General features: G+C 70.1%; 39 protein-coding genes (1 of these 39 only partly in view). 24 read left to right on the plus strand and 15 right to left on the minus strand.

The genetic code is table 11. The features are described 5' to 3' along the window. The 3 genes from J4030_RS09585 to J4030_RS09595 form a co-directional block, all read left to right on the plus strand. Nucleotides 1-665, plus strand: partial view of a DUF262 domain-containing protein gene (locus tag J4030_RS09585; protein WP_208048986.1) — the 3' end only. The gene continues 1,066 nt to the left of window position 1, outside the view; the window shows 665 of its 1,731 coding nt (coding positions 1,067-1,731); its start codon lies off the left edge, out of view; it ends in the stop codon at nt 663-665. A 176-nt stretch (nt 666-841) separates the two neighbouring features. Then, nucleotides 842-1,549, plus strand: coding sequence for a thymidine kinase (locus J4030_RS09590; RefSeq protein WP_208048987.1), 708 nt, complete (start codon nt 842-844; stop codon nt 1,547-1,549). A gap of 53 nt (nt 1,550-1,602) precedes the next feature. Further along, on the plus strand, nt 1,603-3,081 hold the full coding sequence (locus J4030_RS09595; RefSeq protein WP_243763081.1) for an MFS transporter: 1,479 nt from the start codon (nt 1,603-1,605) through the stop codon (nt 3,079-3,081). Here the strand turns inward: J4030_RS09595 and sepH are convergent. Then, nucleotides 3,050-4,798 carry a septation protein SepH gene (gene sepH, locus J4030_RS09600; protein ID WP_208048988.1) on the minus strand — a complete coding sequence of 583 codons (1,749 nt, stop codon included), beginning with the start codon at nt 4,796-4,798 and terminating at the stop codon, nt 3,050-3,052. The genes J4030_RS09595 and sepH overlap by 32 nt on opposite strands. A gap of 309 nt (nt 4,799-5,107) precedes the next feature. On the opposite strand from sepH, the gene J4030_RS09605 reads away from it, so the two are divergent. The 6 genes from J4030_RS09605 (at nt 5,108) to J4030_RS09630 (ending at nt 9,183) form a co-directional block, all read left to right on the plus strand. Beyond that, a complete protein-coding gene (locus J4030_RS09605; protein ID WP_208049050.1) occupies nt 5,108-6,196 on the plus strand; it encodes a ferrochelatase in 1,089 nt (362 codons plus the stop codon). Continuing rightward, nucleotides 6,196-7,032, plus strand: a complete 837-nt coding sequence (locus tag J4030_RS09610; protein WP_208048989.1) for an inositol monophosphatase family protein — start codon at nt 6,196-6,198, stop codon at nt 7,030-7,032. Before J4030_RS09605 ends, J4030_RS09610 begins: the two co-directional genes overlap by 1 nt. Before the next feature lie 118 nt (nt 7,033-7,150). Further along, nucleotides 7,151-7,450 carry a DUF4193 domain-containing protein gene (locus J4030_RS09615; protein ID WP_208048990.1) on the plus strand — a complete coding sequence of 100 codons (300 nt, stop codon included), beginning with the start codon at nt 7,151-7,153 and terminating at the stop codon, nt 7,448-7,450. Nucleotides 7,451-7,457: 7 nt separating this feature from the next. Continuing rightward, complete coding sequence (gene dut, locus J4030_RS09620; protein ID WP_307864639.1) at nt 7,458-7,931, plus strand: dUTP diphosphatase; 474 nt, start codon at nt 7,458-7,460, stop codon at nt 7,929-7,931. Between the two features lie 29 nt (nt 7,932-7,960). Continuing rightward, on the plus strand, nt 7,961-8,800 hold the full coding sequence (locus J4030_RS09625; RefSeq protein WP_208048992.1) for a DUF3710 domain-containing protein: 840 nt from the start codon (nt 7,961-7,963) through the stop codon (nt 8,798-8,800). Beyond that, nucleotides 8,800-9,183 carry an OB-fold nucleic acid binding domain-containing protein gene (locus J4030_RS09630; protein ID WP_208048993.1) on the plus strand — a complete coding sequence of 128 codons (384 nt, stop codon included), beginning with the start codon at nt 8,800-8,802 and terminating at the stop codon, nt 9,181-9,183. The genes J4030_RS09625 and J4030_RS09630 overlap by 1 nt, the downstream gene beginning before the upstream one ends. 97 nt (nt 9,184-9,280) lie before the next feature. Here J4030_RS09630 and J4030_RS09635 read toward each other — a convergent pair whose 3' ends face one another. Beyond that, nucleotides 9,281-9,979, minus strand: coding sequence for a TrkA family potassium uptake protein (locus J4030_RS09635; RefSeq protein ID WP_208048994.1), 699 nt, complete (start codon nt 9,977-9,979; stop codon nt 9,281-9,283). A 12-nt stretch (nt 9,980-9,991) separates the two neighbouring features. Beyond that, complete coding sequence (locus tag J4030_RS09640) at nt 9,992-10,657, minus strand: TrkA family potassium uptake protein (RefSeq protein WP_208048995.1); 666 nt, start codon at nt 10,655-10,657, stop codon at nt 9,992-9,994. A 61-nt stretch (nt 10,658-10,718) separates the two neighbouring features. Here J4030_RS09640 and J4030_RS09645 point away from each other — a divergent pair, with 61 nt between their 5' ends. The 3 genes from J4030_RS09645 to acnA all read left to right on the plus strand — a co-directional run bounded on the left by J4030_RS09645 (nt 10,719) and on the right by acnA (nt 16,910). After that, nucleotides 10,719-12,725 (plus strand): APC family permease, encoded by a 2,007-nt coding sequence (locus J4030_RS09645; RefSeq protein ID WP_374221989.1) that lies wholly within the window; start codon nt 10,719-10,721, stop codon nt 12,723-12,725. Between the two features lie 116 nt (nt 12,726-12,841). Further along, nucleotides 12,842-14,050: a class I SAM-dependent RNA methyltransferase gene (locus J4030_RS09650; RefSeq protein ID WP_243763082.1), complete on the plus strand. Its 1,209-nt coding sequence runs from the start codon at nt 12,842-12,844 to the stop codon at nt 14,048-14,050. Between the two features lie 190 nt (nt 14,051-14,240). After that, complete coding sequence (gene acnA, locus J4030_RS09655; protein WP_374221990.1) at nt 14,241-16,910, plus strand: aconitate hydratase AcnA; 2,670 nt, start codon at nt 14,241-14,243, stop codon at nt 16,908-16,910. Nucleotides 16,911-17,005: 95 nt separating this feature from the next. On the opposite strand, the gene J4030_RS09660 is transcribed toward acnA, so the two are convergent. Both J4030_RS09660 and J4030_RS09665 read right to left on the minus strand, forming a co-directional pair. Next, nucleotides 17,006-17,497, minus strand: coding sequence for an SRPBCC domain-containing protein (locus J4030_RS09660; RefSeq protein WP_208048999.1), 492 nt, complete (start codon nt 17,495-17,497; stop codon nt 17,006-17,008). Between the two features lies 1 nt (nt 17,498). Further along, complete coding sequence (locus tag J4030_RS09665; protein WP_208049000.1) at nt 17,499-17,870, minus strand: helix-turn-helix transcriptional regulator; 372 nt, start codon at nt 17,868-17,870, stop codon at nt 17,499-17,501. 166 nt (nt 17,871-18,036) lie between these two features. On the opposite strand from J4030_RS09665, the gene J4030_RS09670 reads away from it, so the two are divergent. From J4030_RS09670 to fdhA, 4 genes are all read left to right on the plus strand, one after another. Next, nucleotides 18,037-19,533 (plus strand): cytosine permease, encoded by a 1,497-nt coding sequence (locus J4030_RS09670; RefSeq protein WP_208049001.1) that lies wholly within the window; start codon nt 18,037-18,039, stop codon nt 19,531-19,533. Further along, nucleotides 19,523-20,038: a cysteine hydrolase family protein gene (locus J4030_RS09675; RefSeq protein WP_208049002.1), complete on the plus strand. Its 516-nt coding sequence runs from the start codon at nt 19,523-19,525 to the stop codon at nt 20,036-20,038. Before J4030_RS09670 ends, J4030_RS09675 begins: the two co-directional genes overlap by 11 nt. Before the next feature lie 149 nt (nt 20,039-20,187). Further along, entirely contained in the window at nt 20,188-22,059 is a 1,872-nt protein-coding gene (dxs, locus tag J4030_RS09680; protein ID WP_208049003.1) for a 1-deoxy-D-xylulose-5-phosphate synthase, read from the plus strand. 158 nt (nt 22,060-22,217) lie between these two features. After that, complete coding sequence (gene fdhA / locus J4030_RS09685; RefSeq protein WP_208049004.1) at nt 22,218-23,429, plus strand: formaldehyde dehydrogenase, glutathione-independent; 1,212 nt, start codon at nt 22,218-22,220, stop codon at nt 23,427-23,429. A 225-nt stretch (nt 23,430-23,654) separates the two neighbouring features. Here the strand turns inward: fdhA and J4030_RS09690 are convergent, their stop codons facing one another. Continuing rightward, entirely contained in the window at nt 23,655-24,116 is a 462-nt protein-coding gene (locus J4030_RS09690; protein WP_208049005.1) for a GNAT family N-acetyltransferase, read from the minus strand. Nucleotides 24,117-24,234: 118 nt separating this feature from the next. Between J4030_RS09690 and J4030_RS09695 the strand changes: the two genes are divergently transcribed. After that, complete coding sequence (locus tag J4030_RS09695) at nt 24,235-24,567, plus strand: helix-turn-helix domain-containing protein (protein WP_374221991.1); 333 nt, start codon at nt 24,235-24,237, stop codon at nt 24,565-24,567. A 15-nt stretch (nt 24,568-24,582) separates the two neighbouring features. Here the strand turns inward: J4030_RS09695 and J4030_RS09700 are convergent, their stop codons facing one another. The 8 genes from J4030_RS09700 to J4030_RS09735 all read right to left on the minus strand — a co-directional run bounded on the left by J4030_RS09700 (nt 24,583) and on the right by J4030_RS09735 (nt 33,829). Beyond that, on the minus strand, nt 24,583-25,179 hold the full coding sequence (locus tag J4030_RS09700) for a ClpP family protease (protein ID WP_208049007.1): 597 nt from the start codon (nt 25,177-25,179) through the stop codon (nt 24,583-24,585). Then, the gene (locus J4030_RS09705) at nt 25,176-25,796 is read right to left on the minus strand and encodes a ClpP family protease (RefSeq protein ID WP_208049008.1); all 621 of its coding nucleotides are present in this window, start codon (nt 25,794-25,796) and stop codon (nt 25,176-25,178) included. The genes J4030_RS09700 and J4030_RS09705 overlap by 4 nt, the downstream gene beginning before the upstream one ends. 135 nt (nt 25,797-25,931) lie before the next feature. Then, complete coding sequence (locus tag J4030_RS09710) at nt 25,932-26,657, minus strand: glycerophosphodiester phosphodiesterase (protein ID WP_208049051.1); 726 nt, start codon at nt 26,655-26,657, stop codon at nt 25,932-25,934. Nucleotides 26,658-26,806: 149 nt separating this feature from the next. Continuing rightward, on the minus strand, nt 26,807-28,336 hold the full coding sequence (locus J4030_RS09715; RefSeq protein WP_208049009.1) for a UDP-N-acetylglucosamine 1-carboxyvinyltransferase: 1,530 nt from the start codon (nt 28,334-28,336) through the stop codon (nt 26,807-26,809). A gap of 163 nt (nt 28,337-28,499) precedes the next feature. After that, complete coding sequence (locus J4030_RS09720) at nt 28,500-30,626, minus strand: 3-hydroxyacyl-CoA dehydrogenase NAD-binding domain-containing protein (RefSeq protein ID WP_208049010.1); 2,127 nt, start codon at nt 30,624-30,626, stop codon at nt 28,500-28,502. Beyond that, on the minus strand, nt 30,626-31,861 hold the full coding sequence (locus tag J4030_RS09725; protein ID WP_208049011.1) for a thiolase family protein: 1,236 nt from the start codon (nt 31,859-31,861) through the stop codon (nt 30,626-30,628). The genes J4030_RS09720 and J4030_RS09725 overlap by 1 nt, the downstream gene beginning before the upstream one ends. Before the next feature lie 64 nt (nt 31,862-31,925). Beyond that, on the minus strand, nt 31,926-33,239 hold the full coding sequence (locus J4030_RS09730; RefSeq protein ID WP_208049012.1) for an HRDC domain-containing protein: 1,314 nt from the start codon (nt 33,237-33,239) through the stop codon (nt 31,926-31,928). Continuing rightward, complete coding sequence (locus J4030_RS09735) at nt 33,236-33,829, minus strand: DUF3000 domain-containing protein (RefSeq protein ID WP_208049013.1); 594 nt, start codon at nt 33,827-33,829, stop codon at nt 33,236-33,238. The genes J4030_RS09730 and J4030_RS09735 overlap by 4 nt, the downstream gene beginning before the upstream one ends. A gap of 223 nt (nt 33,830-34,052) precedes the next feature. On the opposite strand from J4030_RS09735, the gene J4030_RS09740 reads away from it, so the two are divergent. The 3 genes from J4030_RS09740 (at nt 34,053) to hemE (ending at nt 37,545) form a co-directional block, all read left to right on the plus strand. Next, nucleotides 34,053-34,862 carry an isocitrate lyase/phosphoenolpyruvate mutase family protein gene (locus J4030_RS09740; protein ID WP_307864640.1) on the plus strand — a complete coding sequence of 270 codons (810 nt, stop codon included), beginning with the start codon at nt 34,053-34,055 and terminating at the stop codon, nt 34,860-34,862. Further along, nucleotides 34,859-35,710, plus strand: coding sequence for a DMT family transporter (locus J4030_RS09745; protein WP_208049014.1), 852 nt, complete (start codon nt 34,859-34,861; stop codon nt 35,708-35,710). Before J4030_RS09740 ends, J4030_RS09745 begins: the two co-directional genes overlap by 4 nt. A gap of 788 nt (nt 35,711-36,498) precedes the next feature. Further along, nucleotides 36,499-37,545, plus strand: coding sequence for a uroporphyrinogen decarboxylase (hemE, locus tag J4030_RS09750; RefSeq protein WP_307864641.1), 1,047 nt, complete (start codon nt 36,499-36,501; stop codon nt 37,543-37,545). On the opposite strand, the gene J4030_RS09755 is transcribed toward hemE, so the two are convergent. Further along, nucleotides 37,502-38,203, minus strand: a complete 702-nt coding sequence (locus tag J4030_RS09755; RefSeq protein ID WP_208049015.1) for a YitT family protein — start codon at nt 38,201-38,203, stop codon at nt 37,502-37,504. The genes hemE and J4030_RS09755 overlap by 44 nt on opposite strands. A gap of 62 nt (nt 38,204-38,265) precedes the next feature. On the opposite strand from J4030_RS09755, the gene J4030_RS09760 reads away from it, so the two are divergent. The 4 genes from J4030_RS09760 to hemQ all read left to right on the plus strand — a co-directional run bounded on the left by J4030_RS09760 (nt 38,266) and on the right by hemQ (nt 43,921). Further along, nucleotides 38,266-39,696, plus strand: coding sequence for a PLP-dependent aminotransferase family protein (locus tag J4030_RS09760; RefSeq protein ID WP_208049016.1), 1,431 nt, complete (start codon nt 38,266-38,268; stop codon nt 39,694-39,696). A gap of 112 nt (nt 39,697-39,808) precedes the next feature. Continuing rightward, entirely contained in the window at nt 39,809-41,692 is a 1,884-nt protein-coding gene (locus tag J4030_RS09765; RefSeq protein ID WP_208049017.1) for a family 43 glycosylhydrolase, read from the plus strand. An 80-nt stretch (nt 41,693-41,772) separates the two neighbouring features. After that, nucleotides 41,773-43,176: a protoporphyrinogen oxidase gene (gene hemG, locus J4030_RS09770; RefSeq protein WP_208049018.1), complete on the plus strand. Its 1,404-nt coding sequence runs from the start codon at nt 41,773-41,775 to the stop codon at nt 43,174-43,176. 31 nt (nt 43,177-43,207) lie between these two features. After that, nucleotides 43,208-43,921 carry a hydrogen peroxide-dependent heme synthase gene (gene hemQ / locus J4030_RS09775; protein ID WP_208049019.1) on the plus strand — a complete coding sequence of 238 codons (714 nt, stop codon included), beginning with the start codon at nt 43,208-43,210 and terminating at the stop codon, nt 43,919-43,921. The last annotated feature ends 44 nt before the right edge of the window (nt 43,922-43,965 follow it).

Below are 43,965 nucleotides of genomic sequence, written 5' to 3' on the forward strand. Positions count from 1 at the left end.
TGGCCGCAGTGTGGTTGGAGGTATCCCAACTTAAGCCGATTGAGCGCGGCATTGCAAACGACAAGTTAAAGAAGTATTTTTGGTGCACCACCTTCATGGGCAACTTCGACCAGGGCGCCAATAGCCAGGCAGGGGCTGACTATAAGGCATTGGAAGGGTGGATTCTCAAGGAGGGCGCAGCCCCTGAAGCTGTCGCGCAGTTCGCTTTTTCCGAGGACAACTTGATTACTGCCTCTGCGCGGCGCAAGGCATTGCTTGCGGGTGTGATGGCGCTGATTGTTCGAGATGGGGCGCTCGACTTTCATACGGCGCTCAAATTGACGGCGCAGCGACTTCACGACGGAAAGGTGGATTCGCACCACTTCTTTCCGCGAGCGTATCTTGCCAACGACGAGCAGTCGGAGCTGCTTGTCAATCGAGTTCTGATAGATTCAGAAACGAACAAAATAATCGGAAAGAAGGCTCCTTCCGATTATCTGAAGATTATGCGCGAAGCGCAAACTGAAGCGAAAGTCGACACTGTTCTGCAGTCGCATTATGTTTTTCAATATGGCGAGAATCTGAACGATTATGATGCGTTCGTCCGGATGCGGTCGTCGGCCATTTGCGATGGAATAGAACAGGTTACCGGAATGACAATTCCTAGAATTGACGATGGGAGTTAGTAAACTTGCCAAAATTTGCAACCTAGCTGGGCGGTCTGGGTGGTCGCCGCATTTCTACTGTAGAGCTCAGAATGCGGTCGAATTGTTCGATTTGCATCTGCATTGCGTTCTCCGATTGCTGGATCGGTGGGCTCTGCTTACGGGTGGACCGGAAGTAGCGGTTAGGGTGGTGGACCGTGGCTGAGCTGGTCTTCTTCTCCGGGACGATGGACTGCGGCAAGTCGACCCTGGCGCTGCAGATGGAACACAACCATCGCGCGCGCGGTCACGACGGGCTGGTCTTCACGCGGCACGACCGGGCGGGGGAGGCGGTGCTCTCCAGTCGTCTCGGGCTCGCCCGGGAGGCGCTGGAGGTGAGCGACGGTCTCGACTTCTGGGACGTCGTCGTCGAGCACGCCACGCACGGCCGCGACCTGCGCTTCCTCATCTGCGACGAAGCGCAGTTCTACACCTCCGAGCAGGTCGAGCAACTGGCGCGGGTGGTCGACGAGATGGACATCGACGTCTACGCGTTCGGGATCACCGCAGACTTCCGCGCGCAGCTCTTCCCCGGGTCACGACGGCTGATCGAGCTCGCCGACCGGGTCTCGACCCTGCAGGTCGAGGCGCTGTGCTGGTGCGGGCGCACGGCCACCCACAACGCGCGCGTCGTCGACGGTCAGATGGTCGTCGAGGGCGACCAGGTCGTCGTCGGAGACGTGGGTGAGGTGAATCCGGGTGCGCCGGAGAGCCTGGTCGAGTACGAGGTGCTCTGCCGCCGGCACTACATGCGGCGGATGACGTCGTACGCCGCGCGCGTCACCTCCCAGCACCCGCTGCCGTTCGACGCGGAGGGCTCCGCGCTCTGCCCGCTACCCACGCTCGCCGCGCACGACGCTCGCTGATCCCTCGCCGCGAGCCGCCGTCGAGTGACACCGGTGCGGGGCATGATGTGGGCATGAGCGAGCCGGGACGCGACGACGCGCGGACCCTGCCGCTGCCCCGCGACGCGCGACCGGGTGCCACCCGTCCTGTCGACCGGTCCGGGGACGGTACGCATGACCACCCGCCGCGCGGCCGCGCGGCCAAAGCGGTCGGGCGTGGCGCGGTGCGAGGGGCAGCACTCCTCGGCCGCGGCAGTGCCGGGTTCGGCCGCGGGTCCTATCGGCTGGCGCGTCGCGCCAGTCAGGCGCAGGGCGCGGGCGAGACGGGCCTGTCGCGGCTGATTGAGGTGCACGCCTTCAGCTCGGCCGGTGACGCCGCCGTGACGGTGGGTCTGGCCGGCACGGTGTTCTTCGCGGGCACCAGCAGCCAGGCACGCGGTCACACCCTGCTCTTCCTGCTGCTGACGATGCTGCCCTTCGCGGTCGTCGCGCCGCTGATGGGACCGCTGCTCGACCGTTTCCGGCACGGCCGGCGGTGGGCGATCGGAGGGACCCTGGCCGGACGCGCGTTCCTGTGCTGGGTGCTGGCCCAGGCGGTCGACGCCGACTCGCTCTGGCTCTTCCCGGTGGCCATGAGCGTGCTGGTGGCTTCGAAGGCCTACCTGGTGACCCGGTCCGCCGCCGCGCCCCGGCTGCTGCCCTCGCAGCTCACCCTGGTGAAGGCCAACGGACGGCTGTCGCTGGCCGGTGTCGTCGGCGCGGCGATCGGCGGCGGCATCGCAGGGATCGCCACCAAGGTCAGCGGGCCGGCCTGGTCGCTGCGGGTCGCGTTCGTGCTCTTCATCATCGGCACGGTGCTGGCGGTCCTGCTCCCCCCGCGGGTCGACTCCAGCGAGGGCGAGAAGTCGGCATCGATGGTCGACCTCGCGACGGGGGAGAACGTCGTACGACGGGGCGTGTCCCACGACGTGGTGCTCGCGCTGCGCGCGAATGTCGGGCTGCGCTGGCTGTCCGGATTCCTCACGATCTTCCTGGCGTTCCTCATGCGAGCCCACCCGTTCCCCGGATGGGAGCACCGCACCAACCTGCTGCTCGCCCTCGTCGTCGGCGCCGCGGGTGTCGGCAACGCGCTGGGCACGGTGCTGGGCTCGGTGCTGAAGTTCGCCGCGCCGCGGGTCATCGTGCTCGTGACGCTGCTCGCGGACGCCGTCGCGATCGTCGCCGCGGCGGTCTTCTTCGGGCTGCGCACCGCCGTCCTGGTCGGCCTGGTCGCCGGGATCGGTCAGCAGCTGGGCAAGCTGGCCCTTGATTCGCTGATCCAGGACACCGTGCCGGAGCACATGCGCACCAGCGTCTTCGGCCGCTCCGAGACCCTTCTGCAGCTGTCCTGGGTCGTTGGCGGCATCATCGCCGTAGTCATCCCGAACAACGCGACGGTGGGCATGGTGCTCGCCGCGACGGTGCTGTTGCTGTGGGTCACCGCGGTGCTGATCTGGCGCAGCGGTCGCGACCTGCCACGGGTCAGTCTCGGCCGCGCCGGCCGCCGAACATGATGTCGTCCCAGCTCGGCACGCTGGGCCGTCCGGACCGTGCGCCGCTCGGTCGCCGCGGCGGCGCGGGAGAGAGCGCCTCGTCGGGCTGTCCGGCGGAGTCCAGCTCCTCGGCCTGATCGCTGAGCTGCTCGCTGGGCTGCTCGTCGTCGCGGACGGCGGTCGCGCCTGGCGCTCCCGGCGCGTGAACGGCGGGTGCTGCGCGTTCGCCTTCCTGCAGCGCGTCGACCGCCGTGGCACCGTGACCGACGACCTCTTCGGTCGCCTGCTGGTCGTCTGACCCAGCATCCTCGACAGGTTCGGGCTCGGCGGCTGCCTCGTCGGCGCCCGTTGCGTCGTCGGAGCCCGTGGTCGAGGCGGGCTCGGAGCGCTCAGGCTCGGTCGTCGCCGTGGTGGTGTTCGGCTGGTCGAGGTCGGCCGGTCGGGCGCCTTGCGTCTGCTCGGAGTCCACGGCCTCAGCGGCGCCGTCGTCCTGGCCGTGGGCGGACCCGGAGTCGTCCGACTGCTCGGCGACTGCTCCGAAGAGATCGACCGTCCCGGTGACCGGGTCGTGCCCGAGGTCGTCGACCGTCGGCTCCGCGGGCGTCTCGTCGGCCAGGGCGTGCCCGGGCTGATCGGCCGGGTCGGCACGGTCGGCCTCATGACCGGTCTGGCCGGGCTGTTGCACGGGCACGGGCTGGGGCTGGGTAGGTGCTGCCTGCGTGACATCCGACGGGTCGGACGGTGACTCGATCGGCGGCACGTCCACCGGCGTACGACCTGCGCGGTTGCGCGAGCCGCGGGTGCGCCGGCCACGAGAACGGGCCTGCATGGCGGACACGAGATCGACCGCTCCGGCCGACGTCGCGGACGTTCCCGATCCGGATGACCCGGCGTCGGCAGGTGCACCGGCTGATCCGGAGGGTGCCCCCGGCTCGGACACGCCGCCCTCGGCCTCGACGTCGAACACCTTGACCGGTGCTGCGGGCGCGGGGATCGGACCGCCGGCGGCCCGTTCGTCCTCACCGAGCCATCGTGCTTCGTCGTCGACCGCCGTCAACGTGCGAGTCGCTGCCCGGAAGAGCCACGACGCCTCCCGGGTGCGCCCGCCCGCGCTGAACCGGCAGACGACCACCCAGCCGCGACCCGCCGTACGGTGCGCATCCCAGGCGACGGCGTCGCCGGTCACGCCACGGTCGTGCAGCCGTGCGGCGACGCGATCGCCGACGGTCGTCGCGGTGTCGGTGGTGGTGGGGCCGACGGGGAGGTCCTGCGCGAGTCCGGCGATGTAGGAGCGCTCGGCCTCGATCGGCGCGGCGTAACGCTCCACCTTGGCCTGGTCCCACCCCGCGGCAGCGGCGACGTGCCCGACCGAGTGGCCCGCGCGCAGCAACTCCTGCACGGCGCGCGGGGTGACCAGCTCGCCCGGAGGCAGGTGAGGCAGGTCGCCGATCGGGGCTGCGGGCTGCTCCGACACGAGACTCACCGCGCGGGTGTCCGCGCCCGCGGCACTCACCGCGCGGGTGTCCGCGCCCGCCGCCGTGTCCGCACCGGAGGTCACTTCCTCGGCGTGGGGCGCACCGTCGCGGGACGACTCGGTGTCCGTCGGCGGCGCAGCCGTAGCCGCCGCCGCGACCGACTCACGCACCCGGTCATCGACCGACAGTCGGTAGCGTCCGCCGTCGTCGTCGACCAGGTGCAGGTCGGCGCCGTCGACCTCGCTCACCTTCAGGTCCCGCATCGCTTCGTCCTGCCTCTCGATGTCCTCTAGCCCGCAGGATGTCACGATCGGCGACGGCTGTCGGCGAGGCCACGCCGACCTCCCGAGCGGTGCCGGTGCGGTGCGCGGCAGACTGGCCCGATGAATTCTCCCATCGACGGCCCCGAGTCGTCCCAGCCGGAGGAACCGGCCGCTCCCGCGGAGCAGCCCCTCCCGGACGCGGTGCCCGCGCCGGTCGAGTCGGCCGAGCCGGGCGGAGTCAGTGACGAGGTCCTCGCCGCCGCGACAGAGCCGGTGCCCGACCCCGCTCCCCAGGAGGAGCTCGCCGCGATGGTGCCGTACGACGCCGTCGTGCTGTTGTCGTTCGGGGGACCGGAGGCGCCGGCGGAGGTCATGCCGTTCCTGCGCCGCGTGACGGCCGGGCGCGGGATCCCCGACGAGCGTCTGGAGTCCGTGGCCGAGCACTACTACGACTTCGGCGGCGTGAGCCCGATCAACGACCAGTGCCGCGCGCTGCGCGACGCCCTGCACGGTGAGCTGCGCCGTCGCGGGATCGCGACCCCGGTGCTGTGGGGCAATCGCAACGGCGAGCCGTTCCTGGTCGACACCCTGCGCGAGGCGTACGACGCGGGCGCGCGACGGGTGCTCGTGGTGACGACGAGCGCGTACTCCTCCTACAGCTCCTGCCGGCAGTACCGCGAGGACATCGCGGCTGCGCAGATCGCACTGCATGAGGAGGGGCGCGAACTGGCGGTCGACAAGATCCGGCCGTACGCGACGCATCCCAGCTTCTCCCGGGTCAACACCCGTCTGGTGACCGACGCCGTCCGCGCGAGCACCCAGTCGGACGACGACAAGCTGCGGATCGTCTTCGTGACCCACTCGATCCCGGAGGCGATGGACGACACGTCCGGCCCGGGCGACGGCGAGGGCAGCCTCTACGAGCACCAGCACGACGAGATCGCCCATGTCGTCCTCGACGAGGCGGGGATCACCCTCGATCGTGATCTGCATGGTGCGCTGGTCTACTGCTCCCGCTCCGGAGCGCCCGGCCAGCCGTGGCTCGAACCGGACGTCAACGACCACCTGAGGGAGTTGGCCGCCAAGGGAGTCACCGACGTGGTGGTCGCGCCGATCGGATTCGTCTCCGACCACATGGAGGTCAAGTACGACCTCGACACCGAGGCGCGCGCGACCGCCGACGAGCTCGGCCTGCGGATGACGCGGGTGCCGACGGTCGGTGTCGACCCGGAGTTCGTGAGCGGGCTGGTCGATCTGGCCGAGGAGCGCGCCGCCCAGGCGCGCGGCGAACAGGTGGTGCTGCCCGCGTGGCCGGGAGGCGCCATGCCGTCGGTGTGTGCCGCGGGCTGCTGCCCCAACCTGCGCACGCCCAAGCCGGCCGCGTGCGGGAGCGACTGATGGCGCCCGACCGTCCGCAGCTCGGACCCCCCGAGCTCGCGACGCTGGAACAGATGGCGTGCGACCTCGCGACGTCCGCCGGACGCCTGATCGTCGACGAGCGGCCCCGTGGCCTCGGCGTCGCCGCCACCAAGTCCAGCGACACCGACGTGGTCACCGTGATGGACCAGCGCAGTGAGGCGTTCCTGCGTGAACGCCTGGAGCAGCTGCGTCCCGACGACGGCCTGCTCGGCGAGGAGGGTGCCAGCCACGAGGGCAGCTCAGGGATCACCTGGGTCGTCGATCCCATCGACGGCACGGTGAACTACCTCTACGAGATCCCGGCGTACGCCGTCTCCGTCGCGGCGTGCGTCGGCGACGTGCGGCACGGCGGCGAGTGGGAGACGGTGGCCGGTGCGGTCTACAACCCCATCACCGACGAGCTCTTCCATGCGCACGCCGACGGCGGCGCGTTCCTGCGACGCGGCACCGACGTGCAGTCGCTGTCGGTCAGCGGGGAGAAGGAACTCGCCAAGGCCCTGACCGGCACCGGTTTCGGATACGAGGTCGCCAAACGCGAGCGCCAGGGCGCGGTGGTGGCGAGCCTCATCGGCCAGGTGCGGGACATCCGGCGCATCGGCAGCGCCGCCCTCGATCTGTGCTCCGTGGGCGCCGGGCGCCTCGACGTCTACTACGAGTCGGGCCTGAACCCGTGGGACCAGGCAGCCGGTCAGCTCATCGTCACCGAGGCCGGAGGAGTGGTGGCCGGACGTGGCGCAGCGCCCCCCGACAAGGACCTCGTCGTCGCTGGTCCGGCCGCCCTGGTGGCGGCCCTGAAAGGCATTCTGAAGGCGTAGTCGAAGCCGGGAATGACCCCGGTTGGCCATGCGTTCAGCGGGTAGGTAACAATTCCCCCGCCCGCTGGCGAAGTTCACCGGGCGAGCGCATGAGCATCAGAGAGGGCAAGGCATAGGCATGGCGACTGACTACGACGCCCCACGCAAGACCGACGACGACCTGAGCGAAGACTCGATCGAGGAACTGAAGTCGCGCCGCGTCGACAAGAACGCCGCGAGCGTCGACGTCGACGAGACCGAGCAGGCAGAAGGCTTCGAGCTGCCGGGTGCGGACCTGTCCGGTGAGGAACTGTCCGTCCAGGTCATCCCGCGCCAGGCGGATGAGTTCACCTGCTCGCGCTGCTTCCTCGTGCACCACCGCAGCCAGCTGGCCAGCGACGCCGGCGGCGTCCTGGTCTGCAGCGAATGCGCGGCCTGATCACGTCGTGAGCAGCGTGCCGGTCCCGATCCGCAGACTCGATCCGGGACTTCCGCTCCCGTCGTACGCCCGGCCGGGCGACGCGGGGGTGGACCTGTACGCGCGGATCGGCCTGACTATCCCGCCGGGTCACCGTGCGCTGATCCCGACCGGGATCGCCATCGAGCTGCCCGACGGGTACGCCGGGTTCGTGCACCCACGCTCCGGTCTCGCGGCGCGCCACGGCATCACGATGGTGAACGCCCCGGGCACCATCGACGCGGGCTTCCGCGGCGAGATCCAGGTCAACCTCATCAACCTGGACCCGCGTGAGTCGTTCTCCTTCGACCGGGGGGACCGCATCGCGCAGTTGGTCGTGCAGCAGGTCGCAGCGGTGCAGTGGCTCGAGGTGGACGCTCTCACCGCCAGCGAGCGGGGCGCGGACGGTCACGGAGCGTCCGGCGGTTTCACCAGCCCGCCGGCGCGGGATACGGTGCGCTGACACCAGTTCGAGGAAGGGAAGTTGGACCCGTGGGGATCTTCCGCCGCAAGGCGCGTGAGGACGGGCCGACCGCGTCCGGGCACGACGACGACGCGGCGACGGCCGAGGTTGCGTCGGACGACACCGGATCAGAGGATCTCGAGGCGACCGACCTCGCCTCCCGGGACGACGCCGACGACGCATCGGTCGCCGTCGCCGATCCGAGCGCCTCGCACGACGACCTTCCGAGTCGTCTGCCCCGGCCGCACGACCTGGACCGCAGCAACGGCCCGTTCGACCGCTCCGAGGTCAAGCACCTGGACGACCGGCTCGACTTCGGTGCGGTGGCTCTGCGTCCGCAGGCCGGGATGGAATTGCGTCTCGACGTCGACGAAGAGGCCGGCAACATCACCGGCATCACCGCCGTACTCGGCGAATCCGCTTGCCAGGTGCAGGTTTTCGCAGCGCCCAAGAGCGGTGGCATCTGGGACGACATTCGCGACGAGATCGCCGACGGTCTGATCACCGGCGGCGGATCGGCCACCGAGGAGCTCGGTCCGCTGGGCATCGAGCTGGCCGTGCGGATCCCGGCGCGCGGCAAGGACGGGCGCACGACGTACTCCGCCGCCCGGTTCGCCGGTGTCGACGGACCGCGTTGGTTCCTGCGCGCGGTCTTCTCCGGCGCCGCAGCCACCGACGAGGCGGCGGCCGCTCCGCTGCTGGAGTTCGTGCGCGACTCCGTCGTGCTGCGCGGCAGTGAGGCGCGTGCGCCTCGGGAACTGCTGGAACTGAAGGTGCCCGATGCGGTGGCCCAGGCCGCCGAGGAGGAGAATGCTGGTAACACGCTCAACCCGTTCGAGCGTGGACCCGAGATCACGGAGGTGCGGTGATGGGAGCGAGCACGACGATCCGCGAGGCGGCTCGGCGGTTCAGCCGGTCATCCGCGGCGATCGAGCGCGACGAGTTGCGCGAAGCGGCGACCAAGCGGGGCGGCACCCCGATCGAGGCGTGCTGTGACCGCCAGATCGCCGGCTGCTGCGGCACCGTGCGCTACACGAGCCTGCGGCCGCGCACCGACTCCGTGCCGGCGTTCGTGGTCGGCCTGGACGACGGCACGCGGATGATGCAGCTGGTCTGGCTCGGCCGGCGCAGCATCGCCGGAATCGAACCGGGCGTCTACCTCACCGTCAAGGGGCGGGTGCTGCACCGTCGTGGCATGCCCACCATCTTCAACCCCGAGTACGAGATCAAGCCCGCGGCCGAAGTGAGCTGAACGGGCTGCTCGACCCGAGCACCTGAGTCGGGCCCGACACGCGAAAGGGCGCGCTCCGTGGAGCGCGCCCTTTCGCGTGCGTGAACGCCCAGCGGGCTCAGGTGTTCTCATGGGAGACCGTGCGTACGTCGGCGATGTCGCGCCCGGTCATCGCGGCACCGAGCGCGGCTTCCGCGTCGGCGGTGGCGAGGAAGAGCAGCTCGTCCAAGCCCTCGATCGGCTCGGTCCGGGTGGGCGCGATCGGCCGTTCGTCGCGGATGATGCCGACGAGGACGCAGTCGGGGGGCAGGTCCAGCCCGCCCACGGTCTGCCCAACGGCCGGGCTGTCGGTGGGGATGGTGATCTCGACCATGGTCGCCTTGCCCTGCTGGAACTGGAACAACCGCACCAGGTCTCCGACGCTGACGGCCTCCTCGACGAGGGCGGTCATGATCCGCGGTGTCGACACCGCGACGTCCACGCCCCACGCCTCGTCGAACATCCACTCGTTCTTGGGATTGTTGACGCGGCCGACGGTGCGGGCGATGCCGAACTCGGTCTTGGCGAGCAGCGAGACGACGAGGTTGACCTTGTCGTCGCCGGTCGCGCAGACCACGACGTCGCAGTCCTGCACCTGTGCCTCCTGCAGGGTGCTCATCTCGCACGCGTCGGCCAGCAACCAGGACGCGTCCGGCACCGACGCGGTGCGGTCGTCCTCGGCGTACTTGTCGATGAGCAGCACAGCGTGCCCGTTGTGAATGAGTTCGCGGGCGATCGAGCGGCCTACGCTGCCCGCTCCGACGACGACGACGCGCATGGTGGGGAACTCCTACAGATCTGCGGGTCGGGGGGAGGTGAGGGCCTGCTCGATCTCAGGACGACGGTCGCGCTCGGCCAGGATCTGCAACAGATCGCTCTCCTGCAGCACGGTGTCGGTGTCCGGCAGGCGGCCCTCGCCCAGGCGGGTGAAGTACCCGACGCGGGCGCCGGTCTCGCGCTCGATGATCCGCAGCGGCGTGCCGACCCAGCTGACGTGCGGGGTGAGATCGAGCAGGCTGATCCTGCCGCTGGGGTCGGTGTGCAGCGGGATCGCGCCCTGCGGCACGAGCCGGCGAAGGACCTGGTCCGCGGTCCATCGGACGGTGGCGACGGTGGGGATGCCGAGGCGCTGATAGATCTCGGCGCGCCCCGGGTCGTAGATGCGGGCGACGACGTGCTCGACGTCGAAGGTCTCGCGGGCGACGCGTGCGGCCAGGATGTTGGAGTTGTCGCCGCTGCTGACCGCGGCGAACGCGTACGCGTTCCGGATGTCCGCGCGCTCGAGCGTCTCGCGGTCGAAACCGACTCCGGTGACCCGCGATCCGGCGAAGTTGGACCCGAGGCGGCGGAAAGCCCCTTCGTCGCGGTCGATGACGGCGACCTCGTGGCCGTGGTCCTGTAAGCCGATGGCCAGCGTCGAGCCGACCCGGCCGCATCCCATGATCACGAAGTGCACGCCGAGGACGCTACCGGAGTGTGCGCGTGGGTCCGTCATCTCGCCCCTAGACTCTGCGGTTGTGTCAGTGACTGGACGAACGATCAAGCGGGTGCTCGTCGGTCGCGCGATGCGCAGCGACAAACTCGGCGACACCCTGCTGCCCAAGCGGCTGGCCCTGCCGATCTTCGCGAGCGACGCCCTCTCGTCCGTGGCGTACGCGCCGGACGAGATCCTGATCACCCTCGGCGCGGCCGGTGGGGCGTTCGTGACCACCAACTCCTGGTACATCACCGGAGCCGTCGTCTTCGTGATGGCGATCGTCGTGGCGTCGTACCGGCAGAACGTGCACGCCTACCCATCCGGCGGTGGAGACTACGAGGTCGCCACCACCAACCTGGGTCCCAAGGCCGGACTGACGGTGGCCTCGGCCCTGCTCGTGGACTACACGCTGACCGTGGCGGTGTCGGTGTCGTCCGGCGTGCAGAACGCGTCCGCGGCGTTGCCGTTCGTGCAGGGGCGCGAGGTCATCGTGGCGGTGCTGTTGGTGGTCGCCCTCACCGCGCTCAACCTGCGCGGCGTCCGGGAGTCGGGGTCCTACTTCGCCATCCCCGTCTATCTGTTCATCCTCGGCATCTTCGGCCTGGCGATCGTCGGGGTGGTCCGCAAGCTGATGGGCGACCTGCCGCTGGCCGAGAGCGCGAAGTTCTCCCTCGCGCCGCAGTCGGGCATGTCGTCGTTGTCCCAGTTCGCGATGCTCTTCCTGCTCCTGCGGGCCTTCTCCAGCGGCTGTGCGGCGCTCACCGGTGTCGAGGCGATCTCCAACGGCGTACCGGCGTTCAAGAAGCCCAAGAGCAGGAACGCCGCCACGACGCTGCTGCTGATGGGCTCGATCGCGGTGGTCATGCTCGTCTCGATCATCGCCCTGTCGCGCTGGACCGGCATCCGCATCCAGGACCCCGACCACCCCGGCAGCCTGCTGCTGAACGGCAAGCCGGTCGAGAACTACAACGAGAACACCGTCCTCGGGCAGCTGTCGCACGCGGTCTTCCATGGCTTCCAGCCCGGGATCATCTTCGTCTCGATCGTGACCGGCATCATCCTGGTGCTGGCCGCGAACACCGCGTTCAACGGGTTCCCCGTGCTGGCGTCGATCCTCGCCAAGGACGGCTTCCTGCCCCGCCAGCTGCACACCCGCGGCGACCGGCTCGCCTACTCCAACGGCATCCTGATCCTCGCGGGCGCGGCGGTCGCGCTGATCGTCATCTACCACGCCGAGACCACCCGACTGATCCAGCTCTACATCGTCGGCGTCTTCGTGTCCTTCACCACGAGCCAGACCGGCATGATCCGGCACTGGAACCGGCATTTGAAGGACGAGCAGGACCCCAAGGTCAGATCGCGGATGCGGCGGTCGCGGGTGATCAACGCGGTCGGCGCGGTGATGGCCGGGCTGGTGCTGGTCGTCGTGCTGCTCACCAAGTTCACCCACGGTGCGGGGTACGCCGTGGGCGCCATGATCGTGCTCTACGTGCTCATGCTCGGCATCCGGCGCCACTACGCCCATGTGCGCGACGAGTTGGCGCTGTCCGACATCGACGGCGACGAACAGGTGCTCCCCGCCCGGCTGCACGTGATCGTGCTGGTGTCCAAGATCCACAAACCGACGATGCGGGCGTTGGCGTACGCGCGGGCGACCCGCCCGGCGGTGCTCGAGGCGCTCACCGTGGACGTCAACCACGAGGAGACGCAGGCACTGAAGGACGAGTGGAACCGGCGCGAGATCCCGGTGACGCTCAGCACGGTCGCCTCGCCGTACCGCGAGATCACCCGGCCGGTCATCAACTACGTGCGGGCGATCCGGCGCGACAGTCCGCGCGACGTGGTGATGGTCTACATCCCCGAGTACGTGCTGGGGAAGTGGTGGGAGCAGCTGCTGCACAATCAGTCAGCGCTGCGGTTGAAGGCCCGACTGCTCTTCACTCCCGGGGTGATGGTCACCAGCGTGCCCTGGCAGCTGCACTCCTCGGAGGGGTCCGAGGACCGCTTCGACGGGTCGGCACCGGGCTCGGTCCGACTGGGTCGCTGACCGCGATGCCCCAACGCCCTCGCTCCGGCGAACCCCGCCGCGGACGCCCTGACCGTCGCGGCGGGTCGCGTCGACCAGCACGCCGCACCGGGTCGGACCCTGCGGCTCCAGGCTCGATGGTGGGCACCGAGCTGGTGCTCGACATCGGAGCGGTGGCCCACGGCGGATCGTGCGTGGCCCGCACCGAGGGTCGCGTCGTCTTCGTGCGACACACGCTGCCGGGGGAGCGAGTGCGTGCCCGCGTGACCGACGGCACGCGCACCTCCCGCTTCCTGCGGGCGGACGCGGTCGAGGTGCTGTCGGCCTCCCCGCAACGGCGTACGCCGGCGTGCCCGTGGTCCGGTCCTGGCCGCTGCGGAGGATGCGACTGGCAGCACACCAGCGCGGCGTACGGACGGGAGCTCAAGACCGCGGTGGTCGCGGAGCAGCTGCGCCGGCTGGCGGGGATCGACTGGACCGGCGAGGTCGAGGCCGTGCCAGGCGACGAGGACGGGCTGCGCTGGCGCACCCGCGTCGAGCTCGCCACCGGCCCGGACGGCCGGGCCGGATTCCGCGCGCACCGCTCGCATGACGTCATACCCGTCGAGGACTGCGTCATCAGCGTGCCGCAGGTGCGGGCGACTGGGATCTTCACCGAACGGTTCGACGCCGGGGTCACGGGCGTGGATGTCGCCGTGGCCTCCGACGGGTCCGCGACCGCGGTGCTCCTCCCGCACCGCGGTGAGGTGCCGGGTGTCCTCGAGACCGTGACGGCCGGTGGGGCGACGCTGGACTTCGAGGTGTCCGCGCGCGGTTTCTGGCAGGTGCACCCCGGGGCGGCGCCGACCTTCGTGGACGAGGTGCTGCGACAGCTCGCGCCGCGACCGGGAGAGCGGGTGCTCGACCTCTACTGCGGCGTGGGGCTCTTCACCAGATTCCTCGCCGACCGGGTGGGGGAGAGCGGCGCGGTCCTCGGCATCGAGGGCGACGAGCGTGCCGTGGCCGACGCGCAGCCGGCCCTCCGCGAGGTGCCGCAGGCGCGGATCGAGCGATCCGACGTACGTCAGGCCGGCCCGCTCGTGGCCGAGCACCTGGGCGATGTGGTCGATCTGGTCGTGCTGGACCCGCCGCGGACCGGCGCCGGACGCGAGGTGGTCGAGCAGATCACCGGGTTGCGACCGCGCGCGATCGCATACGTGGCCTGCGACCCCGCGGCACTCGCCCGTGACCTGGCATACGCCGCCGACGCGGGGTACGCGCTCACGTCCCTGCGCGCGTTCGATGCGTTCCCGATGACCCACCACGTGGAGTGCGTCGCGATCCTCGTTCCAGCCGAGCAGGGCTGACCGGCACGACGCGTCGGTTGTCAGCGCTCTGTGACGCCGACGCCACGAATCGGCTGACAACCGATGGTCGGTGTGCGTCTTAGGTCGACCTTTGCTGCCGGGGGTTCAGCGGATATGCTTGACTTATCTTGACGTCAAGATAAATGAGATGCGGCCGGAACGGCGCGACGGACAGGACGAAGGAGTCGGCGTGAGCACCAACAGCTTCGATGCGAAGGACACCCTGAAGGTGGGGGAGAACTCGTACGAGTTCTATCGCCTGGACAAGGTCGAGGGGTCCTCGGACCTGCCGTTCAGCCTCAAGGTGCTCCTGGAGTGCCTGCTGCGCACGGAGGACGGCTCGAACATCACTGCCGACCACGTACGCGCGTTGGGCGGGTGGAAGGCCGACGCCGAGCCGGACACCGAGATCCAGTTCACCCCGGCCCGCGTGATCATGCAGGACTTCACCGGTGTGCCGTGCGTGGTCGACCTGGCCACGATGCGCGAGGCCGTGGCCGACCTGGGCGGTGACGCCAAGAAGATCAACCCGCTCGCACCCGCCGAGATGGTCATCGACCACTCGGTGATCATCGACGTCTTCGGCCGCGCCGACGCGTTCGAGCGCAACGTGGAGATCGAGTACGGCCGCAACAAGGAGCGTTACCAGTTCCTGCGCTGGGGCCAGACGGCGTTCGACGACTTCAAGGTCGTGCCCCCGGGCACCGGCATCGTGCACCAGGTCAACATCGAACACCTGGCCCGCTCGATCATGACCCGTAACGGCGTCGCCTACCCGGACAGCTGCGTCGGCACCGACAGCCACACCACGATGGTCAACGGCCTGGGTGTGCTCGGCTGGGGCGTCGGCGGTATCGAGGCAGAGGCCGCGATGCTCGGCCAGCCCGTGTCGATGCTCATCCCGCGCGTCGTCGGCTTCCGCCTGACCGGTGCGATCCCGGCCGGCGCGACCGCCACCGACGTCGTCCTCACCATCACGCAGATGCTTCGTGAGCACGGGGTGGTCGGCAAGTTCGTGGAGTTCTACGGCGAGGGCGTCGCCTCGGTGCCGCTGGCCAACCGCGCCACCATCGGCAACATGAGCCCGGAGTTCGGCTCCACCTGCGCGATCTTCCCGATCGACGACGTGACCCTGGACTACCTGCGCCTCACCGGCCGCGAGGAGGACCACGTCGCACTGGTCGAGTCCTACGCCAAGACCCAAGGCCTGTGGCACGACCCGTCCAACGAGCCGCGCTTCTCGGAGTACCTCGAGCTCGACCTGTCCACGGTCGTGCCCTCGATCGCCGGTCCGAAGCGGCCGCAGGACCGGATCGTCGTCTCCGACGCCAAGACCCAGTTCGCGCTCGACGTCAAGAACTACGGCGTCGAGGGCGGTCTGCGCGAGGAGCAGGTCACCCCGGCCGAGGGGCCGGCGTACGGGCTGAAGGACGGCTCGGTCGTCATCGCCTCGATCACGAGCTGCACCAACACCTCCAACCCCTCGGTAATGATGGCCGCGGCGCTGCTCGCCAAGAACGCCGTCGACAAGGGCCTGACCGTGGCCCCGTGGGTGAAGACCTCGATGGCGCCCGGCTCGCAGGTCGTCACCGGCTACTACGAGAACGCTGGCCTGTGGCCCTACCTGGAGAAGCTCGGCTTCTACCTCGTCGGCTACGGATGCACGACGTGCATCGGCAACTCCGGTCCGCTCAACGAGGAGATCTCGCAGGCCGTGCAGGAGCACGACCTGACCGTGGTCTCGGTGCTGTCCGGCAATCGCAACTTCGAGGGCCGGATCAACCCGGACGTGAAGATGAACTACCTGGCGTCCCCGCCGCTGGTCATCGCGTACGCGCTCGCCGGCACGATGAACTTCGACTTCGAGGTCGACCCGCTCGGCACGGACCAGGCCGGGAACGACGTGTTCCTGAAGGACATCTGGCCGGCACCGGACGACGTCGAGAAGACCATCGCCGCGTCGATGGACCGCGCGCTGTTCGTCAAGGACTACGCCGACGTCTTCGCCGGCGACGAGCGCTGGCAGGGCCTGCAGACCCCCGAGGGCGACACGTTCGCGTGGGACGCCGACTCGACGTACGTGCGCAAACCGCCGTACTTCGACGGCATGCCGGCCGAGCCGGAGCCCGTCTCGGACATCAAGGGCGCGCGCGTCCTGGCGAAGCTGGGCGACTCGGTGACCACCGACCACATCAGCCCGGCCGGCTCGATCAAGGCCGACAGCCCCGCCGGTAAGTACCTCACCGAGCACGGCATCGAGCGCAAGGACTTCAACTCCTACGGCTCGCGGCGTGGCAACCACGAGGTCATGGTGCGCGGCACCTTCGCCAACATCCGGCTGCGCAACCAGCTGCTGGACGGCGTCGAGGGCGGGTTCACCCGCAACTTCCTCGCCGAGGGCGAGCAGACCTCGATCTTCGACGCGTCCGCGGCGTACCAGGAGGCCGGCGTGCCGCTGGTGGTGCTCGGCGGCAAGGAGTACGGCTCCGGTTCGTCGCGCGACTGGGCGGCCAAGGGCACCCGGCTGCTCGGCGTCAAGGCCGTCATCACCGAGTCGTTCGAGCGCATCCACCGCTCCAACCTGATCGGCATGGGCGTGCTGCCGCTGCAGTTCCCGCAGGGGCAGAACGTCGAGTCGCTCGGCCTGGACGGCACCGAGACCTTCGACATCAGCGGCGTCGAGGCGCTGAACGAGGGGCGCACGCCGAAGACCGTGCACGTGACCGCGACCAAGGGCGACGGGTCGGTCGTCGAGTTCGACGCGGTCGTGCGCATCGACACCCCCGGGGAGGCGGAGTACTTCCGCAACGACGGCATCCTGCAGTACGTGCTGCGTTCGCTGGTGAAGGCCGGCGCCTGACGCGACACCGGATCCCACGCCGTGCGGCGCGGGCCACCTGAACACCCCGAACGACCCCTGCCGCAGCACGCGGCAGGGGTCGTTCGGGGTTCCGGTCAGGAGGCGAGCAGACCGTCGATCTGGTTGATCGCGGCCGAGGCGCCCTCCACGACTCCCATGTCGAGCACCTTCTGCAGACCTTCGGCGGTCGTGTAGGTGCTGACGTACGTCGCGCGGGTCTTCCCGCCGAGATCCTCGAAGCGGTACACGTTCTGCGACACCGGCATCGACTCGTCCGGCGCGAAGTCGTCGGCGTTCTGCGCGAACCCGTCCTCGAACTCGAAGCCGTGCGGGGAGTCCACGGAGGTCACGTGCCACCACCCGGCGTACTTCTCTCCCTCGGGGCTGGTCATGTAGTAGTGCACCCGCCCGCCCGGGGTGAGCGAGTGGTCCACGACGGTGGCCGGGTAGGTCGGCGGACCCCAGACCCGCTCGAGCTGGCGCGGGTCGGCGTACACCTCCCAGACGCGCTCGACCGGCGCCGCGAACTCCGCGGTGATGGTGAGCGTGCGGGCTTCGGCCTGGGTGTCGACATCGGTCACGGGCATGTCACTTCTCCTCTGGTGTGGGGTGATTCGTGGTTTCGGTGGTTCTGGTGGTTTCGGTGCTGAGCAACTCATCGATCCGGGAGATCCGGCCGCGCCAGATCTGCTCGAGATCGCCGAGCATCGAGGCGACCGAGCGGATCGCCTCGACATCGCCGCTGGCGAGCTGCTCTCGTCCGTGGCGGCGCTTGACGAGCAGGCCGGCCCGCTCGAGGACCGCGACGTGCTTCTGTACGGCCGCGAAACTCATCGGGTAGTGCTCCGCCAGCGCCGACACGGAGTGTTCGCCGGCGAGGATGCGTCGCATGATGTCGCGGCGCGTCCGGTCGGCGAGTGCACGGAACATCGCGTCCGCGGCGTCCTCCTGATCGGGCATGGCCACAACATACAACCATTCGGTTGTATGTTGTCAAGAGAGCCCGGCGACTGCGCATATCGCGGGGTGAAACGGGCTGATCGGGCCCGCGACATGCGCAGTCGACGATCAGGGGGAGTCGTCGATGTACCACCGGCGCTGCCACTCGCGCCGTAGCGTGACCGTCATGACGACGGTGGAGAGTCCGCAGACCCGCGCGCCGGGCGGGGTGGAGGCCAACGGCCTGAACGTGATCGACGAGTCCGAGCGGCACGGGCGGCCGGCGTCGCTCTTCTGGCCCTGGTTCGCCTCCAACATCTCGGTGCTCGCGATCGCGTACGGCGCGTTCGTGATCGGCTTCGGGCTCAACATCTGGCAGGCGCTCGGCGCCGCGGTGGTGGGCAGCATCGGCTCGTTCCTGCTGTGCGGTTTCGTGTCCGTCGCCGGCAAGCGCGGGTCGGCGCCGACGCTCGTGCTGTCGCGAGCCGCGTTCGGGCTCAACGGGAATCGCGTGCCGTCGGCGATCTCGTGGATCCTCACCGTCGGCTGGGAGACCGTGCTCGTGGTCCTGGCGACGCTCGGCACCTCGACGGTCTTCGCGCGGCTCGGATGGAGCCACGGCACCGTCACCAAGCTGATCGTCCTGCTGGTGGTCGCCGCGGTCACCGTCGTCGCGGGGGTCTTCGGCTTCGCGCTCATCATGCGTCTGCAGACCTGGATCACCCTGGCGACCGCCGTCCTCACGATCGGCTACATCGCCCTCACCGTGCACCGGGTGCACTGGCACACGGTGAGCACCATGAAGGCCGGGGGAGTGCCGCAGGTGCTGGGCGCGACCATCCTGGTGCTGACAGCCCTCGGCCTCGGGTGGGTCAACTGCGCGGCCGACTACAGCCGGTACCTGCCGCGGTCGACGCCCAGCCGCGGCGTGATCTTCTGGACCACCTTCGGCGGCGCGCTCGGCCCGGTCGTGCTCGTCGTCTTCGGCATCCTGCTGGCCGCGTCCGACCCCAAACTGTCCGCCGCGATCGGGGGCGATCCCATCGGCGCCCTCACGGCCGCACTGCCGACCTGGTACCTGGTGCCGTTCGCCGTCGTCGCGATCCTGGGCCTGATGTCCGGGGCGGTGCTCGACATCTACTCCTCGGGTCTGTCGCTGCTCAGCCTCGGGTTGCGGGCGCCGCGCTTCGTCGCCGCGCTGATCGACGGCACGATCATGACGCTCGGGGGCATCTACGTCGTCTTCTTCACGTCCAGCAGCTTCGTGGCCAACTTCCAAGGCTTCCTGGTGACGGTGGGGGTGCCGATCGCCGCCTGGTGCGGCGTCTTCCTCGGGGATCTGGTGCTGCGGCGGAGCGCGTACGCCGACGCCGAGTTGTACGACGCCCGCGGCCGCTACGGCTCCCTCGCCCCGATCCCGCTGGTGCTCATGGTGATCGGATCGGCGCTGGGGTGGGGGTTGGTCGTCACGTCGGCCAAGGTGTCCTGGCTGACCTGGCAGGGCTACCTGCTCGACCCCTTGCATCTCGGTGGCAAGGAGGGCACCTGGGCATACGCCGGCCTCGGTGTCCTGGTCGCGATCGTCGTCGGTTTCGTGGGCACCGTCGCCCTGACCGCCGGGACCGTCCGGCGCCAGGAGCGTGTGGACCCCGCGGGCGACGCGAGGGCCGCGAGTGCCGTCTGACGTCCTGGTCGTCATCGACGCCCAGCACGTCTTCGCCGACGTCGAGGGCCCGTGGGGTTCCCCGATGTTCGCCGACGTGCTGCCGGCGATCGAGGCCGCCGTGCGGGAGTACGCCGATCGCGTCGTCTTCACCCGGTACGTCGCCCCGGACGACCCGGCCGGTGCGTGGACGGCGTACTTCGCCCGGTGGCCGTTCGCCCTCACGGCACCGGACCATCCGCAGTACCGGTTGGTCCCGCAGTTCGCGGGCCGGCCGACCGTGGACGCCACGACGTTCGGAAAGTGGGGCGACCCGTTGCGCGCCGCGCTCGGTGACGCACGATCGGTGCAGCTGTGCGGCGTGTCCACGGATTGTTGCGTGCTGTCGACCGCGCTGCCGATGGCGGACGCGGGGATCGCGGTCACGGTCCGCGCGCAGGCGTGCGCCGGGTCGAGCCCGGAGGCGCACGAGAACGCCCTCGCGGCGATGGAGCTCTACGCGCCGTTGATCACCGTGGCGCGCTGAGCCGAGCAGTCGTAGCAGGCCTGGCCGTCGTGCGCGACGGCCAGGCACGCGTCGAGTGCCGTGACTCGCCTGACGCCCTCGGGGTCCAGGACGCCGGGTCCCACCGCATAGACTCGGGCGTTGGACCGTGGCCGGAAGGGATTTTCTACGTGGGTTTGCTCGATGGCATCAACGAGCCGGGTGACGTACGCGCTATCCCTGCTGAGCAGCTCGATGCACTGGCTGCCGAGATCCGGACCTTCCTGGTCGAGTCGGTGTCCAAGACCGGCGGCCACCTGGGCCCCAACCTCGGCGTCGTCGAACTGACGATCGCGCTGCACCGGGTCTTCGACTCCCCGCGGGACACACTCGTGTTCGACACCGGGCACCAGTCGTACGTCCACAAGCTCCTCACCGGCCGGCACGATTTCTCCGCGCTGAAGAAGCAGGGCGGCCTGTCCGGCTACCCGAGCCGCGCCGAGTCCGATCACGACGTCGTCGAGAACTCACACGCGTCGACGTCCCTGTCCTGGGCCGAGGGCATCGCGCACGCTCGCGTCCTGCAGGGTCAGCGCGACCGGCACACCGTCGCCGTCATCGGCGACGGCGCCCTCACCGGCGGGATGGCCTGGGAGGCGCTGAACAACATCGCCGTCAGCAAGGACCTGCCGCTGGTCATCGTCGTCAACGACAACGAGCGGTCGTACGCGCCCACGATCGGCGGCCTGGCCGCGCACCTGGCGACGCTGCGGACCACGCGCGGCTACGAGCGGGTCCTGGACTGGGGCAAGTCGACGCTGCAGCAGACCCCGGTCGTCGGCCACGCGATGTACGAGACGCTGCACGGGGTCAAGAAGGGCATCAAGGACATCGTCGCCCCGCAGCAGGGGATGTTCGAGGACCTGGGCATCAAGTACGTCGGTCCGATCGACGGTCACGACGAGCAGTCCGTCGAGATGGGGCTGCGCCGCGCCAAGGACTTCGGCGGCCCGTGCATCGTGCACGTGATCACGCAGAAGGGCCGCGGCTACCAGCCGGCGATGGACGACGAGGCCGACCAGTGGCACGGCATCGGCAAGTTCAACCCTGAGACCGGTCTGCCCTTCGAGGTGTCAGGCCGGATCTGGACCGACGAGTTCAGCGACGAGATGGTGCGCATCGGTGCCGAACGCGCGGACGTCGTCGCGATCACCGCGGCCATGCTCATCCCCGTCGGCCTGGACAAGTTCGCCGCGGCGTACCCCGACCGGGTCTTCGATGTGGGCATCGCCGAGCAGCACGCGGTCACCATGGCCTCCGGACTCGCGTACGCCGGGCTACACCCGGTCGTCGCCGTCTACGCGACCTTCCTCAACCGTGCCTTCGACCAACTGCTGATGGACTGCGCGCTGCACCGCCAGGGCGTCACCTTCGTGCTCGACCGGGCGGGCGTCACCGGCTCCGACGGCCCGTCGCACAACGGCATGTGGGACATGGCCATCTCCTCGATCGTGCCCGGGCTGCGTCTCGCGGCGCCGCGGGACGGCGAGCAGGTGAAGCTGCAGCTGCGCGAGGCGCTCGAGGTCGCCGACGGGCCGACCGTGATCCGCTTCCCCAAGGGGGACGTCGCCGAGCCGCTGACCGCGGTCCGGGCCATCGGCGCGCTCGACGTGCTGCACGACGGGCCGACGGCACCGGATGTGCTGCTCGTCGGTGTGGGTGCTATGTGTCCCACCGCGCTGGGTGTCGCGGAGAAGCTTGCGGCACAGGGCATCTCGACTCTGGTCGTCGACCCGCGCTGGGTGCTGCCGGTGGCCGACGAGCTGGTCGAACTGGCACGTTCTGCCCGCCACGTCGCCGTCATAGAGGACAACCTGGCGACCAACGGCGTGGGCGTCGCGGTGACCGCACGGTTGCGGTCCGCGGGCTGTGAGGTGCCGGTCCACGCGTTCGGGATCCCCAAGGAGTTCCTCGACCACGCCTCGCGCGCGCAGGTGCTGGAGGGGATCGGCCTGACCTCCGACGTCATCGCCACCGACCTGATCGGACGCCTCGCGCACTGACCCCTCCCGATCGACACGAGGGACTGCCGAGGATCGGCGAACACCGTGGTTGGTCGTCGAGGACCTTTGTCAACCACATGCGCTGCTCAGGTCGGATGGCTACGTTGATATGACCTAGGTCACATCTTCGTGACATCTGAGCCAGGAAGGTCGCAGTCATGGCAACCAACAGAGTGGTCGTCTACAAGGGTCCGGGCGAAGTCGCCGTCGAGGAGATCGACTACCCGTCGCTCACATTGCCCGACGACGTGGTGTCGGGGATGAAGATCCAGAAGAACGCGCCGCACGCGGCCATCCTGCGGCTGGTGACGACGAACATCTGCGGTAGCGACCAGCACATGGTGCGCGGCCGGACCACGGCACCCGTGGGGCAGACCCTGGGCCACGAGATCACCGGCGAGGTGGTCGAGCTCGGTGATGACGTGCTCTTCGTCAAGAAGGGCGATATCTGCTCGGTGCCGTTCAACATCGCGTGCGGCAGGTGCCGGATGTGCAACGAGGGCAAGACCGGCATCTGTCTGAACGTGAACCCGGCCCGGGCCGGCGCGGCGTACGGCTATGTCGACATGGGTGGGTGGATCGGTGGGCAGGCGGAGTACGTGATGGTGCCGTACGCCGACTTCAACCTGTTGCCGTTCCCGGATCGCGAGGAGGCGCTGGAGAAGATCCTCGATCTCACGATGCTGTCCGACATCTTCCCCACGGGCTACCACGGCGCGTACACCGCGGGTGTCACGACCGGTTCGACCGTGTACGTCGCGGGCGCCGGCCCGGTGGGGCTCGCCGCAGCGCACGCGGCTCAGTTGCTCGGCGCGGCGGTCGTCGTGGTCGGGGACATGAACGCCGAACGCCTTGCGCAGGCACGCAGTTTCGGCTGCGAGAGCGTCGATCTGTCGAGCGGCGACGATCTGGCCGACCTGATCGAACAGGTCGTGGGTGAGCGCGAGGTCGACGCCGCCGTCGACGCGGTGGGCTTCGAGGCCCGCGGGCACGGCGCCGACGCCGACGAGGCACCCGCCACGGTCCTCAACGACTGCATGACGATCGCCCGCGCCGGTGCTGGCATCGGCATCCCGGGGCTCTATGTGACGGGCGACCCCGGCGCGGCCGACGACAACGCCAAGGAAGGAACTCTCGGCGTGCGGCTGGGTCTGGGCTGGGCGAAGTCGCACTCGTTCATGACCGGCCAGTGCCCGGTCAAGCAGTACAACCGCAAGCTGATGAACCTGATCCTGCGCGACAAGGCCCAGATCGCGAAAGCGGTCAACGCGACGAAGATCAGCCTGGACGAGGCGCCGACGGGCTACGCCGACTTCGACAAGGGTGCGGCCAAGAAGTACGTGATCGACCCGCACGGCATGGTCGCCTGACCCGCGGCAGCGGTCCGTTGAGATCCGGGTTCGGGAGGGTGCCAAGCCCTCTGCACCCTCCCGAACCCGGATCTCACAACCGGGCGCACCGACTGTCGTTGCGGCTGACGGTGCGGGTCGACCAGGTCGGCGTACGCCGCGTGGGGTGGGCAGGGCAGCGCGCACCGGCGCCGTGCGCGCTCGGTCATGCGGGCACGTTCCGGGATGACCGACGTGCGAACGCCGTCACGGCGTACGTTCCATGAGCAATGGGGTGGTGGCGAATCCGGCGCGCTGGTAGACCGCGATCGACTTCGGGCGGGAGTGCACGATCACGCGGTCGGCGCCGTCGGCACGCGCGCGTTCGAGCAGTGCGTCGACCAGCCGGCCGCCGATGCCGCGCCCGCGGTGGCGCGCCGGAACGTAGACGGACTGGACCTCCGCCACCCAGCGGTCCCCTGTCGAGGGGCGGGGCGGACGGGGTGTGCGCACCAGGAAGGCCATGCCCACGATGTCCTCACCCTCCTGCGCGACCCAGCAGGTGTGGGTCGCCCGATGGGCGCCGATCCAGTCCGCGAAGGTGCGCACGAAGTCGTCGTGCTCGTACGTTGGGACGTCACCGTCCTCCACGTCCCACGCCCACCGCAGCTCACCCGCCGCACGCCAGTCCTGGACCCGGGATTCTCGAATCGTCAACGCGGACAACATGGTTTCGACTCTACCGACGTGGTGATGGCCACCGGACGATCACCCGCGGTATCTGCTCGCAGCAGAATCCGTCCTCTGTGTCGGCGGTCCGGCCTAGTCTCGCCGTATGCAAGGTGTGGTGCCCTTCCCGTCTCCCGATGACGCGCGCGCACGCCGCGGCGCGCGGCGTAGCGAGCCGTTGTGGCGCCAGCTGCTCGGCGAGCAGTTGCGGTCCGAGCGGGTCGCCCGCGCCGAGCGGCTGACCGACGTCGCCCGGCGCGCGGGAGTGTCCCCGCAGTACCTGTCGGAGGTGGAGCGGGGCCGCAAGGAACCGTCCTCGGAGATGCTGGCCGCCATCGGGGGTGCGCTCGACCTGACGCTGCTCGACCTGACCTCGCGGGTGCGCGACCGGCTCGCCGCAGGCTCCGGGACCTCGACGCCGCGGCAGGTGGAGCTCCGGCTGGCCGCGTGAGCGTCCGCGCGGGAGTCACGCCTTGCGAGAGGCAATGACGGTGTCGACCACGCCGTACGCGCGTGCGGCGTCGGCGGTCATCACCAGGTCGCGTTCGGTGTCACGCCGCACCTGCTCGGGCGTATGCCCGGTGTGCTGCGCCAGCAACTCCTCCAGCAACGTCCGCACCCGGTCGACCTCTTCGGCCTCCAGGATCAGGTCCGGGATCGCGCCGCGTCCCTCGGCCGCCGGCGCGTGCAACACGACCCGGCCATGCGGCAGCATCTGCCGGAATCCGGGAGCGCCACCGGCGAGCAGCACCGCCGCCGTCGAGACCGCCTGCCCCACGCACGTGGTCTCGACCCGCGCGCGGACGAACTGCATGGCGTCGTAGATGGCGAGCATCGCCGAGATCGAGCCGCCGGGGGAGTTGATGTAGAAGTTGATCGGCTGGTCGGGGTTGTCCGATTCCAGGTGCAGCAGCTGCGCGATCAGCACGTTGGAGACCCCGTCGTCGATCGCCGTGCCGAGATAGACGACCCGGTCGGCGAGCAGCCGGCTGAACACGTCGACCGTGCGGTCGCCGCCGCGTTCGCTGCGGGTGGTCACGTACGGCACGGTGTACGCGCTCATCGCGTCGCACCCAGCCCGGCCGTGCGAGAGGCGATCGGCCCGACCTGATCCATCGAGTCCACGATCGCGTCGATGAAGCCGTAGTCGAGCGCCTCCTGTGCCGTGAAGAACCGGTCGCGCTGCGAGTCCTGTTCAACCGTCGCGACGTCCTGCCCGGTGTCCTGTGCGACCAGCGCCAGCACCGTGTCGCGGGTGTGCCGCAGCTGCCCGGCCTGGATGGCGATGTCCATCGCCGTGCCACCGAAGCCCGCAGAGCCCTGGTGCAGCAGCACCTGGGCGTGCGGGAGCGCGTACCGCTTGCCCTTGGTGCCCGAGCTCAGCAGGAACTGCCCCGCGCTGTACGCCGCGCCGAGCGCCACCGTGCTCACGTCGTTCGGGATGACCCGCATGCAGTCGCGGATCGCGAGCATCGCCGACACCGAGCCGCCGGGGGAGTTGATCAACAGCCGGATGTCGGCGTGCGCGTCCTCGGCGGCCAGGAGCAGCAGCGCGTTGCACAGGCGGTTGCCGTTCGCCTCCTCCAACGCAGCGCCGAGCAGCAGGGTGCGACGCTGCAACAGCCGTCGTTCCAGGTCGGCGTCGAGAGGATGGACCGTGGGTTTATCGTCGTCACTCATGCGAACGACGTTGCCACCGCAGTGCATTCGTTGTCAGGTCGCGCTGCTGACGGCAGATCCGCTACCGGCGTAGCCGAGTGTCCGCACTTCCGCGCACCCGTCCGCACGAAAGTGCGGACACTCGCGCGAGGGAGCTCAGGCGACGTGCCACTGACCGCGGGAGACCAGGACGTCGCGCAGCAGGTCACCGCGGTCGGTCATCAGCCCGTCGACCCCGAGGTCGAGCAGGCGGTGCATCGCCGCCGGGTCGTCGACGGTCCACACGTGCACCTGCGCGCCGGCCGCGTGCGCCTGGCGGATCAGTGTGCGCGTCAGCACCGGCAGCTTGCGGGTGCGCTCCGGGATCTGCAGGCAGTCCACGGTGCCGATCGGCAGACGTGCCAGGGGTGTCCGCCCGAAAGCCAGAGCCACACCCACGAGCACCGGGCTGGCGGTGGTGGCCACCGGGCGGCTGAGCTGCGTGAGGACCGCCCGCCGCCGACGATCGGAGAACGACGCGACGCACACCCGGTCCCACGCGCGGTGACGCTCGATCGCGTCGGCGAGTGGGCTGACGGCCGCATCGGACTTGCAGTCGATGTTGAGGCGCAGTTGCGGCCAGGTCTCGAGCAGCTCGTCGAACCGGGGGATGGGCTCCACGCCGCCGATCCGCGCCGTCGCGACATCGCGCCACGGCAGATCCACGATCGCCCCGCTGCGCCCGGCGACCCGGTCCAGCGAGCTGTCGTGGAACGCCACGAGCACCCCGTCGGCGGTCGCGTGCACATCGGTCTCGACGTACGCGTAATCGAGGTCGACGGCAGCACGGAACGCAGCCATCGAGTTCTCCAGGCCATCCCGGGAGAACCCCCGGTGAGCCATGGCGATTGGACCCGGCCAGTCCAGGTACGGCGTACGCGGCGTCACGTCGACGCGTCCCCTCACGTTGCTCGTCCGGTCAGAACTCCAGTGGTCGTCAGCGGATTCGTGGCGTCGACGCCATGAATCCGCTGACAACCGCCCGGGTCGGATCAGATGTCGCGGAAGGACTGGATGTCGGCGCCGAGCGCGTTCAGCCGGGTGTAGATGTCCTCATAACCGCGGTTGATGACGTAGACGTTGCGCAGCACCGACTCGCCGGGCGCGGCCAGCATCGCCAGCAGCACCACCATGCTCGGGCGCAGCGCGGGCGGGCACATGACCTCGGCCGCACGCCAGCGCGTCGGGCCCTCGATGAGCACCCGGTGCGGGTCCATCAGGTGCACCTTGGCGCCGAGCGGCGTGAGCTCGGTGAGGTAGATCGCGCGGTTCTCGTAGACCCAGTCGTGGATCATCGTCTGCCCCTCGGCGACCGCGGCGATGGCGGCGAAGAACGGCAGATTGTCGATGTTGAGACCCGGGAAGGGCATCGGGTGGATCTTGTCCTTGGGCGCGACCAGCGGCCCGGGGATGGTGCGCAGGTCGGCGAGCCGGGTGCGGCCGTTGGCCGAGGTGTACTCCGGCGACAGGTCGTACTTCATGCCCATGCCGGCCAGCAGGGTCAGCTCGATCTCCATGAACTCGATCGGCACCCGCTTGATGGTGATCTCCGAGGTGGTCACGACGGCCGCCGCAAGCAGCGACATGGCCTCGATCGGGTCCTCGGACGGGTGGTACTCGACGTCCTGGTCGATGTGCGGGCGGCCATGCACGATCAGCGTGGTGGTGCCGATGCCGTCGATGCGTACGCCGAGCTTCTCCAGGAAGAAGCACAGGTCCTGCACCATGTAGTTCGGGCTGGCGTTGCGGATGGTGGTGGTGCCGTCGAACCGGGCCGCGGCGAAGAGCGCGTTCTCGGTGACGGTGTCGCCGCGCTCGGTCAGGATGATCGTGGCGCCCGCGCGGACGTTGCGGTTGACCGTGGCGACGTAGTAGCCGTGGCTGGCCTCCACCTGCAGACCGAACGCCGACAGCGCGTGCATGTGCGGCTCGACGGTGCGGGCGCCGAGATCGCACCCACCGGCGTTGGGCAGCTTGAAGTCGTCGAACTCGTGCAGCAACGGGCCGAGGAACATCAGGATCGTGCGGGTGCGCTGCGCGGCCGCCTCGTCCATCGCGTCGAGGTCGAGGCGGGCGGGCGGGGTGATCTCCAGATCGCTGGAGTCGGGCAGCCACCGGGTCTTGACGCCGATGGAGTTCAGCACCTCGGTGATCCGGTTGACCTCCTCGATGCGCGCGAGGTTGCGCAGCGTGGTCTTGCCCTTGTTGAGCAGTGAGGCGCACAGGCAGGCGACGGCGGCGTTCTTGCTGGTGCGCACGTCGATCTCACCGGAGAGCTTGCGACCACCCTTGATGCGCAGGTTGAGGGGGGTGTTGGTGGCGACCTGCACGACCTCGGTGTCGAGAGCCTCGCCGATGCGGGCGACCATCTCCAGGCTGAGGTTCTGCTTGCCCTGCTCGATGCGGGCGACCGCGCTCTGCGAGGTCTGGAGGGACTCCGCAAGCTCGGACTGGGTCAACTTGCGCTGGCGGCGGGCGTCGCGAATCAGGGTGCCGACGCGGTCCAGGTAGTCATCCGTCATGCCGGGGAGCGTATCTCATATATGAGATAACGACGAACGCCGCCGACCGGCGTGTCGCGGGTCGGCGGCGTTCGAGAGATCGAGGTGGAGCAAGTGCCCTCATCGAGAGTACGGGCGCGCCGGGCGAAGCGCTCACCCGTACCCCCGACGGTACGGCAGAGGGCTACGCCGGAACGCTGGCCACGCCGGGTTCGAGGAACCGCTTGCCGGTGACCTCCTGCGAGATCCCGGTCCGGTCGAGCAGGGGAGTGACCCCGCCGTTCCAGAAGGGGAACCCGGCACCGGTGATCATCGCCAGGTCGATGTCCTGTGCAGCCGCGACGACGCCCTCGTCGAGCATCCGCCGCACCTCGTCGCCCAGCGCGGACAGTGCGCGCTCGCGCACCTGCTGCTCGGTCAGCACGGTCGGGTCGGCGGGAGCCTCGAACAGGTCGAGCACCACCGGGTCGATCGTGCCGTCCGCGCCGTAGAAGCTGGCGATCTTGGCGTCGACGACCTTCGCCAGGTTGGGCGAGGCCTTGAACCGGTCGGGGAACGCGCCCGCCAGGGTCTCGCTGTTGTGCAGCGCGATGGCCGGTCCGACCAGGCTGATCAACATGAACGGCGGCATCGGCGTCAGACCGCCGAACGCGCGCTCGACGACCTCGATCGGCGTGCCCTCGTCGACGATCGCACCCGACTCGCCCATGAACCGGCCGAGCAGCCGGTTGACCACGAAGGACGGCGAGTTCTTGACCAGGATCGAGGTCTTCTTCAGCCCCTTGCTCGTGGCGAACGCCGTTGCGAGAGTGGCGTCGTCGGTCGCGTCGCCGCGGATGATCTCCAGCAGCGGCATGATCGCGACGGGGTTGAAGAAGTGGAATCCGACGACCCGCTCCGGGTGCTTCAGGTCCGCGGCCATCTCGGTGATCGACAGGGACGAGGTGTTGGTGGCGAGCACGCACTCGTCACCGACCACGGCCTCGACCTCGGCGAAGACCTGCTTCTTGATCGACATCTCCTCGAAGACGGCCTCGATGACGAAGTCGGCGTCGGCGAAGGCCTCCTTGGTGACCGATCCGGAGATCAGCGACTTCAGGTGGTTGGCCTTGTCGGAGGAGACCCGGCCCTTGGCGAGCAGCTTGTCGATCTCGTCGGTGCAGTAGGAGACACCCTTGTCGACGCGCGCCTGGTCCAGGTCGGTCAGCACGACCGGCACCTGCAGGCGACGGGCGAAGAGCAGCGCCATCTGACTGGCCATCAGGCCGGCTCCCACGACGCCGACCTTGGTGACCTTGCGGGCCAGCGACTTGTCCGGTGCGCCGGCCGGGCGCTTGGCCCGCTTCTGCACCAGGTCGAACGCGTAGAGCCCGGCGCGCAGTTCATCGCTCATGATCAAGTCAGCGAGGGCGTCGTTCTCGGCCTCGAACGCGGTGGCGCGATCCGCCGTACGCGCGGCCTTGATGAGCTCCAGCGCCCGCAGCGGGGCCGGGGCCGCGCCGCCGGTGCGACCCTCGACCTGGCCGCGGGCGGCCTCGATCGCGGCGTCCCACGTGGTCGCGTCCAGGTCGACCTCGGCGCGCTCGACCTGCTCGGTGCCGGCGATGACACCGGCGGCGAAGGCCAGCGAGTCCTCGAGGAAGGTCACCGGCTCCAGCAGCCGGTCGGCGACCCCGAGCTCGAACGCCTGCTTGCCGCCGATCATCTTGTTGTTGGCGAGCGGGTTGGCCACGATCAGGGTGAGCGCGTCCTGGACGCCGATCAGCCGTGGGAGCAGGTAGGTGCCGCCCCAGCCGGGCACGAGCCCGAGGAAGCACTCGGGTGTGGCGTACGCCGGGACGTCCCCGGAGATCGTGCGGTAGTCGGCGTAGAGCGGCAGCTCGACGCCGCCGCCCATCGACGCGCCGTTGATGAAGCCGAAGGTCGGCACCGGCAGGTCGGACAGCTTCTGGAACGTCGCGTGTCCGAGCCGGGCGATCTCGTGCGCCTGGTCGCGCGTGGTGATCGACGGGACGCCGGTCAGGTCGGCGCCGACCGCGAAGATGAACGGCTTGCCGGTGACGCCGACACCGACGATCTCGCCGGCCCCGGCGCGACGGTGCAGCGTGTCGAGTGCGTCACTCAATTCGCTCAAGCCCTGCGCGCCGAACGTGCTCGGCTTGGTGTGGTCGAAACCGTTGTCCAGGGTGATCAGTGCGAATGTCCCTGCGCCGCCGGGCAATTCAAGATCACGCACGTGCGCGTGGGTGACGACCTCGTCGGGCTGGGTGAGCGTCTGCTCCCGGGTCTGTTCTGAGGTGGCGGTGGTCATCAGGCGGCTCCGTCCGTGGTGGTCTGGATGCTCGGGACGTAGTCGGCGTGGTGCGGGTTCTCCCAGATCACCGCGCCGCCCATGCCGATGCCGATGCACATGGCGGTGAGGCCGTAGCGCACCTCCGGGTGTTCGGCGAACTGGCGGGCGAGCTGGGTCATCAGCCGCACACCGGAGGAGGCCAGTGGGTGCCCGACGGCGATGGCGCCGCCCCACGGGTTGACCCGCGGGTCGTCGTCCGCGATGCCGAAGTGGTCCAGGAAGGCCAGCACCTGCACGGCGAAGGCCTCGTTCAGCTCGAAGAGGCCGATGTCCTCGATGGACATCCCGGCGTTCTTCAGCGCCTTCTCGGTGGCCGGGACGGGACCGATGCCCATCACCTCCGGCTCCACACCTACGAAGGAGTAGTTGACCAGCCGCATCGCGGCCGGCAGGCCGAGGTCCGCGGCCGCCTGCTCGGACGCGAGCAGACAGGCGGTCGCGCCGTCGTTCAGGCCCGCGGCGTTGCCGGCGGTGACGTGACCGTGCGGACGGAACGGGGTCTTCAGGCTCGCGAGGCTCTCCAGCGTGGTGCCGGGGCGCGGCGGCTCATCGGTGGTCGCGAGACCCCAGCCGAGCTCGGCGTGCCGGGTCGCGATGTCGACCAGGTCGGGCTGGATCTTGCCGTTCTCGTACGCGGTCGCCAGCTTGGTCTGGCTGCCCACCGCGAACGCGTCGCAGCGCTCCTTGGTGATCTCGGGGAAGCGGTCGTGCAGGTTCTCGGCGGTCGAGCCCATCACCAGCGCGCTGGTGTCCACGAGCCTCTCGGCCACGATGCGCGGGTTGGGGTCGACGCCCTCACCCATCGGGTGACGTCCCATGTGCTCCACACCGCCGGCGACGGCAATGTCGTACGCGCCGAACGCGATGCTCGAGGCGACGTTCGTGACCGCCGTCATGGCACCCGCGCACATCCGGTCCACGGAGTAGCCGGGCGTGCTCTTCGGCAGGCCGGCCAGCAGCGAGGCCATCCGGCCCAGGGTCAGACCCTGGTCGCCGATCTGGGTGGTCGCCGCGATGGCGACCTCCTCGACCTTCTCCGGCGGCAGCTGCGGCTGACGGCGCAGCAGCTCACGGATGCATTTGATGACCAGGTCGTCGGCGCGGGTCTGGGCGTAGATGCCCTTCTCGCCGGCCTTGCCGAACGGCGTACGCACGCCGTCGACGAAAACGACCTCTGACAGCGTGCGGGGCACGGCGCCTCCCAGAGGGTTGCAGTGGTGGGGAACAAGTCGAACGCCGCCACTGTAGACCCGATTGTTACTCGTCAGTAACGGGGTGATCCTCCACGGCCTGCACTACAAGCGGCGTGACGGCGTCGACCTGCCACGGGCGGGCGCCGTACGACGCGAGCTGCTCGCGAATCAGGCGCTCGTCCCACACGTTCGGCGCGTTCCAGATCAGTCGGCGCAGGCTCTCGGGGGTGACGAGGTTCTCCAGGGGCACGCCGTGCTCCTCGCCGTACGCGCCGAGCCGGTCGCGCACCTGGGACAACCGGGCGGCCGCCACCGGGTTGCGGTCGGCCCACGCCCGTACGGGAGGCGGACCGTCGCCTCGTACCGAAGCCGGAGGCAGTGCGCGCTCGGACATGACACCCACGCGCTCCAATGCGGCCAACCAGTCGCGCTGGTAGCGCAGCAGGCCGTGGTGCGGCTTGCGGGACCTGCGCGGGGGAGCACCGGGTGCGGGCGGGGCGGCACCGAGCGCGGTCAGCTCATCGGCCGACGTGGGGGGCGTGGTGGCCATGGCAACGATGAGCGCGTCCGGAAGCAACCGCCCCGGAGCGATGTCCCGCTCGCGGGCCAGCGCGTCGCGCGTCTGCCACAACTCCCGCACGCGGGCGAGGGCCCGCCGTTCGCGGATCTTGTGCATCCCGGACGTGCGGCGCCATGGGTCGGTGCGCACCGGCGGCCCGGTGAACGACAGCAGCGCCTCGAAGTCCTGCAGGGCCCAGTCGAGTTTGCCGCTGGCGGCGAGGTCGGCGTACATCAGGTCGCGCACCTGCACGAGCACCTCGACATCCAGCGCGGCGTAGCGCAGCCACGGCTCGGGCAGTGGCCGGGTCGACCAGTCGGCCGCCGAATGCTCTTTGGCGAGAGTCACTCCCAGGTAGTGCTCGATGACGGCCGCCAGCCCGACGCGCTTGAGCCCAGCGATGCGACCGCCCAGCTCGGTGTCGAAGAGGGCCTTGGGTCGCAAGCCGACCTCGGCCAGGCAGGCGAGGTCCTGGGTGGCTGCGTGCAGCACCCACTCGGCGTCGCCGATGGCCTCGTCGATCGGTGAGAGGTCGGGGCAGGCGATGGGGTCGATGAGGAAGAGTCCGGCGCCCTCGCGGCGCAGCTGCACCAGGTAGGCGCGGTTGCCGTAGCGGAAGCCCGAAGCGCGCTCGGCGTCCAGGGCGACCGGTCCGTGGCCGGCGGCGATCGCGGCCGCGGCGGCGGTCAGGGCGCGCTCGTCGACGATGACGTCCGGGACGCCGTCGGCCGGGCTCTCGAGCATCGGGTACGACGGTGCGACGTCCTCGGCCGCCGCGCCCTCACCCTCGGCGGGTGCCTCGTCTCCGGTGGTGGTCATCGACGCTGGCCCGGCAGCGCGACCACGCCCTCCGGCAGCGGTGGCAGGCCGGCGATCGTGCACAGCAATGCCCCCCAGGCCTCGAAGTGGGCGCCCAGGCCGACGCCGCCGGGAGCCACCGGGGTCCACGACGCGCGGACCTCCATCTCCACGCTCGTGCCGTTGTCGACCAGTCCGCCGTAGCCCTGCGACACCACCCGGGTGACGGTGCCGGCCTCCGCGACCGCGCGTGCCCCGCAGGACTCCAGGCTGTCGGTCAGCCAGCTCCATCCGACATCGCCGAGCATCGGGTCGGTGGCCATCTCCGGTTCGAGCTCGGCGCGCGCGAAGCTCACCACGCGCCATGCACCGCCCCAGGCCTCGGGCTCGGACGGATCGTGCAGCAGCACGAACCGACCGCTGGCGAGTTCGTCGTCGTCCTCGGCGCTGGAGACGACCTCGGCCGTCAACGCCACGGCGTACGGCGCGATGCGGGTCGGCGCGGGTACTTCGGTGAGGCGCACCTCGGGGCGCAGACCGACCGCCTCCACCTCGCGTGTCGCGCGCTGGAAATCCGCGGCGGCATCGCCGCCAAGGTTTCGGGTACCCACTGGTGCAGCGTAGGTCGTACATTCGCTCGAAACCGGTGCGACGCGCCGTTTCTCCGCGCGTCGTCGCGCCGGGTGATGTCGAGGGCGTGCGGGGTGTTCGGTAGGTGTCGACGTGTGGGTTCTACGTCGTCGGCCAGGGCTGCAGTCCTGGCCACGGACGCACACCGTCGGCACGACGTAAACCTGCCAGCACCGTCGTGCCGTGGGCTGGCACGATGCTCGGGTGACCACCGCCAGCACCGAAGACCTGCGCCGTCGATACGCCGAGCTGCACGGGAGTGGGACGTTCCTGATCCCGAACCCGTACGACGTGGGGTCGGCCGTACTGCTCGCCGGACCCCTCGGCTTCCCGGCCCTGGCGACCACCAGCTCCGGGCTCGCGGCGACGCTCGGCCTCGACGACCAGCAGGTGACGCGTGAGGTGCTGGTCGCGCACGTCACGGCGGTCTGCTCCGCGGTCGACGTGCCGGTGCAGGTCGACGCCGAGGACCTCTTCCCGGACGACGCGGGCGGTGTGGAGCGCTCGGTGGAGCTGCTCGCGCAGGCGGGTGCGGCCGGTGTCTCCCTGGAGGACTACGACCAGCGGGCCGGCGCGGTGCTCCCCGTGGGCGAGGCGACCGACAGGGTGCGGGCCGCGGCGGGCATCGCGCACGAGCACGGGATGCTGCTGACGGTCCGATGCGAGAACTTCCTCTACGACGCCGGCGACCTGCACGACACGGTCGCCCGCCTCTCGGCGTACCGCGACGCCGGCGGCGACGTGCTCTACGCGCCCGGCATCACCACGCAGGAGCAGGTGCAGGCCGTCGTCGCCATCGGCGCGCCCGTCAACGTCCTGCAGCTGCCCGGCGGTCCGAGCGTGCCGTCGCTGCGCGAGTGGGGAGCGCGCCGGGTGTCGCTCGGCGGCGCGCTGGCGTGGGCGGCGTACGGCGAGCTGGTCCGCGCTGCAACCGAATTCGCCGATCGGGGCACCATGTCGTACGCCGATGGTGCCGTCTCGCGCGAACACCGGGACGCGTTCGGTCACCGATGAGCTACCTGCTCGCCCTGGTCTCGAGCCTGGTGTGGGGCAGCTCCGACTTCGTCGGGGGCCTGCTCACACGGCGCGCGCACGCCGTGCAGGTGGTCTTCACGTCGCAGGTCGGCGGCCTGATCATCACCTGCGTGGCGATGGTGGTCGCCGTCGGCACCGGGCACGGACCTCAGGGCGGCCTCTGGCCGGTGTACGGCGCGTTCGCCGGGCTCTGCGGGTGCGTCGGACTGTGCGCGTTCTACGCGGCGCTGTCGTCCGGGACGATGGGCGTGGTCTCGCCGATCGCGGCTCTCGGGGCGATCGTTCCGGTGATCCTCGGGGTGCTCGGTGGCGAGCGCATCGGTCTGTTGACCGGTGTCGGCATGGCCCTGGCGCTCGCCGGTGCCGCGCTCGCCTCGGGGCCGGAGCTGTCCGGCGAGGTCGCACGCCGGCCGCTCGGCCTCGCCGTCGTCGCGGCCGTCGGTTTCGGTCTCGCGCTGTATCTCCTGCACCAGGCGAGCCGCACCAGCGTGCTCGGCGGCCTCTGGGCGATGCGCGTGACAAGCATCGTGGCCCTCGGACTGCTCCTCGCGGTCTGGCGGACCCGGCCGGGCGGCATCCCGGGCCCGCACCTGCGCAAGCGGCTGATCCCCGTGACGATGCTCGCGGGCACCGGTGACCTCAGCGCCAACGCGCTCTTCGGAATCGCCTCCACCAGTGGCGCGGTCGGGGTGGGGAGTGTGCTCGGCTCGCTCTACCCGGTGATGACGCTGCTGCTGGCGCGCGGGGTGCTGCACGAACGACTGCGTCGGGTGCAGCTCATCGGGGTGGTGTGCGCCGTCGCCGGGGTTGCCCTCACCGTGTCCTGAACGACGCGTCGTACGTTTCGGGCCGAGCGGGCCGAAACGAGAGCATGGACGGGCGCTGTGGGTGCGTTCGGGGCCGAGCGGGCCGAAACGAGAGCGCGGACGGGCAGCGCGCGTGCGTTTGGGACCGAGCGGGCCGAAACGAGAGCGCGGACGGGCAGCGCGGGTGCGTTCGGGGCCGAGCGGGCCGAAACGAGGGCATGGACGGGCGCTGCGCGTGCGTTTGGGACCGAGCGGGCTCAAACGAGGGCACGGACGGGCGCTGCGCGTGCGTTTGGGGCCGCGCGGGCCGAAACGAGGGCATGGACGGGCGCTGCGCGTGCGTTTGGGACCGAGCGGGCCGAAACGAGAGCGCGGACGGGCAGCGCGGGTGCGTTCGGGGCCGCGCGGGCCCAAACGAGGGCATGGACGGGCGCTGCGCGTGCGTTCAGGGCCGAGCGGGCCGAAACGTACGGTGTAGCGCCGACAACCGACTGAACAGCGCAAGGCGACGGCAGCGTTCCTGGTCCAGGCCGTCTGAAGACCGGCAGCCGACGCAGGAAAGTAACCGTGGCGCCGACAACCGACCCGACCCGCCGGCAGCCGACGTAGGAAAGTGACCGTGGCGCCGACAACCGACCCGACCCGCCGGCAGCCGACGTAGGAAAGTGACCGTGGCGCCGACAACCGACCGGACCCGCCGGCAGCCGACGTAGGAAAGTGGCCACACGCCCGACAACGCAGGTGACCTACCGACGCCGGACACGGCCGGATGGTCCTGGACAGGTCGGCACGCGTGGAAGGATCGCGGCGTGACCTCCCAGGGCCCCGACACCGAGCTGCCCCTCCTCATTCGCGCCGCGCGCGGGCTGGAGGTCGAGCGCACCCCTGTCTGGTTCATGCGCCAGGCCGGGCGGTCGCTGCCGGAGTACCGCGCGCTGCGCGAGGGCATCCCGATGCTGCAGGCCTGCCGCACACCCGACCTGGTCACCGAGATCACCGTTCAGCCGGTACGCCGCCACGGGGTCGACGCCGCGATCTTCTTCAGCGACATCGTGGTGCCGCTCGCCGCTGCCGGGGTCGACCTGGACATCGTGCCTGGTGTCGGCCCGGTCGTCGCGTCGCCGATCCGCGACCGAGCGGCCGTCGAGGCGCTCCCGTCGCTGAGCGCCGAGCAGGTGCCCGACATCGCGCAGGCGGTCCGGCAGACGGTCGCAGAGCTGAATGGTGTGCCGCTGATCGGCTTCGCCGGAGCGCCGTTCACGCTGGCCAGTTACCTGGTCGAAGGCGGCCCGTCGCGCAACCACGAGCACACAAAAGCCCTGATGCACGGCGATCCGCAGACGTGGGATCTGTTGTGCAGCAAGCTCGCTGCCATCGCCACGACGTATCTGCGGGTGCAGATCGAGGCTGGCGCGAGCGCCGTCCAGCTCTTCGACTCCTGGGTCGGCGCGCTGTCTCGGGAGGACTACGTGCGCTACGTGCAGCCGCACTCGGCGGCTGTCCTCGCCGGCGTGGCCGACCTCGGCGTCCCTCGGATCCACTTCGGCGTGGGCACCGGGGAACTGCTGACAGTGATGGGGGAGGCGGGCGCCGATGTGGTCGGCGTCGACTTCCGGGTGCCGTTGGACGAGGCTAACGCGCGCCTCGGTGGTCGCTACCCGCTCCAGGGCAACCTCGACCCCGCCTTGCTCTTCGCCCCCTGGAAGCCGCTGGAGCGGTCCATCGACGCCATCCTGGATGCCGGGCGGGCTGCTCCCGGGCACATCTTCAATCTGGGGCACGGCGTCCTTCCGGACACCGATCCCGACGTGATCACACGGGTTGTGCAGCGGGTGCACACTCGCTCGGCGCGCTGAGCGGGACGTCCAACCGCACGATGCACCACGGCAGGAACGCCTGCACCAGCGGACCGATCGCCACGGCGTAGGCGAGCGTGCCGACCCCGACCACGCCGCCCATCAGCCAGCCTGTGCCGAGGACGGTCAGCTCGAGCGCGGTCCGCACCAGTCGCAGGCTGAGCCCGGTGCGCCGGTGCAGGCCGGTCATCAACCCGTCGCGCGGCCCGGGTCCGAGCTGGGCGCCGATGTAGAGCGCGCCGCCTGCGCCGTTCACGACCAATCCGAGCGCGAAAACCGTTATCTGAGTGAGCAGTCCGTGCATCGTCGGGATGACGGCGAGCGCGATGTTGGTGGCGATGCCGATCCAGATCGCGTTCGCGATCGTGCCCAGACCGGGCCACTGCCGCAGCGGGATCCACAACAGCAACACCGGGATGCTGACCACGATGACCGCGGTGCCGAGATCCATCCCGGTCAACTTCGCGACGCCGTAGTGGAAGACGTCCCACGGGTCCAGGCCGAGGCCCGCGCGCACGAACATGCCCATCGCGACGCCGTACATCGTGAGGCCCGTGAAGAGCTGGACGATCCGACGCGGCAGCCGGCCGGCGCGCAACTGACCCATCGGCGTCAGCGCAGCGAGGGCGGTTCGTCGAGATCGTGGGGGTGCGGTCATCGTGCTAGTTTCGCAGCAAGTGGCCTTTCGAAGAAGGGCCAATCTGCACAAGGTGGATTCCTATGCAGCACATCACCGGTCGGCGGCTCACGACGCTGCTGGGCGACCCGGATCCGGGCCGGCCGGCGTACCTCTGGCTGGCGGACGGCATCCACGGTCTGGTCGCCGACGGTCGCCTGCTGCACGGCACCCGGCTGCCGAGCGAGCGCGAGCTGGTCGACGCGGTCGGCGCCAGCCGAACGACCGTGACTCGCGCGTACGCGGTGTTGGGGGAGCGCGGGTACGCCGTCGCGCGGCGGGGGTCGGGCACGGTCGTGCAGCTGCCCGGCGGGCCGGTCGCCGGCGGCGGCGAGCCGCTGCCCGGATGGGAGCAGGACGACAGCGCGGGCGATGTGATCGACCTGCGCCGTGCCGCGCAGGCGGCGCCGCCCGGACTGCGCGAGGCGCTGGAGGTCGCGACCGCGCGACTGCCCGCGTACATCGGCGGCGCCGGGTACTTCCCGCTCGGGGTGCCCGAGCTGCGCGAGCTGATCGCCGCGCGGTACGTCGAGCGCGGCGTGCCCACCGACCCCTCGCAGATCTTCGTAACCTCGGGTGCACTGTCCGCACTGGTGGCGGTGTTCCGGGCGGTCGTCGGTCGCGGCGACCGGGTCGTGATCGAGTCACCGACGTACGCGCACTCCGTCGGGGCCCTGCGGCACACGGGAGCACGCCTCGTACCGGTGCCGATCGGGCCGACCGAGATCGATCCCGAGGCACGCGACCAGGCGCTGGCCGCGGGCGCTGCCGCGATGCTCGCCTTGCCGGACTTCCACAACCCGACCGGGTTGTCGCTCGACGACGCCGACCGTGCCCGGTTGGCCCGGGGCTGGCAGCGACACGGCGTGGTCGGCATCGTCGACGAGACGCTGACCGAGGTGTGGCTCGACGAAGCACCCGACGTCCTGCCGATGGCGGCCCACAGCCGCGGCTGCGTGAGCGTCGGGAGCGCCAGCAAGACGTTCTGGGGCGGCCTGCGGATCGGCTGGATCCGAGCACCGCGGGAGCTCGTCGGTGCGATCGCCGCAGCACGTGCCACTCTCGACCTGGGGGCGCCGGTGCTGGAGCAGCTGATCACGGCCGAGCTCATGCGCACCAGTGCGACGTTGCACCCGGACAGTCGTGCCGGGCTCATCGAGAGTCGCGCTGCGCTGTTGCAGCTTCGAGATGCATTGCCGGAGTGGGAGGTTCGCGTGCCGTCCGGCGGCCTGTCGCTGTGGTGGCGGATGCCCCGCCCGCGCGCGACCCGCGTGGCCGCGATCGCGCGGGAGCACGGCGTCCTGCTCGACCCAGGGTCGACCCAGGCGGTGCAGGGGCGCGGATTGGAGCACTACGTCCGTACGCCGTTCGCCTTGGCGGACGCCGCGAGCGCGGCCGTGCCGGTGCTGGTGCAGGCGTGGGAGCAGGTGGTCCGGGAGGACGCAGGGTCGCGCAGCACAGGTCCGTCGCGCTGATCCGCTCACGCGACGCGGATCGTGAGTAGCTTGGGTGGAGCTCGGCAACAGCAGCTGGATCGTCGGCGTCGGCGATCCACGGGACAGCGTCGTCACCGTGAAGAGGCACAGCATGAGGTCAACGAATCAGCGCCACCACCTCGGATGGATCCACGCGGCCATGGTGGCGGTGGTGGCGTTGGCACTCGGGACTCCCGTGGTCACCGCGAGCCCGGCGACCGCGTCGTCGCCGCACGCGCAGCACGGCGCCGGCCCGGCGCGTACGGCGCCGAGGCCGGTGATCGACGCCAACTTCGCCGATCCGGACATCCTGCGGGTCGGGCGCGTCTATCACGCCTACGCCACCAACTCCGGGGGCAAGAACATCCAGCATGAGACGTCGACGGACCTCGTGCACTGGACCGCCCGGCCGGACGCCCTGCCGACGCTGGGCGACTGGACCGGGCCGTGCAGCTTCACCCCGGGCGGGGCCACTGACCACTGCGTCTGGGCGCCGGACGTCTCGGCGGTGCCCGGCGGCTACGCGATGTACTACACGGCGCGCGACGCGCTGGCCCCTCGGCAGTGCATCGGGATGGCGTTCTCGACCTCGCCCGACGGTCCGTTCACCTCCGTCGGGAGTGAGCCGCTGGTCTGCCCCGACGGGCAGCGCGGCACCACCGACCTCGGCGGCGCGATCGACCCGTCGACCTACGTGGAGAACGGACACCGCTACCTGCTGTGGAAGGCCGACGGCAACTGCTGCTCGCTGCCGGCGACCATCTACCTGCAGCCGCTGTCCGCCGACGGCCGCACGCTGACCGGTCCGCCGACCAAGCTGATCTCCAACGACCTTGCCTTCGAGGGACACGTCGTGGAGGCGCCGACGCTGGTCAAACATGCCGGCACCTACTACCTCTTCTTCTCGGCGAACGACTTCGGCGGCGGCAACTACCGCACCGGATACGCCACTGCGACCTCCCTCACCGGGCCCTTCACGCAGTCGCACACCGAGCTGATGACCACCGATCTGTTCCACGGCACCGTGATCGGGCCGGGCGGGCAGGATGTGATCACGGCCGCGGACGGCAGCACGAAGATCGTCTTCCACGGGTGGGACCCGACGTACAGCTATCGCGCGATGTACGTCAGCGGGCTGAGTTGGTCACCCAGCGGGGTGCCGAGCGTCGACAGCGCCGACACGCGCTATCAGGCGGAGGACGGGGTCATCACGGACGCCCGCGTCGTGAACGACGTCACCGCCTCCGGTGAGGCCAAGGTCGGCAACCTCGACAACTCGGACAGTTCTGTCACAGTGCGGATCGCCGCGGACCACAGTGGTCCCGCGACGCTCGGCATCCGGTACGACAACGGCTCGCGTGACGCCTCGGGCAACGGGGTCGCGGCTACCGACAAGGTCGTGGTGAACGGACGATCCGCCGGGACCGTCACGTTGCGCAACACAGCGTGGGGGAACTGGTCGATGACCCCGTACAACGTGCACCTGCACCGGGGTTGGAACACCGTGACCCTGACCAAGGCGACGTACTACGCGGAGATCGACGCGATCGACCTCTACCGCAGTCCGGTGGCGCCGGACCGTACGCCGACCGGGCCGCCGCCGGGTGTGACGCCGACGCGCTACGAGGCGGAGGACGGCTCAGTCGTCGACGCGCGAGTCATCGCTGATCCCAGTGCATCTGGTGGGGCGAAGGTCGGTGGTCTGGACAACGCGGACAGCTCGGTCACGCTCACCATCCAGCGAGCCCGCGCGGGCCGCGCCCTGCTGGGGATCCGCTTCGGCAACGGTTCGCTCGACCGCAGCGGATACCCCGTCGCCTCGAGCGATCTGGTCACCGTCGACGGGCGGCGCACCGCCGACGTGACCTTCCCCAACACCACCTGGGACAACTGGTCGACCGTCTACTACCCGGTGCAGCTGCACCGTGGCAGCAACACCGTCACGTTCACGAAGTCGACCTTCTACGCGGAGCTCGACGCGGTCGACGTCTACTGATCCGCGCAGGTCGTCCGGCGGTGCCCGACGACTGGCGGGCGCTGCCCGGGCGTACGTGACGGGCTGCCAGGCTTGGCCCCATGAGCACGATCGCGATCGTCGGCGGTGGCATCACCGGGCTGGCCGCTGCATGGCACCTGGCGACTCGGCACCCCGGTCACGAGGTCGTGCTGCTGGAGAGCACGTCGCGGCTCGGCGGCAAACTCGACTCCATCCGGGTGGCCGGGCACGTGGTCGACGGCGGCGCCGAATCGGTCCTGGCGCGGCGGCCCGAGGCCCTGGAGTTGCTGTCCGAGATCGACGCGCCACTGGTGCATCCGGAGCGATTCCCCGCGAGCCTCTGGAGCCGGGGGCAGTTGACGCCTATGCCCGCGGGCACCCTGATGGGGGTGCCGTCCGACCCGTCGTCGCTGCACGGCCTGCTGACCGAGGACGAGATCGAACGGGTACGCGAGGAACGGGCCGTGGACCTTCACGGCACCGACATCGGCATCGGCGACCTGGTCGAACGCGCCTGTGGCAGTGCGGTCGTCGACCGTCTGGTCGAACCGTTGCTCGGCGGGGTGTACGCCGGTCACGCGCGTGCGCTGTCCGCGCGCGCGTGCATGCCGGCGCTCTGGGAGGCAGCCGTCGACGGTCGGTCGCTGCTGCAGACCGCGGCTCGTGCCGCGGAGGCGGGCTCCGCACGCCGGGACGAGCCGGTCTTCGCCGCCATCGCCGGGGGGCTCGGCACCCTTCCGGCGCGCCTGGCCGACGCGGCGCGGGGCGCAGGAGTCACGATCCGGACCGGTGCGGTCGTGTCCGAGCTGACCGCCGAGGGCACGGGGTGGCGGCTGCGGCTCACCGGTCCGGGCTCGGGTGCGGGCACGGGCGAGCCCATGCCGGCCTCGACCCTGCACGCCGACGCCGTGCTGCTCGCCACGCCAGCGGCGCCGACGGCCCGGCTGCTGAGCAGCGCCGCGCCGGATGCGGCAGTCGGACTGCGCACCATCGAGTACGCGTCGATGGCGTTGGTGACCTTCGCGTTCCGCGCCTCGGACAGCGCACCGTTCGAGGGGACGACCGGATTCCTGGTGCCCCCGGTCGACGGCGCGCAGATTAAGGCGTCCACGTTCAGCAGCAGCAAGTGGCCGTGGCTCACGCAGGCGGTGCCGGACCTGCGGTTCGTGCGGGTCTCCCTCGGGCGACACGGCGAGGAGCGGGTGCTGCACCACGACGACGCGGAGCTGACCCGGATCGGGCTGACGGATCTACGGCGCGTCGTGGGTCCGGTGCTCGAACCGGTCGATGCGCAGGTCCGCCGCTGGGGTGGCGGCCTGCCGCAGTACGCGGTGGGTCACGTCGACACGGTCGCCTCGATCCGCGCAGCCACGGCCGCGCACCCGACGCTCGCACTGGCCGGTGCGGCGTACGACGGGGTCGGGATCCCGGCCTGCATCGCGTCCGCGCGTAGGGCGGCCGAGGAGCTGGTCACCCGGCTGTGAGGCGTGCGGGCGACGTTGGGACGATGGAGCCATGACGCACCACGAGAACCCGCAGCCGACCACCGAGCAGGCCGAGCAGATCAACTCCTCGATCCGCTACACCATGTACTCGGTGTTCAAGGTCGCCCGCGAACTCCCCGCAGATCGTGCCGAGCTGATCGTTGAGACCGCGGCGTTCGTCAAGGGGCTGGACGCCGAGGGCGTCGTCGTCCGCGGCATGTACGACGTGTCCGGGCTGCGCGCCGACTCCGACCTGCTCGTGTGGTGGCACGCCGAGACGATCGAGGCGCTGCAGGCGGCGTACAAGGGCTTTCTCGCGACGCCGCTCGGGCGGCACCTGGACGGTTTCTGGTCCAACGTCGGGCTGCACCGGCCGGCGGAGTTCAACCGTGGCCACGTGCCGGCGTTCCTCGCGGGGGAGCCGGCCAAGCGGTACATCTGCGTCTACCCGTTCGTGCGGTCCTACGACTGGTACCTGCTGCCGGAGGACGAGCGCCGCACGATGCTGCGCGACCACGGCCTCGCGGCGCGCGACTTCGCCGACGTCCGCGCCAACACCGTGGCGTCGTTCGCGCTCGGCGACTACGAGTGGCTGCTGGCGTTCGAGGCTGACGAACTGCACCGGATCGTGGACCTGATGCGGGCGTTGCGCGAAACCGAGGCGCGTCGCCACGTGCGCGAGGAGCTGCCGTTCTTCACCGGCCCGCAGACCAGCGTCGCCGACTTCGCGAACGCGCTGCGCTGACGCCGGACCCCGCACACAGCGAAAGGGTCGCGGCGCGCTCCATG

The organism is Allobranchiibius sp. CTAmp26, assembly GCF_017565405.1.
GTDB lineage: Bacteria > Actinomycetota > Actinomycetes > Actinomycetales > Dermatophilaceae > Allobranchiibius.

What these genes read in the sequence shown, in the direction of transcription:
- J4030_RS09595 (WP_243763081.1), top strand. Translation starts at nt 1,603, where the DNA reads ATGAGCGAGCCGGGACGCGACGACGCGCGGACCCTGCCGCTGCCCCGC.
- sepH (WP_208048988.1), bottom strand. Translation starts at nt 4,798, where the DNA reads ATGCGGGACCTGAAGGTGAGCGAGGTCGACGGCGCCGACCTGCACCTG.
- J4030_RS09605 (WP_208049050.1), top strand. Translation starts at nt 5,108, where the DNA reads ATGGTGCCGTACGACGCCGTCGTGCTGTTGTCGTTCGGGGGACCGGAG.
- J4030_RS09610 (WP_208048989.1), top strand. Translation starts at nt 6,196, where the DNA reads ATGGCGCCCGACCGTCCGCAGCTCGGACCCCCCGAGCTCGCGACGCTG.
- J4030_RS09615 (WP_208048990.1), top strand. Translation starts at nt 7,151, where the DNA reads ATGGCGACTGACTACGACGCCCCACGCAAGACCGACGACGACCTGAGC.
- J4030_RS09630 (WP_208048993.1), top strand. Translation starts at nt 8,800, where the DNA reads ATGGGAGCGAGCACGACGATCCGCGAGGCGGCTCGGCGGTTCAGCCGG.
- J4030_RS09635 (WP_208048994.1), bottom strand. Translation starts at nt 9,979, where the DNA reads ATGCGCGTCGTCGTCGTCGGAGCGGGCAGCGTAGGCCGCTCGATCGCC.
- J4030_RS09650 (WP_243763082.1), top strand. Translation starts at nt 12,842, where the DNA reads ATGGTGGGCACCGAGCTGGTGCTCGACATCGGAGCGGTGGCCCACGGC.
- J4030_RS09660 (WP_208048999.1), bottom strand. Translation starts at nt 17,497, where the DNA reads ATGCCCGTGACCGATGTCGACACCCAGGCCGAAGCCCGCACGCTCACC.
- J4030_RS09665 (WP_208049000.1), bottom strand. Translation starts at nt 17,870, where the DNA reads ATGCCCGATCAGGAGGACGCCGCGGACGCGATGTTCCGTGCACTCGCC.
- J4030_RS09670 (WP_208049001.1), top strand. Translation starts at nt 18,037, where the DNA reads ATGACGACGGTGGAGAGTCCGCAGACCCGCGCGCCGGGCGGGGTGGAG.
- fdhA (WP_208049004.1), top strand. Translation starts at nt 22,218, where the DNA reads ATGGCAACCAACAGAGTGGTCGTCTACAAGGGTCCGGGCGAAGTCGCC.
- J4030_RS09690 (WP_208049005.1), bottom strand. Translation starts at nt 24,116, where the DNA reads ATGTTGTCCGCGTTGACGATTCGAGAATCCCGGGTCCAGGACTGGCGT.
- J4030_RS09700 (WP_208049007.1), bottom strand. Translation starts at nt 25,179, where the DNA reads ATGAGCGCGTACACCGTGCCGTACGTGACCACCCGCAGCGAACGCGGC.
- J4030_RS09705 (WP_208049008.1), bottom strand. Translation starts at nt 25,796, where the DNA reads ATGAGTGACGACGATAAACCCACGGTCCATCCTCTCGACGCCGACCTG.
- J4030_RS09710 (WP_208049051.1), bottom strand. Translation starts at nt 26,657, where the DNA reads ATGGCTCACCGGGGGTTCTCCCGGGATGGCCTGGAGAACTCGATGGCT.
- J4030_RS09715 (WP_208049009.1), bottom strand. Translation starts at nt 28,336, where the DNA reads ATGACGGATGACTACCTGGACCGCGTCGGCACCCTGATTCGCGACGCC.
- J4030_RS09720 (WP_208049010.1), bottom strand. Translation starts at nt 30,626, where the DNA reads ATGACCACCGCCACCTCAGAACAGACCCGGGAGCAGACGCTCACCCAG.
- J4030_RS09730 (WP_208049012.1), bottom strand. Translation starts at nt 33,239, where the DNA reads ATGACCACCACCGGAGACGAGGCACCCGCCGAGGGTGAGGGCGCGGCG.
- J4030_RS09745 (WP_208049014.1), top strand. Translation starts at nt 34,859, where the DNA reads ATGAGCTACCTGCTCGCCCTGGTCTCGAGCCTGGTGTGGGGCAGCTCC.
- J4030_RS09755 (WP_208049015.1), bottom strand. Translation starts at nt 38,203, where the DNA reads ATGACCGCACCCCCACGATCTCGACGAACCGCCCTCGCTGCGCTGACG.
- J4030_RS09760 (WP_208049016.1), top strand. Translation starts at nt 38,266, where the DNA reads ATGCAGCACATCACCGGTCGGCGGCTCACGACGCTGCTGGGCGACCCG.
- J4030_RS09765 (WP_208049017.1), top strand. Translation starts at nt 39,809, where the DNA reads ATGAGGTCAACGAATCAGCGCCACCACCTCGGATGGATCCACGCGGCC.
- hemG (WP_208049018.1), top strand. Translation starts at nt 41,773, where the DNA reads ATGAGCACGATCGCGATCGTCGGCGGTGGCATCACCGGGCTGGCCGCT.
- hemQ (WP_208049019.1), top strand. Translation starts at nt 43,208, where the DNA reads ATGACGCACCACGAGAACCCGCAGCCGACCACCGAGCAGGCCGAGCAG.